Origin of the sequence: Agrobacterium sp. Azo12, assembly GCF_029193765.2 — a bacterium.
Lineage (GTDB): Bacteria > Pseudomonadota > Alphaproteobacteria > Rhizobiales > Rhizobiaceae > Agrobacterium.
The window spans coordinates 459746-516951 of record NZ_JARFYO020000002.1; the positions used below are offsets into that span (position 1 = coordinate 459746).

General features: G+C 55.6%; 55 protein-coding genes and 1 pseudogene (2 of these 56 running past the window's edge). 29 read left to right on the forward strand and 27 right to left on the reverse strand.

Annotated elements, in window-relative coordinates:
* Both PYL13_RS18630 and PYL13_RS18635 read left to right on the forward strand, forming a co-directional pair.
* Window positions 1–5, forward strand: partial view of a cytochrome c biogenesis protein DipZ gene (locus tag PYL13_RS18630; RefSeq protein WP_275643193.1) — the final stretch only. 1771 nt of this gene lie to the left of the window's left edge; the window shows 5 of its 1776 coding nt (coding positions 1772–1776); its start codon lies off the left edge, out of view; the stop codon is at window positions 3–5.
* Between the two features lie 41 nt (window positions 6–46).
* On the forward strand, window positions 47–802 hold the full coding sequence (locus PYL13_RS18635; RefSeq protein ID WP_275643194.1) for an alpha/beta hydrolase: 756 nt from the start codon (window positions 47–49) through the stop codon (window positions 800–802).
* Window positions 803–876: 74 nt separating this feature from the next.
* Here PYL13_RS18635 and PYL13_RS18640 read toward each other — a convergent pair whose 3' ends face one another.
* Window positions 877–1626 (reverse strand): SDR family oxidoreductase, encoded by a 750-nt coding sequence (locus PYL13_RS18640; RefSeq protein ID WP_275643195.1) that lies wholly within the window; start codon window positions 1624–1626, stop codon window positions 877–879.
* A 101-nt stretch (window positions 1627–1727) separates the two neighbouring features.
* Here PYL13_RS18640 and PYL13_RS18645 point away from each other — a divergent pair, with 101 nt between their 5' ends.
* The gene (locus tag PYL13_RS18645) at window positions 1728–2087 is read left to right on the forward strand and encodes a winged helix-turn-helix transcriptional regulator (protein WP_250984552.1); all 360 of its coding nucleotides are present in this window, start codon (window positions 1728–1730) and stop codon (window positions 2085–2087) included.
* A 5-nt stretch (window positions 2088–2092) separates the two neighbouring features.
* Here PYL13_RS18645 and PYL13_RS18650 read toward each other — a convergent pair whose 3' ends face one another.
* A complete protein-coding gene (locus PYL13_RS18650; RefSeq protein WP_275643196.1) occupies window positions 2093–3013 on the reverse strand; it encodes a LysR family transcriptional regulator in 921 nt (306 codons plus the stop codon).
* Between the two features lie 86 nt (window positions 3014–3099).
* Here PYL13_RS18650 and PYL13_RS18655 point away from each other — a divergent pair, with 86 nt between their 5' ends.
* The 7 genes from PYL13_RS18655 to PYL13_RS18685 all read left to right on the forward strand — a co-directional run bounded on the left by PYL13_RS18655 (window position 3100) and on the right by PYL13_RS18685 (window position 10130).
* Window positions 3100–3810: an SDR family oxidoreductase gene (locus tag PYL13_RS18655; RefSeq protein ID WP_275643197.1), complete on the forward strand. Its 711-nt coding sequence runs from the start codon at window positions 3100–3102 to the stop codon at window positions 3808–3810.
* Between the two features lie 210 nt (window positions 3811–4020).
* Window positions 4021–4956, forward strand: coding sequence for an ABC transporter substrate-binding protein (locus PYL13_RS18660; protein ID WP_275643198.1), 936 nt, complete (start codon window positions 4021–4023; stop codon window positions 4954–4956).
* Complete coding sequence (locus PYL13_RS18665) at window positions 4946–5998, forward strand: FecCD family ABC transporter permease (protein ID WP_275643199.1); 1053 nt, start codon at window positions 4946–4948, stop codon at window positions 5996–5998. Before PYL13_RS18660 ends, PYL13_RS18665 begins: the two co-directional genes overlap by 11 nt.
* The gene (locus PYL13_RS18670; RefSeq protein WP_275643200.1) at window positions 5995–7011 is read left to right on the forward strand and encodes a FecCD family ABC transporter permease; all 1017 of its coding nucleotides are present in this window, start codon (window positions 5995–5997) and stop codon (window positions 7009–7011) included. Before PYL13_RS18665 ends, PYL13_RS18670 begins: the two co-directional genes overlap by 4 nt.
* Complete coding sequence (locus tag PYL13_RS18675) at window positions 7004–7804, forward strand: ABC transporter ATP-binding protein (protein WP_275643201.1); 801 nt, start codon at window positions 7004–7006, stop codon at window positions 7802–7804. Before PYL13_RS18670 ends, PYL13_RS18675 begins: the two co-directional genes overlap by 8 nt.
* A gap of 37 nt (window positions 7805–7841) precedes the next feature.
* The gene (locus PYL13_RS18680; RefSeq protein WP_275643202.1) at window positions 7842–8732 is read left to right on the forward strand and encodes a MurR/RpiR family transcriptional regulator; all 891 of its coding nucleotides are present in this window, start codon (window positions 7842–7844) and stop codon (window positions 8730–8732) included.
* Between the two features lie 297 nt (window positions 8733–9029).
* Window positions 9030–10130 (forward strand): ROK family transcriptional regulator, encoded by a 1101-nt coding sequence (locus PYL13_RS18685; RefSeq protein ID WP_405049455.1) that lies wholly within the window; start codon window positions 9030–9032, stop codon window positions 10128–10130.
* 93 nt (window positions 10131–10223) lie between these two features.
* Here the strand turns inward: PYL13_RS18685 and PYL13_RS18690 are convergent, their stop codons facing one another.
* The 5 genes from PYL13_RS18690 to PYL13_RS18710 form a co-directional block, all read right to left on the reverse strand.
* Window positions 10224–12362: a beta-galactosidase gene (locus PYL13_RS18690; RefSeq protein ID WP_275643203.1), complete on the reverse strand. Its 2139-nt coding sequence runs from the start codon at window positions 12360–12362 to the stop codon at window positions 10224–10226.
* A 22-nt stretch (window positions 12363–12384) separates the two neighbouring features.
* The gene (locus tag PYL13_RS18695; RefSeq protein ID WP_275643346.1) at window positions 12385–13524 is read right to left on the reverse strand and encodes an ABC transporter ATP-binding protein; all 1140 of its coding nucleotides are present in this window, start codon (window positions 13522–13524) and stop codon (window positions 12385–12387) included.
* A 59-nt stretch (window positions 13525–13583) separates the two neighbouring features.
* A complete protein-coding gene (locus PYL13_RS18700; protein WP_259148820.1) occupies window positions 13584–14435 on the reverse strand; it encodes a carbohydrate ABC transporter permease in 852 nt (283 codons plus the stop codon).
* A gap of 4 nt (window positions 14436–14439) precedes the next feature.
* Window positions 14440–15321 carry a carbohydrate ABC transporter permease gene (locus tag PYL13_RS18705; protein ID WP_192489695.1) on the reverse strand — a complete coding sequence of 294 codons (882 nt, stop codon included), beginning with the start codon at window positions 15319–15321 and terminating at the stop codon, window positions 14440–14442.
* Window positions 15322–15386: 65 nt separating this feature from the next.
* Window positions 15387–16640 carry an ABC transporter substrate-binding protein gene (locus PYL13_RS18710; protein WP_250984541.1) on the reverse strand — a complete coding sequence of 418 codons (1254 nt, stop codon included), beginning with the start codon at window positions 16638–16640 and terminating at the stop codon, window positions 15387–15389.
* A 431-nt stretch (window positions 16641–17071) separates the two neighbouring features.
* Here PYL13_RS18710 and PYL13_RS18715 point away from each other — a divergent pair, with 431 nt between their 5' ends.
* Window positions 17072–17740 carry a TetR/AcrR family transcriptional regulator gene (locus PYL13_RS18715; protein ID WP_275643204.1) on the forward strand — a complete coding sequence of 223 codons (669 nt, stop codon included), beginning with the start codon at window positions 17072–17074 and terminating at the stop codon, window positions 17738–17740.
* 54 nt (window positions 17741–17794) lie between these two features.
* Here PYL13_RS18715 and PYL13_RS18720 read toward each other — a convergent pair whose 3' ends face one another.
* Window positions 17795–20224, reverse strand: coding sequence for a glucose/quinate/shikimate family membrane-bound PQQ-dependent dehydrogenase (locus PYL13_RS18720; protein WP_275643205.1), 2430 nt, complete (start codon window positions 20222–20224; stop codon window positions 17795–17797).
* Window positions 20225–21009: 785 nt separating this feature from the next.
* Between PYL13_RS18720 and gdhA the strand changes: the two genes are divergently transcribed.
* Window positions 21010–22365 (forward strand): NADP-specific glutamate dehydrogenase, encoded by a 1356-nt coding sequence (gdhA, locus tag PYL13_RS18725; protein WP_250984538.1) that lies wholly within the window; start codon window positions 21010–21012, stop codon window positions 22363–22365.
* A gap of 80 nt (window positions 22366–22445) precedes the next feature.
* Here gdhA and PYL13_RS18730 read toward each other — a convergent pair whose 3' ends face one another.
* Window positions 22446–23243, reverse strand: coding sequence for a helix-turn-helix transcriptional regulator (locus PYL13_RS18730; protein ID WP_259148816.1), 798 nt, complete (start codon window positions 23241–23243; stop codon window positions 22446–22448).
* Window positions 23244–23339: 96 nt separating this feature from the next.
* Here PYL13_RS18730 and PYL13_RS18735 point away from each other — a divergent pair, with 96 nt between their 5' ends.
* The 13 genes from PYL13_RS18735 (at window position 23340) to PYL13_RS18795 (ending at window position 38373) form a co-directional block, all read left to right on the forward strand.
* A complete protein-coding gene (locus tag PYL13_RS18735) occupies window positions 23340–24836 on the forward strand; it encodes an MFS transporter (RefSeq protein ID WP_275643206.1) in 1497 nt (498 codons plus the stop codon).
* Window positions 24837–25223: 387 nt separating this feature from the next.
* Window positions 25224–25958 carry a helix-turn-helix domain-containing protein gene (locus tag PYL13_RS18740; protein ID WP_192489700.1) on the forward strand — a complete coding sequence of 245 codons (735 nt, stop codon included), beginning with the start codon at window positions 25224–25226 and terminating at the stop codon, window positions 25956–25958.
* A complete protein-coding gene (locus tag PYL13_RS18745; RefSeq protein WP_250984535.1) occupies window positions 25955–27541 on the forward strand; it encodes an ABC transporter substrate-binding protein in 1587 nt (528 codons plus the stop codon). Before PYL13_RS18740 ends, PYL13_RS18745 begins: the two co-directional genes overlap by 4 nt.
* A 60-nt stretch (window positions 27542–27601) precedes the next feature.
* The gene (locus PYL13_RS18750; protein WP_275643207.1) at window positions 27602–28627 is read left to right on the forward strand and encodes an ABC transporter permease; all 1026 of its coding nucleotides are present in this window, start codon (window positions 27602–27604) and stop codon (window positions 28625–28627) included.
* Window positions 28624–29457: an ABC transporter permease gene (locus tag PYL13_RS18755; protein ID WP_275643208.1), complete on the forward strand. Its 834-nt coding sequence runs from the start codon at window positions 28624–28626 to the stop codon at window positions 29455–29457. The genes PYL13_RS18750 and PYL13_RS18755 overlap by 4 nt, the downstream gene beginning before the upstream one ends.
* On the forward strand, window positions 29454–30344 hold the full coding sequence (locus PYL13_RS18760; protein WP_275643209.1) for an ABC transporter ATP-binding protein: 891 nt from the start codon (window positions 29454–29456) through the stop codon (window positions 30342–30344). Before PYL13_RS18755 ends, PYL13_RS18760 begins: the two co-directional genes overlap by 4 nt.
* Entirely contained in the window at window positions 30341–31153 is an 813-nt protein-coding gene (locus PYL13_RS18765; RefSeq protein WP_250984531.1) for an ABC transporter ATP-binding protein, read from the forward strand. The genes PYL13_RS18760 and PYL13_RS18765 overlap by 4 nt, the downstream gene beginning before the upstream one ends.
* Window positions 31146–31643 (forward strand): GAF domain-containing protein, encoded by a 498-nt coding sequence (locus PYL13_RS18770; RefSeq protein WP_259148811.1) that lies wholly within the window; start codon window positions 31146–31148, stop codon window positions 31641–31643. Before PYL13_RS18765 ends, PYL13_RS18770 begins: the two co-directional genes overlap by 8 nt.
* Window position 31644: 1 nt before the next feature.
* Window positions 31645–33720: a hydantoinase/oxoprolinase family protein gene (locus PYL13_RS18775; RefSeq protein ID WP_275643210.1), complete on the forward strand. Its 2076-nt coding sequence runs from the start codon at window positions 31645–31647 to the stop codon at window positions 33718–33720.
* An 11-nt stretch (window positions 33721–33731) separates the two neighbouring features.
* Complete coding sequence (locus PYL13_RS18780; protein ID WP_250984528.1) at window positions 33732–35396, forward strand: hydantoinase B/oxoprolinase family protein; 1665 nt, start codon at window positions 33732–33734, stop codon at window positions 35394–35396.
* A 9-nt stretch (window positions 35397–35405) separates the two neighbouring features.
* Entirely contained in the window at window positions 35406–36218 is an 813-nt protein-coding gene (locus tag PYL13_RS18785) for an aspartate/glutamate racemase family protein (RefSeq protein ID WP_250984527.1), read from the forward strand.
* Window positions 36219–36231: 13 nt separating this feature from the next.
* On the forward strand, window positions 36232–37335 hold the full coding sequence (locus tag PYL13_RS18790; protein WP_275643211.1) for a M24 family metallopeptidase: 1104 nt from the start codon (window positions 36232–36234) through the stop codon (window positions 37333–37335).
* 33 nt (window positions 37336–37368) lie between these two features.
* Entirely contained in the window at window positions 37369–38373 is a 1005-nt protein-coding gene (locus tag PYL13_RS18795; protein ID WP_275643212.1) for a zinc-binding dehydrogenase, read from the forward strand.
* 6 nt (window positions 38374–38379) lie between these two features.
* Here PYL13_RS18795 and PYL13_RS18800 read toward each other — a convergent pair whose 3' ends face one another.
* Together PYL13_RS18800 and dnaE2 are read right to left on the reverse strand one after the other, a co-directional pair.
* The gene (locus PYL13_RS18800) at window positions 38380–39360 is read right to left on the reverse strand and encodes a 3'-5' exonuclease (protein WP_250984524.1); all 981 of its coding nucleotides are present in this window, start codon (window positions 39358–39360) and stop codon (window positions 38380–38382) included.
* A 192-nt stretch (window positions 39361–39552) separates the two neighbouring features.
* A pseudogene (dnaE2, locus tag PYL13_RS18805) lies at window positions 39553–39939 on the reverse strand (error-prone DNA polymerase); the annotation flags it as partial.
* Between the two features lie 57 nt (window positions 39940–39996).
* Here dnaE2 and PYL13_RS18810 point away from each other — a divergent pair.
* Window positions 39997–40365: a hypothetical protein gene (locus tag PYL13_RS18810; RefSeq protein ID WP_275643353.1), complete on the forward strand. Its 369-nt coding sequence runs from the start codon at window positions 39997–39999 to the stop codon at window positions 40363–40365.
* Between the two features lie 143 nt (window positions 40366–40508).
* Here PYL13_RS18810 and PYL13_RS18815 read toward each other — a convergent pair whose 3' ends face one another.
* The 9 genes from PYL13_RS18815 to PYL13_RS18855 form a co-directional block, all read right to left on the reverse strand.
* Complete coding sequence (locus PYL13_RS18815; RefSeq protein WP_275643213.1) at window positions 40509–41540, reverse strand: L-idonate 5-dehydrogenase; 1032 nt, start codon at window positions 41538–41540, stop codon at window positions 40509–40511.
* Window positions 41541–41548: 8 nt separating this feature from the next.
* Window positions 41549–42496, reverse strand: a complete 948-nt coding sequence (locus PYL13_RS18820) for a 2-hydroxyacid dehydrogenase (protein WP_275643214.1) — start codon at window positions 42494–42496, stop codon at window positions 41549–41551.
* Window positions 42497–42635: 139 nt separating this feature from the next.
* Window positions 42636–43406 carry an SDR family oxidoreductase gene (locus tag PYL13_RS18825; protein WP_250984522.1) on the reverse strand — a complete coding sequence of 257 codons (771 nt, stop codon included), beginning with the start codon at window positions 43404–43406 and terminating at the stop codon, window positions 42636–42638.
* Window positions 43407–43545: 139 nt separating this feature from the next.
* Window positions 43546–44220 (reverse strand): 4-carboxy-4-hydroxy-2-oxoadipate aldolase/oxaloacetate decarboxylase, encoded by a 675-nt coding sequence (locus PYL13_RS18830; protein WP_259148797.1) that lies wholly within the window; start codon window positions 44218–44220, stop codon window positions 43546–43548.
* Window positions 44221–44323: 103 nt separating this feature from the next.
* A complete protein-coding gene (locus tag PYL13_RS18835; RefSeq protein ID WP_275643216.1) occupies window positions 44324–45160 on the reverse strand; it encodes an ABC transporter substrate-binding protein in 837 nt (278 codons plus the stop codon).
* Window positions 45161–45191: 31 nt separating this feature from the next.
* Window positions 45192–45953, reverse strand: coding sequence for an amino acid ABC transporter ATP-binding protein (locus PYL13_RS18840; protein WP_192489718.1), 762 nt, complete (start codon window positions 45951–45953; stop codon window positions 45192–45194).
* Complete coding sequence (locus PYL13_RS18845; protein ID WP_192489719.1) at window positions 45950–46708, reverse strand: amino acid ABC transporter permease; 759 nt, start codon at window positions 46706–46708, stop codon at window positions 45950–45952. Before PYL13_RS18845 ends, PYL13_RS18840 begins: the two co-directional genes overlap by 4 nt.
* Window positions 46705–47412: an amino acid ABC transporter permease gene (locus PYL13_RS18850; protein WP_250984519.1), complete on the reverse strand. Its 708-nt coding sequence runs from the start codon at window positions 47410–47412 to the stop codon at window positions 46705–46707. The genes PYL13_RS18845 and PYL13_RS18850 overlap by 4 nt, the downstream gene beginning before the upstream one ends.
* Window positions 47409–48188 (reverse strand): SDR family oxidoreductase, encoded by a 780-nt coding sequence (locus tag PYL13_RS18855; protein ID WP_275643217.1) that lies wholly within the window; start codon window positions 48186–48188, stop codon window positions 47409–47411. The genes PYL13_RS18850 and PYL13_RS18855 overlap by 4 nt, the downstream gene beginning before the upstream one ends.
* 230 nt (window positions 48189–48418) lie before the next feature.
* Between PYL13_RS18855 and nac the strand changes: the two genes are divergently transcribed.
* Window positions 48419–49324, forward strand: coding sequence for a nitrogen assimilation transcriptional regulator NAC (nac, locus tag PYL13_RS18860; protein ID WP_192489722.1), 906 nt, complete (start codon window positions 48419–48421; stop codon window positions 49322–49324).
* A gap of 46 nt (window positions 49325–49370) precedes the next feature.
* Here nac and PYL13_RS18865 read toward each other — a convergent pair whose 3' ends face one another.
* The 7 genes from PYL13_RS18865 to PYL13_RS18895 are packed head-to-tail and all read right to left on the reverse strand — an operon-like array spanning window position 49371 to window position 55362.
* Window positions 49371–50576, reverse strand: a complete 1206-nt coding sequence (locus tag PYL13_RS18865) for a pyridoxal phosphate-dependent aminotransferase (RefSeq protein WP_275643218.1) — start codon at window positions 50574–50576, stop codon at window positions 49371–49373.
* A 48-nt stretch (window positions 50577–50624) separates the two neighbouring features.
* Complete coding sequence (locus tag PYL13_RS18870) at window positions 50625–51392, reverse strand: 5-oxoprolinase subunit PxpA (protein ID WP_275643219.1); 768 nt, start codon at window positions 51390–51392, stop codon at window positions 50625–50627.
* Window positions 51393–51421: 29 nt separating this feature from the next.
* Complete coding sequence (locus tag PYL13_RS18875) at window positions 51422–52417, reverse strand: biotin-dependent carboxyltransferase family protein (RefSeq protein WP_275643220.1); 996 nt, start codon at window positions 52415–52417, stop codon at window positions 51422–51424.
* A complete protein-coding gene (gene pxpB / locus PYL13_RS18880; protein WP_275643221.1) occupies window positions 52414–53121 on the reverse strand; it encodes a 5-oxoprolinase subunit PxpB in 708 nt (235 codons plus the stop codon). The genes PYL13_RS18875 and pxpB overlap by 4 nt, the downstream gene beginning before the upstream one ends.
* Entirely contained in the window at window positions 53118–53546 is a 429-nt protein-coding gene (locus tag PYL13_RS18885) for an acetyl-CoA carboxylase (RefSeq protein ID WP_250984513.1), read from the reverse strand. The genes pxpB and PYL13_RS18885 overlap by 4 nt, the downstream gene beginning before the upstream one ends.
* A complete protein-coding gene (gene accC, locus PYL13_RS18890) occupies window positions 53543–54925 on the reverse strand; it encodes an acetyl-CoA carboxylase biotin carboxylase subunit (protein ID WP_275643222.1) in 1383 nt (460 codons plus the stop codon). The genes PYL13_RS18885 and accC overlap by 4 nt, the downstream gene beginning before the upstream one ends.
* A complete protein-coding gene (locus tag PYL13_RS18895; RefSeq protein WP_275643347.1) occupies window positions 54925–55362 on the reverse strand; it encodes an acetyl-CoA carboxylase biotin carboxyl carrier protein in 438 nt (145 codons plus the stop codon). The genes accC and PYL13_RS18895 overlap by 1 nt, the downstream gene beginning before the upstream one ends.
* Window positions 55363–55850: 488 nt before the next feature.
* Between PYL13_RS18895 and PYL13_RS18900 the strand changes: the two genes are divergently transcribed.
* Window positions 55851–56921: an HlyD family secretion protein gene (locus PYL13_RS18900; protein WP_275643223.1), complete on the forward strand. Its 1071-nt coding sequence runs from the start codon at window positions 55851–55853 to the stop codon at window positions 56919–56921.
* Window positions 56922–56931: 10 nt separating this feature from the next.
* Window positions 56932–57206, forward strand: the start of a protein-coding gene (gene rbbA, locus PYL13_RS18905) for a ribosome-associated ATPase/putative transporter RbbA (RefSeq protein ID WP_275643224.1). 2536 nt of this gene lie beyond the right edge of the window; only the first 275 of its 2811 coding nucleotides appear in the window; its start codon is at window positions 56932–56934; its stop codon lies beyond the right edge, outside the window.

Consider the following 57206-nt stretch of genomic DNA (forward strand, 5'->3'; position numbering starts at 1 on the left):
GCTGATGCCTGCCCCTATCCCCATTTTCAAAAAAGGAAACCTCTCCATGCAGCGTTCTATTTCCACCATGGCAATAACCTTCGTCGCTAGCCTTGCCGCTTTTGCCGCCCATGCAGCCGACATTAAAAACATTGTTGTCGTTCATGGCGCCCTTGCCGATGGGTCTGGCTGGAAGACGGCAACTGAGATTCTCGAAAAGCGGGGTTTCAATGTCACGATTGTCCAACAACCAATCACCTCGCTGGCCGACGATATTGCCGCAACCAACCGGGTGCTCGACATGCAAGATGGTCCGACCCTGCTGGTCGGCCACAGCTATGGTGGCGTGGTTATTACCGAAGCAGGACATAACAACAAGGTCGCTGGCCTCGTTTACGTGGCGGCCTTTCAACCGGACAAGGGCGAAAGCTTGTTGTCGCTGGCAAGTTCCAAGCCGTCTTCGGGCATGAATATCCGCGAGACACCCGACGGTCAGTATCTCTATCTCGACCCGGCAGCTTTCGCGAAAGACTTTGCGGCGGACCTTCCTCAGGATGAAACGGCTTTTATGGCAAAGGCGCAGGTTTTTGCATCCAAACAATCCTTCTCTGCCAAGGTCGGTGACCCCGCCTGGAGGGCCAAGAACAGCTGGGCAATCGTCGCGACGCAGGATCGTTCAATCAATCCCGAGCTTGAGCGTGACATGGCCAAACGTGCAGGCAGTGCGATCACCGAAATAACAGCAAGCCATGCGGTCTTTGCCTCGCAACCGGACAAAGTCGCAGATGTGATTGAGGCTGCGGCACGACAGTCTTCAAAATAAAAGCCAGCGCTACTAAGCGTGTTGGTTCCCGATGTCAGCCGCCCACACGAAAGGGCGGCTGAATGGATTGCTCGCTAGAGACTTCCGACCCCGCCATCGACCAGCAGTTCCGTGCCGACAACGAAGGATGCTTCATCGGATGCAAGGAATACTGCGGCCTTGGCAAGTTCCAGTGGCGTGCCCAAACGACCGATTGGCACCAATTGCCGGATTTCACGGCGCAACGCCTCTTCCGCGTCACTTTCCAGACCAAGTTTACCGAGCGCAGGTGTTTCGGTTGGACCGGGGCTCAATCCATTGACCCGGATGCCTCTGTCTTTGAACTCGCCGGACAAAGTCCGCGCCAGTGACAGAAGGCCAGCCTTGCTGGCGGCGTAGGCACTGGACTGCGGCAAGCCGATATGAGCGGAAACCGAGCCGCAGAGAATGACCGAAGCCGGAGCCTTCAACAGCGGTAAAAGTGCCTGAACAAGGAAAAATGGCCCCTTCAAATTGGTCGCGAACAAGGCGTCATACGTTGCCTCGTCCCAGTCTTCCAGCGGATGGTGTGTTACATCGCCCGCATTGATGAACACCACATCGAGGGCTCGCCATGCCTCACCCAATTGCGCCGCCAGGTGACGTTGCGCCGCGATATCACCCGCCTCGTTGGATATGGCGATGACATCGCCACCCAATTGACGTTTTGCGTCCTCCAACCGTTCGACTGAGCGCCCGGTGATGGCAACCTTTGCCCCCTCCTTCAGGAATTGGCGCGCCGTTTCCAGCCCAATGCCGCTGGTCCCACCGGTTACCAGCGCGTGTTTGCCTGCAAGGCGTCCCATAACTATGTCTCCTTTTTTGATGCGAGACGATTGTCAGGTCTTTAGTATCTTTTGTATAGTAGGCACCAAATTGCTACTAAAGGAAAAAAATGAAAAAACGCATGGAGCAAATTGAACAAGGTGTACGGTGCCCAATGGTTGATTTCGTCAATCTCATCTCCGGCAAATGGGCAATCCCCGTGCTTTATCGCCTGATTGTTGAAAACCGGCCGGTGCGTTTTGGCACCCTGCAACGTGCAGCGACGCCCGTCACTCAGAAGGAACTGACCCGTCACCTCAGGCTTTTCGAAAAACAAGGCTTGGTGAAACGCACGGTCTATCCGGAAATGCCGCCAAGAGTGGAATATGAAATTACAGAACTTGGCCGCACACTGAAACCAACGCTGGATTCTCTGGCCGTCTGGATGACCACACACGGTCCATCGATCCGCACGACGATTAGCGAGGAAGTTGACGCTTAGCACTATCAACCCAGTGTGCCATCCTTCAAGAGAGGCCGTGTCACCGCCACGATGGCGTCAATGGCGACCCGCACGCGGGGCAACATAACAGGAGATGCAGGCCAGATTGCATGAATCGGCAGATGTCCGGCGATCCTATCGTCCATCAAGGAGACCAGCCGACCGCTGACCAACTCATCTCGTACAAGCCAGCGTGGCAAAAGGCCAAGCCCCTGCCCATCGCAGATCGCCGAATGTGTCAACAGACTCCCATCAAGCACAAGGCGCGCCTTGGGGTGCCAGTTCACCATTTCCCCGTCGAGACTGCGAAATTGCCACGGTGCGGGTTTGCCCTGACGCGGCGCTGCGATCACATCGTGATCGTCGAGATCCGCCACACTTTGTGGCACGGGCCGTGTCTCGAAATAGCTGGACGAACCGCATAGAGCGAGTTGCTGCAGCCCCAAAGATCGAGCGGTCAGGCCGCTGACATCGGGTATCTCGCCAATTCTGACAGCAAGATCCGTCGTGCCATCCAGGAGATTGCTTGGCTCCGTCGATGTTGAAATACTGAAATCAAGGTTCGGCCATTCTCGGCAGAGTGCATAGAGCGCCGGTGCGATAATTTTTGCGCCGAAGAGCGGCGGCAGGCTGACTTGAAGGGTACCGGCCGGTTCATGCGCAAGGCCTGCGATGGCCACTTCAGCGCGCTCTATTTCGCTGCGTGCCCGTAAACATACGTCGCGATACACCAGCCCTTCCGCCGTCAGGTTGAGGACGCGCGTCGTACGCTGAAACAGCCGAATGCCCAGGCGGCTTTCCAACCTGCCGATGGCCTTTGCCACCGCTGACGCCGAGAGCCTTAAACGAAGCGAGGTCGCAACGAAGCTGCCCGCCTCGCAGACCGTGAGAAACACGCCAATATCGTCGCCAGATTGATGTCGCATGGCAGTCTATTAGCGAATTTTGGTCGGCAATCGAAGGAAAATTATGCGTTTCCAAGTCGTTTGTGAGATAGGATATGGTTGCGCTCATGAGCACACATCGAACCTACACCATCATCGGGGGTACGTCCGGCATCGGACTGCCCCTCGCCCGCAAACTCATTGAACGTGGCGACCACGTCTTTCTCGGCGGACGGTCGCCAGAGCGGCTTGCCACGACACTTACAACATTGGGAGAGCGGGCTTCCGGTCGCACCGTGGAGATTACCGACAAGACGTCGCTCCGTGATTTTTTCGCAGAAGCGCCCATTCTTTCAGGCCTTTTTACACCGGCCGCGTCTTACCAGACCGGTTCCTTTACAGACGGTGACATCACCACCAGCGAAGACCTGTTCAAGGCAAAATTCTGGGGCCAGTACTGGGCTGTTCACGGTGCCCTTCCCCGTCTGGCACCAAATGCATCTGTTGTTCTCATGGCGGGTGCTGCCTCGGTCCGTCCGATTGGTGCACCGGCCTACGCCGCCTGCAATTCGGCGCTGGAAGGGCTGGCCCGCGGGCTTGCCATCGAACTCAATCCGATCAGGGTAAATTGCCTTTCCCCTGGCACCACCGATAGCGACCTTTGGCGAAACCGACCGCAGGAAACACGTGAGCCAGCCTATGAATACTGGAGCAAACTTTGCCTCGTTCAACGCCCGGCAACGGTCGACGAACAGGCGCATGCAGCCCTGTTTCTGCTCGACAACACCAACATGACTGGCAGCACTTTGTTCAGTGACGGTGGGTATTCGTTACGCTAGTCGACTGTATCAGTGTGCCATAGTCCGTGCAGATCAGGCGTCGTATGGACTATGGCCACGGCGCCTCCCTCGGTAGATTACGCCGATCTAAAACATGACCAATTGAAGAAAGTATATTGAAATAAAAACTACAAATGTGTAGTCAGGCCAACGTGACGCCGCCGTGGCATCGCCTTGGAGACATCGCGGCCCCGCCGCCGAGAGAGACACATGACCCTGACTCGCCTCTTTTCCAACCATACTTTGCGCGCACTCTGCGCAACATTTGCAGCAACATTGTTTGCGTTCACGACGACACCGGTCCAGGCGCAGGGGACGCGCACCATCACCCACGAACTGGGTGCAACCGAGATCGCCGGCACCCCTGCTCGCATCGTCGTGCTGGAATTTTCCTTTGTGCAGGCATTGGATTCGCTTGGAGTGACGCCTGTTGGCATTACCGATGACAATCAGCCGGATCGCATCGAGCAGAACCTCGGTAAAAAGATTGAATACAGCTCCGTCGGCACTCGCCTGGAACCAAACCTCGAACTGATCAGCGCACTGCAGCCGGACCTCATCATTGCCGATGAACGCCGCCATGGCGCAATCTACGAACAGTTGAGTGCCATCGCGCCAACCATCGTTCTCAACAGCTGGGATGGCAGTTACAAGGACATCAAGGATGCCGTCATAACGATCGCGGATGCTATCGGTGACAAGGCCAAGGGTGAAAAGGTCGTTGCCAACCATGAGGCAAAGATGGCCGCCATCGCCGCAAAAATCCCGGCCGGCAATGATCGCAAATTCATGCTTGCCGTTGCCACAGCCGACAATTGGTCTTTGCACACGTCCGATTCCTTCAGTGGCTCGATCTTTGCAGCCATCGGCGTTGAAGCTGCCATTAAGGCCGACAAACCGGTTGAAAGTGGCGTTGGTCTGGAACGTCTCGTTGCCGTCAATCCCGATGTTCTGCTTGTTGCCACCGATCCAGGCGGCACCATTTTCGACCGCGTGCAGGACAATTCCGCTTGGAAAGCCATTGCCGCCGCAAAGAACAATCTAGTCTTTGAAGTGAACCGTAATCAATACGCCCGTTTCCGCGATCTTCGCACCGCGGAACTGATTGCCAATGACGTATTGAACAAGGTTTTCAATGTCCAATAAGGCCGAGAGGGCCACGGGGCCTTCTGCCCATGAAAACACCAAGATCGGGTGGAGCGGAGCTTTTCGCCGCCATCCGGTCTGGCTGTTTGGTATTCTGCTGGTATTGCTGTCAATTGTGGCTATCGGCAATCTTATGGTGGGAGCCGCTGGCCTCACCATCCAGCAATCGCTTGCCGCCCTGTTCCAGCCTGATAGTTCGGTGGAAACTGCGCTGATCTGGGATGTTCGCCTGCCGCGCGTGTTGCTTGCCATACTGGTCGGCGCCAATCTGGCTGTCGCCGGTGTATTGATCCAGGCACTGACCAGAAACCCGCTCGCCTCACCTCAGACATTCGGCATCAATGGTGGCGCAGCATTAGCGATTGTCGTTTGCGTCATTGCACTCCCCGGACTTTCCGGCGGAACAACGGTGCTACCGGCGTTTGCTGGCGCAGCGGCCATCGGCTTCATCATGTGGGTGCTATCGCTTTCCAACGCCATCACGCCGCTGAAACTGGCGCTCGCAGGCGTGGCTCTGCAACTGGTGCTCGCCGCTCTTGTGCAGGCAGTGCTTATTGCCAACAATGCATCCACAGACATTGTCTACTGGCTGGCGGGTTCTGTCACCTCTGCCCAGTGGCCAAAGGTTCTGATCATTCTGCCATTCACAGTCATCGGTATCATCATCACCATTGCAGGCGGCCATCATTTCGGTCTGCTGGCGCTGGATGCAAGCACCGGCCAATCGCTTGGCCAGAATGCCCGGCGAACTGGTGGCCTTGCGTCAATATTGATCGTTGTCCTCGCCGGTTCATCTGTCGCTGTTGCCGGTCCAATCGGCTTTGTCGGACTGATGGTGCCGCACATCGTCAGAAGCCTTATCGGTGAAGACTTGCGCACCGCACTGAGCCTCAGCACCGTCGCAGGTCCACTGCTTCTTGTCGGCGCCGATCTTGGTGGCAAACTCGCGACTTACCCGGCCGAACTGCCGGTTGGCATCGTCACTGCCATTCTTGGCGCACCAGCCTTTTTGCTTATCACGTGGAGAAACCGCAATCGATGAACGCAGCGCTGGTTGATCCATCAACATCTCACCCCTTGCGCACCACGCTGGTATGCGTTGGCCTTGCGGTATTGCTCGTTCTGCTTGCCTTGGTCAGTATGGCACTTGGCGCTGTCCCGCTTTCTCTCAACCGAGTGCTGGCGGGTCTTTTCGGCGGACCAGATGCCTTCATCATCGGCCAATATCGGCTGCCCCGCGTCATCGTCGCCATTCTCTCCGGTGCTGCACTCGCTTTGGGAGGTCTTTTCTTACAGGTGGCTTTGCGAAACCCGATCGCCTCGCCCGATGTAGTCGGCATCACCAAGGGTGCGGGTCTCGGCGCCATGCTGGCACTGATTTTTGCACCACCAGCCTGGATCATCTGGAGCGTGCCGGTTGGTGTTATCATCGGCGCTGGTGCCGTTGCGGCCCTGCTGCTGGCGATCGGTCGCGGCCTTGGCGGTGGCGTCACCACTCTGGCGCTCGTCGGCGTTTCGCTTGGCGCACTGGCACAAGCCATGATGCAGTTTTTCATGGTGCGTTATCCACGTGGTATCGACCAGAGCATGGTCTGGCTGGCAGGCAGCGTCTACGGCAGCACAATTTCCGACGTTCTGTCGCTGTCAGTCTGGCTTCTCGCCTGCCTGCCCGCAGTTATTCTGCTCGCCATGGTTCTCGACATTTCTGCCTTCGGTGACGATACGCTGAAAAGCCTTGGCATCTCACCCAATCTGTTACGCGCCAGCCTTGTCTTGACCGCAGTGGTCCTGACGGCAGGCGCCGTCGCAAGCGTCGGCAGCATCGGCTTTTTGGGTTTGCTGGCGCCCCATATCGCTCGCCTTATGGTGGGACCACATGCCCGCCATCTCGTTCCAGCCACCGCACTGGCCGGGGCACTGGCACTTCTGCTGGCGGATCTGATCGGACGGCTGGTGGCACTGCCAAATGAAATTCCGGCCGGCATTGTCGCTTCGGTGATCGGTGGACCCTATCTCTTCTTCCTCTTGCTTTGGGAGGCTCGCCGTCGTGGCTGATATCCAACAGGACCGTTTACAAGCTGCAACCTTGAGCGTCGGTTATGGCAATAACCCCGTTCTCAATGAGGTGTCGCTGGCAATCCCGGACGGAAAGATTACGGCGCTGATTGGTGCCAACGGCTCGGGTAAATCCACATTGCTGCGTACCTTGGCACAGGTCCTAAACCCTTTCGGCGGAACGGTCCTGCTGGATGGCAAGGACATTACTCAAAACCCACGCAAGGCTGTCGCCCGCATCATGGCGCTATTGCCACAAAATCCTGTGGCACCGGATGGTCTGACGGTTCGCCAGCTGTGCCGCTTCGGTCGTTATCCGCACAAGCCGTTACTGGCGCGCTCCAGCGACCATGATGAAGCGGTGGTCGATACCGCTCTTGCCGCCGCAGGCCTGGCCAATCTCGCAAACCAACCGCTGCACCGTCTGTCGGGCGGTCAACGCCAGCGCGCCTGGATCGCCATGGCACTTGCGCAGGAAACACCCATTCTGCTGCTCGATGAACCAACAACTTATCTCGACATCGCGCACCAGATGGAAGTCCTGCAACTGCTGCGTCAACTCAATAAGCAGCAAGGGCGCACCGTTGTCATGGTGGTGCATGACCTCAATCATGCCGCCCAGTTTGCCCATCACATTATTGCGGTTGCCGACGGCGGCATTCATGCTGCCGGTAATCCGCAGGAACTGCTGACCGCAGAGCTGATAAAAAGCGTGTTTGGCGTGGCGGCCATGGTCATCCCTCACCCGAGTGATGGCACACCACTTTGCCTGCCACTCGCCGCAGTGTCCTGACAATGACGGCATTCCCATACTGTGTTAGGCAAACCCAATGACCGACCCCTCGCACACAGATTCGGGCGTTGCCCAAGCCTCGGCACTTCTGCGCCGCCATTACGATGCCAATGCGCACACGCTGACACGGACCGAGCGTCGCGTCGCCGATTATCTGCTGACGCTGGCGCCAGCCGATCTGGCATTTCGCAGCGCAGGTGAGATTGCGGTCGCGAGCGACACCAGCGATGCTACCGTCATTCGCACGGCCCGCCGTCTGGGCTTTTCCGGTCTGCCGGAACTGAAACGCCTGATCAATCGGCCTATCGCCACCCACACATCGCCCAGCACACGCCTTGGCCACAAGATCAAATCCGTGGCGCCGGACGCATTAGCGGCCCGCGATGCCATCTTCGCAGCCGCACACGAAATACTGGAAGCAACCCGCGAAGCGCTTGATCCCGGCGCTATCGAGCAGGCGGTGACACTGTTTGAAAATGCCGGAACCGTCTGGTGTCTCGGCATTGGCGTGGCGGAACAACCAGCACGCCATCTGGCCACCGGTCTGTTGCGCGCTGGCCTTGTCACGCAGACCGTTGCAAGTAGCGGCTTTGATCTTGCCAACAGCATGATTGGCCTTCGCAAGGGCGATACACTGGTGATTTTTCATGCCGCGACCCGCCGTAAGGATATCGCCGCGCTGATAGAGCACGCTGGCAAGATTGGCGTTTCAACCGTTCTGGTGTCCGGCACTCAGCTCAATGAATTGTTCCGCGATCAGGTAACAGTTGCCCTGCATTCCATGGCTGTGGCGTCGAAATTGGCCAGTTGGCTGATTGGTGCAACCGTTATCGGTGATCTCCTCACTTTCCGGTTCTCCGCAAGGAATACGGCGCGCGCCACCGCAACGCATGACAATCTCAACCAATTACGTGCAAAATTCGAATAAAGCTGTTTTTCTACAATGCTTGGCTGGGCCTCCGGCCCCAAGACCTGCGCCACTTTACACGCATCCAGATCTCACCATCGTCACAACACCACACCAATGTACGGTTGAGAAAATTATGTTTTTTCAGCGTGATCTGTCCGGTTATGGTATTTATTTGACCGATTGCAGAATCAACTCCGTAAATTATTTGCTGCCCGGCAGCAGTGACCTTGGAATATCATGCTCAAGATTGATCAGCGAACCTCGCGCGCGATGAACCGGCGCCTTGTCCTAAATTTGCTGCGCCGGGAAGGTCCATTGAGCAGGGCCGAAATCGCTGATGTGACGGGACTTAGCCGGGCCACGGTCACCTTCGTTGTTGGCGATCTCGTCAAGGAAAACTACCTCATCGAGCAGGAAACGACACGTGGTGCCAGCGGTCGACGCCCGACACCAGTGGCCATCAATTATGATGGTCATGCGGCTATCGGCATCAAGATGAACATCGACAGGATTGAGTGCATCCTGACGAACCTCTCGACAACACCAATCCTGTCTCACGCGATTGACTATTCCAACACCCGTCCTGAGACAATTGTCGAGGCATCCCATCAGGCAATCAAACACCTGATTGCCAATGCGCCCAAAGGGATCGGCCCAGTAACAGGCATTGGTTTTTCAATGCCCGGCATCATCGACAATCGCAACGGAATTTGTCTGAAAAGCCATCGTTTTGGCTGGAACAATGTACACTTCGCCGAGCAGCTATTTGCAAAATCACGCATCCCCGTGTGGATGGAAGATGACACGATTGCCTTTGCGCTGGCTCACCACCTTTTCGGGCTCGGCCGCAACGTCGGCACATTTATCGCACTCGCCATTGGTGCCGGTATTGGCTCCGCGACCGTGGCAGATGGTGTGGTTCTTCGAGGTGCGCATGGCCACGCCGGCAAACTGGGGCACGTTAAACAACATCTGGAAGGACCGCTTTGCGAATGCGGTCAACGAGGCTGTCTGCAGGCATCCTATTCCGAACCCGCCATTGTTGCCCGGTGGCGCAAAACCAAGGGCTTGCCTGCCGCCAAGGACCGCTTTGACATGCTGGAAGCTGCTAAAGAGGGTGATGCCGAAACACGTGCAATTCTGAGGGATGCAGGCGAGCAGATCGGCATCCAGCTTGCAGCCCAGATCAATACGATTGACCCGGAAATCGTTATCGCAGGTGGCGAGGCAACCGCATTCGGGGCCTTCCTGCTCGACCCGATGACGGAAACGCTGGGAAAATACTGTTTTATGCAGGCGCCACCCATACTAGCGGATGAGCGCGACAATTTCTGGAGTCCGGGTGCTGCAGCGCTCGCGACCCAACGACTGTTCGACTTCGAAGTCGATGTGGCCGCAGACGAAACAGCAGTCTGACCAGCCCGCTACGCAGATACAAAAACGTGCGGGGCACCTAGTTCCCCGCACGTCTTGATAGCTCAAGCATCACTCTCCTGGGAGGGTGGAGACTTAGCTGAGCTCAATCACCAGGCAGCCGTAGCCAGCCAGTTCAGTTGCGCCTGACACGGCTGAATCCGTCAACAGATCCTGACCAGCAGGCAGTGCCTTGAAAGAGCGGCTTTCGCTTGTCGTGTTGATGACGAAAAGCAGGCGACGATCTTCTGCCGTGCGGAGCGATACTTCGACGCCGGATGGCAAATCTTCAACCAGAGGCTCGGCACCCGACTGTGCAATGACAGTCGATACCAGAAGCTCAACCACCTCAGGTGTGAGATAGGTTGCGAGATAGATCGCACGTCCCTGCCCGACGTTGCGCTCGGTCAGCATCGGTTTTCCAGCCAGGCTGCGATCGGACCAGGACCCCAGGACCTTCACATCGTCAGCGATTTCGATGGTCTCGTAGAGATGTTCGGCCGTCGCCTCTCGGTTGCCAATCTGCATCTTGTAGGACCGTTCCGACGACGAAGACGGCAGAACCTGCGGCGGCACATACATGCCGGCATCAGGCGCATTGCGCTGGAAAAGACCTTGCCCGCCAGCCGCCACAACACGGCCGAACTCTTCAACCCTCACTCCGGTCAATTCGCAAAGCTGTGCGCCCGGTGCCTGCTCACGAATAATGTGGTTGTTGCGATCCCGGGTGCCGGTCATCGCACCAACAATCACCGTACCGCCCGCCTCAACAAAGGAACGCAGTTTTGGTGTCCAGGCATTATCCCACATGACCCAATGCGGAATGTAGTAGACCTTCAGGCGAGACAGGTCGTCTTCCGGATGGACGAAGCCGGTCGCATAACCGTTCTGATAGGCGAAGCGATGCAGATGAACTGCATCTTCCACCGGCGACGGCAGGCCGATCGGATAAGTCTTGTGGGCTTCCTGGTTGTCGAAGTCCGCGCCGGCAATGCCGATATCGATCTGAACACTGGTGCCCAGCAACTTGCTCTTGATCTTGTTGATGTCCGACGCGAAATGACGTGCCTCTTCATAACGGCGACGTGGCACGTCATCGTGGTCGAGAATACCCATCCAGTAGATTTCCGCACCAAAATGCGCCGGGCGCCAGCGGAAGAACATCAGACCATCTGCACCCCGCGCCACGGATGACAGTGCCATGCGGCGCATTTCGCCGGGCTCTGGTGTCATCGTCGTGAAGGCAGGCTGGCTGCCAAGACCGGATGCCTGCTCCGGCACGATGAAGTTGCCGGAATAGCTGCGGCACAAATCCATCTGCAGGGCTTGCGTTGCGGCATGGCCGCCCGTCCGGCGGAACTCGTCATAGAGCATCGGATAGATATCGAAACCGATGAAGTCGAGGTCTTGACCAAACTGACCACGGAAATCGATGTCGGTGAGATTGCCGAGATTGTGGAAGATGAACCAGTCGGAATTGGTTTCACGCAGGATCTTGACCTGATCATGCTGGAAGGTTGCGGTCGCTACAGCCAGGAAGCGGTGATAGTCCTGGACGTGGCCGGGGCTCAAATAGGATGGTGCCATCGGCATTGGCAACACGACCTGATCGAAATTGTCATAGGCAGTGGCCCAGAAATGGCCGCCCCAGGCGAAGTTCAAATCATCGATTGTCTGATATTTGTGACGTAGAAAGTTACGGAACGCGAGTGCGGCAGAATCCGAGAACGATTCCGACACCGTGGTGTTCAGCTCATTGTCTGTCTGCCAGCCGATAACATAGGGATTGTCCTTATAGTGTTCGGCCATTGCCTTGGTAATGCGGCGGCTGTGGTGACGCAGCACAGGGCTGGTCGTGTCGCAATGCTGGCGTGAGCCGTGGCTTGCCCGACGGCCGTTGCGGTCAACACGCAGCACTTCAGGATAGTTATGTGTCAACCAACGCGGTGGTGTCGCCGTTGGTGTGCAGAGAACGGTGTTGATGCCAGCCTTGCCAAGCACCTCAATCGCCCGGTCGAACAGGTCAAAGTCGAACTTGCCTTCAAAGGGTTCCCAGATGTGCCAGGCAAATTCGCCCATACGCACCGTGTTGAAGCCGAGTTCCTTCATCCGCTCGGCATCACGCTGCCAGTAGCTTTCATTGACATGCTCAGGATAATGCGGCACGCCAAGCAAAAAATCGTCAAGGTTAAGCGTGCGCCAAGCCGAAAGCGGCGCTGGATTGGACCGTTTCATATCTTCAAAACTCCAAATTAAATTAAGTGCGGGTGGCGGCTTTCGCAGGAGTGATCGTTTTGCCGTCAGGCCCGAAGAGGTAAGCGTCCGAGAGGTCGAAGCTAACCTTCACCGACTGACCGTTGGAAAAGGCAACGACATCACCCAATTGAACAGTAATGTTCTGGGTGCCGGTGTCGGAGCCGGTGGTGACCACAGGACCGCCGTCAACGTGAAGGATTGTCTCGCGGCCAAGATGTTCGATCAGGCGGATTTTCGCCTCGAAACTGGCGTCACCGGTCTGCTCTCCGGTTTTCAACCGTTCCGGACGCACGCCAACCTTGACCTTGTCGCCGACAGAAAGTTTCACGTCGGCGATATCGGCAAATTGCAATTCCGGTAGTCCCTCGACAGTGACGCTGACGCGGTTGCCCGAAACGGTCACGACACGACCTTCAAAGAAATTCATGCGCGGCGCACCGAGGAAGCCGGCGACAAAATGGTTGATCGGGTTGGCATAGAGCTCAAGCGGCGAACCAACCTGTTCGATTGCCCCCTTATTCAGCACCACGATCCGACTGGCCATCGTCATCGCCTCGACCTGATCGTGGGTGACGTAAATCATCGTTGAGCCAAGCTCGGCATGCAGCGTCGACAGTTCCACGCGCATCTGCGTGCGCAGTGCCGCATCCAGATTGGACAGCGGTTCGTCAAACAGGAAGACTTCCGGAGAACGCGTAATAGCCCGTCCGATCGCTACGCGCTGGCGCTGGCCGCCGGACAGCTGCTTTGGCCGCTTATCGAGCTGTTCGGTAATACGCAGGATTTCGGCAGCACGCTTTACGGCGGCATCAATCTCGGCCTTTGGCCGTTTTGCCATCTTCAGGCCGAACCCCATGTTTTCGCCAACCGTCATGTGCGGATAAAGCGCGTAAGACTGAAACACCATGGCTATGCCACGATCGCCCGGCTCTTCCTTAGTCACATCACGACCATTGATCGTCAGCGTGCCAGAGGTCACGGTTTCAAGACCGGCAATGGTCTTGAGCAGCGTGGACTTACCGCAGCCGGATGGACCGACCATCACGATAAACTCGCCCTTCTCAATCGTAAGGTTGATGTCCTTCAGCGCGTGGAAACCACTATAGTGCTTTTCGACATTGGTAAGTTCGACGCTTTTCATGCCGATCTTGTCCTTATTGTTCGTCTGGTTGGTGGGCGTCGGGTTCTGGGCGGCAACAGTCATCCTTTGACCGCTCCCATGGTGAGGCCCGAAATGAAGTGCTTCTGCATCAGGAAGAACATGATGACCGGCGGGATCGCGACGAAGATCGTGGCGGCCGAAACAATGTTCCAGGCAGAAACCCATTCACCCTTGAGGTTGGAGAGACCGGCAGTAACCGGTTTGACGATATCACTCTGCGTCAGCACCAGCGCCCAGAAATAGTCATTCCAGATAAAGGTGAAGGCGAGAATGGCAAGTGCTGCGAGCGCAGGGCGGACAAGGGGCACGACAATGTGGATCAGTGTCTGCCAGGGTGACGCACCCTCGGCACGTGCCGCCTGGAACAGTTCGTCCGGTAAGGCGGCAATGAAGTTGCGCATGAACAGTGTGGCAAAGCCGGTCTGGAAGGCAACGTGGAACAGGATCAGCGCATAGAAGGTATCGTAGAGGCCGATCGAAACCATCAGGTCGCGGATCGGAATCATCATGATCTGCTGCGGCAGGAAATTACCGCCGACAAAGATCGCAAAGATCACCATCGAACCCCGAAAACGATAGCGCGACAGCACAAAACCGGTCAGCGTCGAGAACACCAGAACCATGATGACCGAGGGCACCGTAATGATCAGGCTGTTCATGAAATAACGGGTCATCTTGGTCTGTTCGAAGACCGCGACATAGTTCTCGACGAGATTGAACTTGCTGGGCCAGCCCCAGTAGTTTCCGGCCATTACGTCATCAAACGACCGGAAGGACGTCATGATGACGGCAAACAATGGCAACAGCCACAGGACAAGCACCAGCGAAACGCCAGCCATATATCCAAAGCGGGCAAGTTTTTTGTTCTCGGGTATGGGACGAGGATACATCGGATCAGCTCCTCTTTTCGGATTTGATCAGCCCGCGCAGATACCAGGCAATGAATATGGACATGATGAGGAACAGGATGGTGGCAATCGCAGCCCCATAACCGAAACGGTACGAGAAGATCGACTGATCATACATCTGGTAGGCTAGCACCATGGAGGAACCGAACGGACCACCGGCGGTCATCACCGAGATCGCATCGAACGACCGCAGGGCACCGACAACGGTGATGGCAACGGCGATAAAGGCAACTTGGCTGAGCTGCGGCAGAACGATATGGCGCAGCATCTGCCAGCCTTTCGCGCCATCAACACGGCCAGCACCGATCAATTCCTCATCGAGATTGTTGAGACCGGCCAGAAACAGCACCATACAAAAGGCGATCTGTGGCCACAGGGCAGCGCCAACAACAGCGAAGGTCACAAGGTTTTCATCGGAAAGAAGCGCTGGCGCCTCCGCACCGAATGCGTGGTAGATGATGGCCAGCAGACCGAAGGTCGGATCGTAGAACCATCCGAAAATCACACCAACCGTGACGGTTGCCAGCACCAGCGGCATGAAGAACAGCGATTTGATAAATCGCATGCCAGCAATTTTCTGATTGACCAGAAGCGCGATCGCCAGACCGGCGGGTGGCGCCAGCAGGAACGTGATCAGCCAGATCGTGTTGTTCTTCAGCGATACATAGAACTGCGGATCGTCGAACAGTTCACGGTAGTTGCCAAGACCAACCCATGTCTTCGGGCCCATGCCGTCCCAGTCGTAAAACGAGATACGGAACGTCTCAAGCGACGAGGCAATGATGACAACGAGGAAGAGTATCAGGCCCGGCGCAAGCAACAGCGCGGGTGTCAGCCAGTTACGATGGCTGCGCCACCAAAGAGACATGGGCATATCCTATGGAAATGATCGGAGGTGGAACAAGCCCACCTCCTTTTGAAACGAAGCGGCGATCAGCCGTGGATGCGCTGGCGGGTACGCTCGATCTGCGTCAGGATTTGCTCGCGACGCTCAGGCTTTGCCATGAACTCCTGGAAGCCCTTGAGGCCGGCCTGCGCAAGATCAGGATCGCTGTCGCGGTCGTAATACTGCGAAGTGCCCTTGACGTTTTTCAGCTCAGCGACTGCCATTTTCAGGATCGGATCGTCACCGATCGTGCAGTCGCTGCGGGCAGGCACATTGCCTTCCGGCGCAAGGTAAGCACTCAGGTTTTCCGGCTTGTAGAAGTAAGCCAGGAATTCACGTGCCAGTTCCTTGTTCTTCGAACCCGACGGCATGTGGATCGAATCCACCGAGAAGTCCTCGAACTGGTCCATGCCCGGATTGATCGTCGGGAAAGGCGCAAAACGCACATGCTGCAGATCTTCGGCCGGGAACGCATATTTGATAAAGTTGCCGAGATCCATCATCGCGGACTTTTTCTGCACCAGGCTGGCCGCGGCAGGATCCCACTCGTAGGACGAACCGTTTGGCGTGAAGAAATCAGCCTTGATCAACGCTTCCCACTTGTCGAAAACATCCTTGAGCGATGCATCGGTGTATTTCACCTTGCCGTTCATCAGATCCATGTGATGCTCAAGACCATTGATACGCAGGTTCATGTGGTCGAACCACCCGCCGCAAGGCCACTGATCCTTGGTGCCCATGCTCATGGGAATGATGCCAGCCTTCTTGGACTGTTCAGCCAAGGTAAAGAAGTCATCGAATGTCTTTGGAACGGTCAGACCGTGCTGGTCAAACGTATCCTGGCGGTAGAACAGACCCCAGAGGATACCGCCGGTCGGCAAACCATATTGTTTGCCATCAACAGTAACGGAACCGAGCGTACCGCCCAGCACATCCGCATAATTTTCCTTGGCTACGAGATCGGAAACGTCCTCGAACAACCCCTTTTGCACAAAACCACGCATACGGCTGCCGGAGAACCAGAAGCAGATATCCGGCGGGCTTGCCACGAGATAGTTGCGGATCGCGGTCTTATGCGCCTCGTGATCCATGTTATTGACGGTGACATTTGCACCGACAGCCTTGCCAAATTCAGCTGCAATCGTTTCAAGCGCTTTGCGCTGACCGGCGTTGCCGCGGTTGGAAATGATCGTTAGCTGTTTTTCCTGCGCTATAGCAGGTGCTGACAGCGCGCTGGATGCCAAAACGGCACCTGTCAGCTGTACAAAACGGCGGCGGGTCGGCTTCAGAATCGTGGTCATGTTGTCCTCCTAAAACAAACGAGAGCTCCCGATCTCAGCGGTATCACTAGGCGAACACCTATCGCTCGTCAATGGTTAGTTTAATAAATTAATGATTGGAATTGCGGTTTTTCACATCAAAGTCAGCGGTCGGGACAAACCAAAATATAAAGCCCATCGGGATTGCTAACATTCACTGTTGCTCAGGGAATTGAAGGCTTTAGGACCATGCAATTCACAGCTGCACTCAACCACTAGACAGACACATCCGGCAGTCCTGAAAAGGACAGAACCAGGAAATGCCATATAGGATTTATCGGCGATACAGAGGATGCAGAGATGACCACAAGCAGCCCAGCCGCGATCAACTGGCCTTATTTCCACTCGCATTTTATACCAAATGGACCTACCAGCGGATGTTCCAGTTTAGATGCGAAGAAAGCTGACCTTAAATGCGAAGTCCAAAGCGCGAGACGCGAAAGAATGATCCCGACAAAACCAAGGAAGACATTCTGGCAGCGGCCACTGAGGAATTTGCCGCTCTGGGACTGGCGGGCGGGCGGGTTGATGCGATAGCCGAACGCACCAAGACATCCAAGCGGATGATCTACTATTACTTCGGCGGCAAGACCGGCCTTTATCTTGCGGTCCTTGAGAAGGCTTACATTCAGGCCCGGACATTTGAGAGAGAATTGAACCTTGAGGCACTCTCTCCTGTTGAAGCCCTGAAAAAATTGATTGAACACACATTCGACCACGATGAAGCAAACCCCGATTTTGTGCGTCTGGTAATGAATGAAAATATCCACCAGGCCATGCATTTGAAGCAATCGAAGGCGATCGGGGATGCGGGCCCGCCCGTGCTTAAAACATTGGAAGATATCATCACCCGTGGGCGCAAAACTGGTGTGTTTCGCCGTGATATCGAACCGCTTGATCTGCACATGTTGATCAGTTCGCAGTGTTTTTTCCGCGTTACCAACAAACATACATTCGGAACACTCTTCCAGTGCGACCTCTCCGTACCCGATATCTACCAGCGGCACAGACAGATGGTGGTCGATTCCGTATTGGCCTATGTCACCACGGACTGTTCCGGCAGCCAGTGGGCTGCTCCATAAAAATGCCCGGCGCATGGCCGGGCATTTCTTTTTCCAGCAAATGTACCTGACGGCTTAGTTTGGCAGCGCGTAGGCGATCACATAGTCGCCGCGATCAGGCGACTGACGTGCACCACCGGCCGAGATGACGATGTACTGCTTGCCAGTCTTCGGCGACTTGTAGGTCATCGGCGTACCCTGGCTTCCAACCGGCATACGGGCCTTCCAGATTTCCTTGCCTGTCGCACTGTCAAATGCGCGCAGATAGTAGTCCTGGGTGGCGGCAAAGAATACCAGACCGCCCTGCGTGGCCAGCGAGCCACCAATCGTCGGCATACCGATCGGGATTGGAAGACCCATCTTGATACCCATAGGGCCGGTATCTTCAACCGTACCGAGCGGCACCTGCCACTTGATCTTCTGACTGTCCATGTCGATGGCAGTCAGCGAACCATAGGGAGGGGCCTGGCACGGAATACCGAGCGCCGACAGGAAACGGTTCTTGTCGACCGCGTAAGGTGTACCGCGCATCGGCACGAGGCCCATGACGGTATTGGTCGCTTCCGAACCGCTGTTGACGGCAGTGCTTGGTGCGGCTTCCTTCATCTGAATCCACAGACCAAGGCGCATGTCGTTGACAAATATGGTGTTTGTCGTCGGATCGGTGGAGAAACCGCCCCAATTCATGCCACCAAGCGAGCCTGGGAAATTCAGCGCCAGATCTGTTCCCGGAACGGTGTAGACGCCATCATAACGCATGCCCTTGAAGGCAATGCGGCACAACAGCTGGTCAAATGGCGTCGCACCCCACATGTCGCTTTCCGTCAACGTCTGCGCACCGATCTGCGGCATGCCAACCGATAGTTTTTGTGTCGGAGCATAAGGTTCGTTCGGGATTTTACCTGGTTTGACCGGCACGTCGGCGACTTCCGTCAGAGGTTGACCGTTCGCACGATCGAGCACCCAGATCTGGCCAGCCTTGGTCCCGAAGGTCAGGGCCGGAACAGTCGATCCATCAGCCTTCTTGAAGTCGAAGAATGACGGCTGCATTGGCACGTCAAAGTCCCAGAGATCGTTATGAACGGTCTGATAGACCCACTTCTCGCGACCTGTGGTGGCGTCCAGCGCCAGCATCGACGCACCGTATTTGTGGTCAAGGTCCGTACGCGTCGCACCGTAGAGGTCAACTGATGGGCTACCAACCGGCAAAAATACAGTGTTCGATGCTGCATCATAGGACATTGCGGCCCAAACATTCGGTGTCGAACGTGTATAGGTCTGACCTTCTGGAGGTAGCTTGGTGATTTCAGGATTGCCCGGGTCAAATGCCCAACGCAATTCGCCAGTGATCACATCGAAACCGCGCATGACGCCGCCCGGCATATCGACCTGAACGTTGTCGGCAATACGACCGCCGACAACAACAGTGGTACCAGCAAGCGTCGGCGCTGATGTCAGCACATATTGCGGATCAGGGGCATCGCCCATACCAATCTTCAGATCGACGCGGCCGTTGGTGCCAAAATCAGGGCAAAATGCGCCGGTGTCGGCATCAATTGCAAAAAGCTCGGCATTGATGGAGTTCATCAGCAGGCGGCGCTGGCAAAGAGCACCTTCCGGAACTGTGGCTGCTGTGACCGGCGTCGAGCCATCAACGGTTGGCTGCTCAAGCGGACGGGTCGCATCGAAATAGGCAAGACCACGGCAGCGCATCCACACGGACGACTTGGCATTGATCTCGTTTTTCCAGATTTCCTTGCCCGTGTCCGCATCGATAGCGATGACGTTGTTATGCGGTGTGCACAAGAAGACGCGGTCACCAACCTGCAACGGTGTCAACTGGTCTTCCGCACCACCGCCACCGGGGCTGATGGGCGTATCACCGGTCTGGTAGGTCCAGGCAACGGTCAAATCCTTGACGTTATCGCGAGTAATCTGGTCAAGCGCTGCAAAGCGCGAGCCACCGGTCGTGTTGCCGTAGGCCTCCCAGTTCTTCTGCTCCTTGGCCGGATCAACTGGCGTCAAAGGCGCAACGGTACCGTTAAATGCAACGGTCGGATGCGGCACGAACATGCCAGCAAATCCGGCTCCTGAGACAACCGCCAGAAGCGCCGCGATGGCAAAAGACGGCAGATAGGCCGGTGTCTTTCCGGAAGCCTTGCGCAACAACGGCACGCTGAGCACGACCACGGTCGCACCAACGCCAAAGGCCAGCAAACGCGAGATCAGCGGCCAGAATTCAAGGCCGACATCCAGCAACGCCCAGACAACCGTAGCCGCTGTAACCAGGCAGAAAAGAAGTGCGCCAGCGGGCTTGCGCATCATGACGAGCAAACCGGCAACGACGATGGCAATGCCGGAAATCAGAAAGTACCAGCTACCGCCCAGCGACACCAGCTTGCCGCCAGCAGCGGCAAAGAACAGACCGGCGAGAATGAGAACGGCGCCAAGCACGAATAGCCATAACCTGGCTATCGGGGACAGGATGCCTTTAGAGGCTTTCATTTATCTCTAGCTCCAATTGTGGATTCGACAGAGTCGACAGTCAAAGCCCACAGCGACGGAAGCAGAAGCGGAGATCACATTCAATTACGGTCACCACACTGCTTTCGAACGGGCGCCGACATCTTGGCCGGTCCAGATGAGCAGCAATTCAGGGAGCGCCCTCTGCAAGGACTTTCTTATATTACTACCATGCCCTCCCACGCACGACAGCGAAGGGAATTTCTTCCCGAGACTGCGGTATAGTGCCGCTGGCATCTGTTTTGCAACCACATACGTACTTGTTCGTACATTTTTACATCAACAATTACTGAAAGACCTTTTGAGCGGATGCCGCCAGAATATTTGCATCGTGAGATTAATAGGAGCACCGGTAAGGCTACCGGCTGGACGCAAGCCCTTTAGCTACAACCCGCTGATTGCGGACAAGGCATAACTCAAATCTAACGCGAGTACCGAAATGAGGACTTCCGTCCTTGTAAGGCGCAAAAATTAAATCGATAAGCCTATCAATTGATCATTTGCCGCTTTTGGACTCAGACTCATTTTGGCGCCACCCCTCCATTTTGCCCACAGCAGCGGCAATTTGCCTGTATTCAGTTCAAAACACCGTCAGATGCACAACGTCGTGCATCTGAGCCGATATGCACTAACTCCCGCCGCTAGCCACCAGGCACGGATGACGGGCGATGCATCCGGCACCTTGCGAGAGCACTGTCCCAAGGGGTCTGCCGATTGAAAACCGGCGGCCCTCATGCCTTCTTATTGATGATGAAAGGAGTGTCGCCATGGCGACCGTCGACGAGAAACTTGAACCCATTCTAGCCCAGGTCCTGCAGCGCAATCCTGCGGAGCCGGAGTTCCATCAGGCCACCCGCGAAGTACTGGAAAGCCTCGGCCTCGTCGTCTCCAAACATCCCGGTTACCTCGCCGATGCCCTGATCGAGCGCATCTGCGAACCGGAACGTCAGATCATTTTCCGCGTGCCATGGGTTGATGACAAGGGTCAGGTACAGATCAACCGTGGCTTCCGCGTGCAGTTTAATTCGGCACTTGGTCCTTATAAGGGCGGCCTCCGTTTCCACCCTTCCGTCAATCTCGGCATCATCAAGTTCCTTGGCTTCGAACAGATCTTCAAGAACGCCTTGACCGGCTTGCCGATTGGCGGCGGCAAAGGCGGTTCGGACTTTGATCCAAAGGGTCGTTCCGAAGGCGAAATCATGCGCTTTTGCCAATCCTTCATGACCGAACTTTATCGTCATCTCGGCGAACACACCGATGTGCCTGCTGGCGATATTGGTGTCAGCGGCCGCGAAATTGGCTGGATGTTTGGCCAATACAAGCGCCTGACCAACCGCTTTGAGGCAGGCGTCTTCACCGGCAAGGGCCTGAGCTATGGTGGCTCACTGGTGCGCAAGGAAGCGACCGGCTACGGCGCCGTCTATTTCACACGCGCTATGCTCGAAAGAAAAGGCACCGACTTCGAAGGCAAGAAGGTTACCGTTTCCGGTTCAGGCAATGTGGCGATTTATGCCATGGAGCAGGCTATCAGCTATGGTGCAACCGTCGTCGCTTGCTCTGACAGCAGCGGCTACATCATTGACGAAGAAGGCATCGATCTTGACCTCGTCAAGGAGATCAAGGAAGTACGCCGTGAACGCATGTCTGAATATGCCCGCGTCAAGTCCAAGGGCGTCCATTTCATTGCATCCGGTAGCGGCTCGATCTGGGACGTGCCTTGTGACGTTGCGCTACCTTGCGCCACGCAAAACGAATTATCCGGTCGCGATGCAAAGACCCTGATTGCCAACGGTGTGATTGCCGTCGCGGAAGGCGCCAACATGCCGTCGACGCCGGATGCAGTTCGCGCGTTTCAGGAGGCAGGCATTCTTTTCGGACCGGGCAAAGCGGCTAATGCTGGCGGCGTTGCCACCTCGGCACTGGAAATGCAGCAGAACGCCAGCCGTGACAGCTGGAGCTTCGAGACTGCCCGCGAGCGTCTTGGCCAAATCATGCAGGGCATTCATGACCGCTGTGCAGAAACAGCTGAAGAATATGGCGCGAAAGACAATTACGTGCTTGGCGCCAACATCGCCGGCTTTATTCGCGTGGCAGAAGCCATGCGGGCGCACGGCGTGATCTAAAGTGTAGATTTAGCCTATTGAACGGCTCCGGCGTTTTTGGCCGGGGCTGTTTTTTCCGGCACCTGAAAGCGGACCGTGGTTCAGAAAGACGCTGGCGCAGTCAACGCATACACAATGAGCCGCAGATGCTGCCCACCATCGACTAGCAGCGACGTATATTCAAAGTTCAGTAATGTCCCATCGACCGCAAGCGTGCGAACACCCGTACAGGGGGCAAGCACGTCCTGTTGACGCCACATGGCCTTAAACTCTGGCGATACATGTTCCAACTCATCGATCAGGTGACGCATGCCGACCTCGTCACGCGAGCCTGCATAATCACGGCGGAAGCTTTCCAGAACCGCAGGGGCGTCCTTTTCCCATTGCGCAAACGTGTTCCGTAAAACCGGATCGGTGAACAGCATCCAGAGAAGGTTGCGTCGCGTCGGTTCATGTCTGCCGAAGCCAAAAAGATGATCGGCAGGGCCATTATACGTCAATACGTCCCATCGTAGATTGATGATGTAGGCGGCGTGAGGTGCAAGATCTGAAACCAGCCTCGCAGCCAATGGTGGCACCGAACAAAAGGTAATGCCTGGCTCCGCTGGTGGACGCGCATGCGCCAGCAGAAACAAATGCCGGCGCTCCGTGGCATCGAGTTTGAGTACTCGCGCAAGATTATCCAGAAAGTCAGAAGAGACGCCAATCTCTCTCCCCTGCTCCAACCATGTATACCAAGTAAGACCGACGCCAGCGAGTGCGGCAACTTCCTCGCGCCGCAAACCCGGCGTGCGCCGACGTTTTGCTCTCGGCAATCCGACATCTCCAGGCGCCAGCCGCTCACGGCGCGCGCGCAGAAATTCGGCAAGATCGGGCCTGGTTCTGTCGAGAATTCTCATGATCAACCTATTGCTGGCTGTAATAGTATAATAAGTTAAATTGTAACAGCTTCACATTCGAGCCACATCTACCGCGTCACAACAAAGGGACGCAAGATGAGCACTGAAATCTGCACGAGCGAAACAAGGACAAGACACGTTTCGCACCAACCGGAAACCGGAAGAAATCCCACAGCGCCTCTGCCTTGGCTCGGGCTTTTTGTGTTGCTTCTCGCAGGGTTTGTAACGATCTTTGACCTATTCGTCGTGAATGTCGCAATTCCGTCTATGCAGTCCAGCTTGGGTGCAAGCCTGTCAGAACTTGGCTACATCATTGCAGGTTACGAGTTGGCATTTGGTGTATTGCTCATCACCGGCGGCCGGCTTGGTGATCTCTACGGTCGGCGTCGGTTATTCATCACTGGAATGGCTGGATTTACAACCGCATCACTGCTTTGCGGGATCGCGCCAGGCGTGGAAATACTGATTGCCGCGCGTGTATTCCAGGGGTTGGCAGCAGCACTATTATTCCCGCAAGTTTACGCATCGATCCGTATCAACTTCCCAGGAGATGCTGGACGCAAAGCCTTTGGCCTGCTTGGGATGACGCTTGGCCTAGCAGCAATTGCCGGGCAGATCCTTGGCGGCTTGCTGGTGGAAGCCAACGTCTTCGATCTCGGCTGGCGAACAATCTTTCTGATCAACGTGCCTGTTGGGATATTTGCCATATTCGCTGCTCTTCACATCCCGGAGACCTGTTCACAACAGCGTCCGGAAATGGACTGGCCGGGCGTGGCCTTGGTGAGCCTCGGTCTGACAGCACTGCTGATACCGGTCCTTGAAATGCCCACACATGGCTGGCAAATCTGGAGTAGTGTCTCGCTGCTTTGCGCAATCACCCTGCTTTTGGTGTTCTATCACTATGAGGAAAAACGAAGACTGTCGGGACACGCCCCCTTGGTGGACATGACACTCATGCGCCAAGCACGCTTTGCAAAAGGCGGCGTGCTTGTTTTGTTGATCTACTCCACGTCCTCGTCATTCTTTTTATGTTTTGCCTTGCTTGCTCAAACCGGTTTCGGCCTCAACCCGCTTGAGGCTGGCAGCATTTTTGTGCCTTGTTCAATTGCCTTCGTCGTCATGTCGATCATCGCACCACGCCTGTTCGCACGGTTCGGCGCGCTGTCAATTGCAGTCGGCGCCTTGGTTTACACCCTGTCATTTGCCGCAATGATCATGCAGGTGTGGGTGGCGGGGGCAGGATTGGTCATCGCACATCTTATTCCCGTCCTAATCCTTATCGGAGGGACTCAGGCAATGATCATGACGCCACTGCTTAACCTCGTGCTTGGTTTTGTGAGTGAACGACAGGCTGGCATGGCCTCGGGCATGATTTCAACGCTTCAGCAGGCAGGAGCAGCACTCGGCGTTGCAGTCACCGGCATTCTTTTTGGCTCGGTGCTTTCGAGCGGCGTGGCTCCAAGTGAACAGCAAGGCTTATACGCCACTGCCTTCGTTTGGGGTATGAGCTGCAATCTCGTTGCCGCGAGCCTTGCTGCTGTATTGCTCTTCACCCTGAGAAAAACCAAACCGCCACTGCCATCACATATCTAAACGCCGACGCGGCATCACTCAGACAACACATCATAAGTTGTACTCCATTGAGAGAGCGACCTTTGGGAAATCGAGATTTGAACAGTTCACCCGCAGCACGTGATGCCGATAGACTGACAACCATAAACATTCAGAGCATTCTGCCTGGTAGATGCACATCATAAAAGCCAAGCAAATCAGATGCTTTAGATATGAATAGGTGGACTAAAAATACTGTACCCACATCCACCGGTTTGTTTCATAGCGTCGGGATCATCTGAGGCAGTGGCTTTTCATTACTCGATAAATCAATTTTAGATTGAAATTTTAGCATGACTAAAAAATGCTTGACAAAAACCCACTCCAATCCTTTGATTGTAGTAATACTAAAAAAGAGTGGAACTAAAAATGAATCCTGTAAGCGGCCCTGCGCATAGCGCAGCCGACATTCAGCCTTTGGGAGAACGGTTGCGCCTTTGCCGTAAGGAGCAAGGCCTGACCCTGCAGGAAGTTGCTGATAAGGCAGGATTCTCGGTCGGTTTCATTTCCCAGATCGAACGCGGAATTACAGTTCCCTCCCTCACCTCACTGGTCGCTGTATGTCGCGTGCTGAAAGTCGACGCAGGTTCATTTTTCAACTCGCAGAAACCCAGCTCCTCGGTTACCCGGCGGGAAAGCCGTGAGGCCTACGGCCTTGGGGGCGAAGCTGGTCGTGCCGTCACCTATGAGCGCCTGTCGGCAGCCTTCCCCGGCAATGTTTTGCGCAGCACCCTCATTCACGAGCCGCCGGGATATCGAAGCGAGCCGATGTCGCATGAGGGGGAAGAGATATTCTTCGTGCTGGAAGGTGCCCTCACCATCGAGATTGATGGCGAGCGCATGATTTTGGAAGCAGGCGATTCCGCCCACTTTCCGTCGACACGGGTCCACGCCACCTGGAACCACACCACGGGAACAACGACGGTTTTCCACACCTGCACCATGGATGTTTTCGGTGACGACCATACCAACACCAACGGCGACAGCCTTGTTGTGACGCGCGCGGCCAGCCGACGCAGCGCGCCCAAGCAGCCGGTCATTGGCTCCAAGACGCCTCCCATGAAGTCCAAAAAGCCCATAACAAAAAAAGGGAACAGGAAATGAAAAACAGTTTCAAGTTATTATCAGCAGCATTGATTGCTACCGCATCGCTCTACGGATACGCACAGGCAGAGACCGTTCTAAGGCTGGATGAATCGCCCGTGGGTGAGCTGGATCCGGCCAAGGCGTCCGATTATGCCGACTCCATCCTGATGTTCAATGTTTATGATGCGCTGGTCATCCCCAAACAGGGACAACCTGGATACGATCCCTACCTCGCGACCGGCTGGGAAATTGACGGAACGGCATATACGTTCAAACTGCGCGACGACATCAAATTCCAGAGCGGCTATCCGTTGACGGCAGACGATGTCGTGTTCTCGCTAGAGCGCATGAAGGCACTGGGTGCTGGCCTTTCCTACCTGTTCACCAAGGTTGAAAAGGTTGAGGCGATTGACGCAACCACTGTGAAATTTACGCTCGCCGAACAGGACGCCCCCTTCATTTCGGCACTGACCCGCCTGCCAATCGTCGACAAGAAACTTGTTCTCGAAAATCTGGGTGACGGCGAAGGCGACATGAAGGACTGGGGACAGGCTTACCTCTCCGGTCATGCAGCAGGCAGCGGCGCTTACAAAGTCGTTTCACACAATCCGCAGGAAGAAACCGTGATGGCTAAAAATGCCGGTTATTTCCTTGGCGTGCCGCCCAAAGCCCCAGACACGGTACGTCTGCGCTACGGTCTGGAGGCGGCAACCGTCAGAACCCTGATTTCGCAGGGCCAGCATGAAATTTCCTCGCAGTGGTTGCCACCGGAAGTCCTGAAATCTCTAGCGGCCAGCGGCGCTCAACTGCTAACCGAGCGCGGTACATCCGGCTTCTACGTCAAGATGAACACCACCAAGGCCCCATTCGACGACGTGGAATGCCGCCTCGCGGTATCCTACGCCTTTGATTACAACGCCGCCGTCAAAATCGTGGCCGTCAATGACACGATCTCGCAGGGCAGTGCTGCCACCGGTCCTATTCCGGTCGGCATGATGGGTGCCTTGCCTGCAGACCAGACACTGGCGCAGGATCTGGACAAGGCCAAAGAACATCTGGCCAAGTGCAAATACAAGCCAGAAGACATCAAGATGGATATCTCCTGGATTGGTGAGGTGCCGTTGGAAGAGCGTTTTGCATTGCTGATGCAGGCCAACTTCAGCCAACTGGGCATCAAGGCAAACGTCAAAAAAATGCCATGGGCGCTGTTTTCCGAACAGGTGACGAAAGCAGAAAACACACCTGAAATCAGCCAGGTCTTCGTCAACACAATGACCGGAGACCCTGATACGCTGCTTTACAGCATGTATCACTCAACCGCTGCCGGCACATGGATGTCGCCAGAACATCTGAAGGACCCGGAGGTTGACGCATTGCTCGACAAGGGCCGTGAAACAACCGACGAAGCAGAACGTGCGAAGATTTATCAGGAGCTTGGTCTCAAGCTGAAATCCATCGCCCCGTCCATTTATGGTCAGGATCAGATTTCGGTTTTTGCTGCCTCGCCCAAGGTGTCAGTTCCAGCGCTCACCGATCCTGCCAAGGCGTTTCCTCTTGCAGCGTTTGGCTTCACATTCCGTCTGATGGAAATGAACGAGTAAAGATGATGTGCCGGGCGGTCCCCCGTCCGGCACTCCTTTAACTTTCTGAAAGAAAAACAGATGTTTCCTGTCCTGCATCTTCTCGCGAAGAAGCTGGGTACGTCGCTTATCGTCCTTTTTGGCGTGTCCCTGCTGATCTTTGCCATAGCCCGGATCATTCCCGGCGACCCGGCGCGCATTGCGCTCGGCCCTAATGCCACGGCTGAAGCCGTTGAGGCTCTGAGAGTAAGGCTGCATCTCGATGCACCCTTCATCGAGCAATATGGCTATTTCATCGGTAATCTTCTGCGCGGTGATCTCGGCATTTCACTTTATACCAACCGTCCGGTAACAGCCGACATCGCACAATTCCTGCCGGCCACGCTCGAACTTGTCATCGTGTCAGGTATCATGATGGTGCTGTTCGGTGTGCCGCTTGGTGTTTTGTCCGCTCGGTTTCGTGGCACCGTCGTGGATCACGTAATCCGCCTGATAACGCTGCTCGGCGTGTCTGCTCCCGGCTTCGTTTGGGCGGTTATCCTGATGCTCGTCTTTGCCTATTACCTGCCTATTTTCCCGATTGCAGGACGGATTGCAGACAGTTTCACCATTGCACCTGTGACCGGCTTCTTGTTGGTCGACACGTTGCTGGCAGGTCGCCCGGACGCCTTTGTTGACGCCCTTTCGCACCTCATTCTTCCAGCCTTCGCGCTTGCCCTTTCCGGCATCGGACAGGCCGCCCGTCTGGTCCGTTCCAACATGGTGGAAACCTACGATAAGCCCTATATCGAAATGGCGCAGGCCTATGGTTTTCCGGAAAAGCGGATTTCACGCAAATATGCCTTCCGGCCATCGATGATCCCGTCTTTGACGATCATCGGTCTCGATTTTGCGGCCATGCTCGGCAATGCGTTCCTCATCGAAGCTGTTTACGCCTGGCCCGGCCTGTCACGTTACGGCGTCGCAGTGGTTTTGCGAAAGGACCTCAACGCCATTATCGGCACGGTTCTGATCATTTCCGCCATGTTCCTCATCGTCAATCTCGTCGTTGACTTGCTGGTCTCCGTCATCAATCCGAAAATTCGCCTTGCAAGGGGGAAAGCATGAGCAAAACCCTCTTTGTACTTGTGCGCAATCCGCTTTCCCTGATCGGTCTGATGCTTGTGGCTTTGGTGGTATTCTCGGCGGGTTTTGCCGACTTCATCGTGCCCTTCCCCGAACATCAGGGTGCTGTCGTCGATTTCCTGAACTTCAACAAGGCACCTGAATGGCCCTACATATTCGGCACTGATCTTGTCGGCCGTGATCTCTTTACCCGCATCATCTATGCGTACCGGGTATCGCTGATCCTCGGCATCGTGGTGCTGGCGATTGCAGTTCCGGTCGGCGTCGCCATCGGTCTTGCCGCCGGTTACCTCGGCGGCTGGACGGAATATGTGCTGATGCGCATCACCGACGTGTTCCTGTCTATCCCACCACTGGTTCTTGCCATGTCGATGATGGGCCTCCTGGAACCGACACTGACAAACGGCATGATCGCGGTCACTGCCATGTGGTGGCCTTGGTACACACGCCTTGTCTACAACCTTGCCCGATCCGAAAAAGAAGAAGGTTATGTGCTTGCCGCCGAAGTGATCGGCGCCTCGCGTCTGCACATCATGTTCCGGGAAATCCTACCGAACTGCGTACCCTCGATCCTCACCAAGATGACGTTGGATTTCGGCTTTGTTATTCTCATCGCCTCCTCACTCTCCTTCTTGGGGCTTGGCGTACAGCCGCCAACACCGGATCTGGGCTCGATGGTTGCCGAAGGTGCAAAATATCTGCCTGATAGTTGGTGGCTGACCGTATTCCCGGGCCTTGCCATTCTGATTGCGGTGTTCGGTTTCAACCTGATTGGCGATGCGCTGCGCGAAATTCTGGGAGTGGATCAATGAAAACCCCAACCCTGAAAATCGAAAACCTCAAGCTTGGTTTCAAGAGCTTTTCCGGTACCAACGCGGTGTTGCACGGCATATCGCTGCACATCGCCAAGGGCGAAAAGGTGGCGCTGGTCGGTGAATCCGGCTCCGGAAAATCCGTAACTGCCCGCATCGTACTTGGACTTCTGCAGGAGCAGAAAAATGCCAAGATCACCGGCGGACTGGAGTTTGAAGGTCGCAACCTCAACGCCATGACTGCACGCCAGCGCAAGGCGTTGCGCGGCACGGATATGTCGATGATCTTTCAAGATCCGTCCTCGTCGCTAAACCCGGTCTACACCATCGAGGTGCAGTTTCACGAGGTTCTCAAACGCGCGCGGCCTGATATCAAACGTGCCGAGGCCCGTGCACTTGCGCTTCAGGCACTGGCAGATGTGGCCATCAACGAACCTGAACGGGTTCTGGATTCCTACGCCTTTCAGCTGTCCGGTGGCATGAACCAGCGTGTGATGATTGCCATGGCGCTTGCCAACAATCCTGCCCTGCTTCTGGCTGACGAGCCGGGAACAGCACTTGATGTGACCGTACAGGCCCAGACGCTGAAACTGATGGGAGAACTGGTGGAAAAACACCATACGTCGGTCTTGTTCATTTCCCACAATCTTGGTGTTGTGCGGGAATTTGCAGACCGGGTTTACGTCATCTACAAGGGTAACATCGTCGAGCAGGGCAAGACCGAAACCCTGTTTGATAATCCGCGCCATCCTTACACGCGCGCTCTCCTGTCTGCCGTTCCACGCATCACCGGCGGCGGTATTCCCGACATCGATGACGATCCCGCGCATTTCAGTGCGCCGCTCATCGCGCATGAAGGCTTTAGCGAGAAGGAGCTTCTGGCATGAGCGCGCTTCTATCCGTTCGCAACATCTCCAAAACCTTCAATGTCGCCGGCCGAGACGTCACGGCGCTGGAAAATATTTCCTTCGACGTCAATGCCGGAGAATGCCTGGCTGTGGTTGGTGAATCCGGCTCCGGCAAGAGCACGATCGCCAACATCATTTTAGGCATTTATGCGGCCACGTCAGGTGATGTTGCCTTCAAAGGCGAGATGCTTCCGGCAAAACGGACGCAGACACATCGGCAGAACATTCAGCTTGTGCAGCAAAATCCCCTCTCATCGCTCAATCCACGCCGCAGCATTGGCGCCTCGTTGCGACTGGCTCTCGACGTTCACAATATCGGCGACAAGTCCGGACGGGACAAACGCACCGGTGAACTGCTGGAAGAAGTCGGATTGCCGGAAGATTTCCGCAAACGGTCTCCATCGGCCCTGTCCGGTGGCCAGCGCCAACGTGTCGCCATTGCGCGTGCGCTGGCCTGCCAGTCGGAACTGGTCGTTCTGGATGAACCGACATCCGCACTCGACGTGCTTGTACAGGCACGCGTGCTGAAACTCTTGAAAGAGCTGAAGGACAAGCGTGGCTTGACCTACCTCTTCATTACCCACGATCTGTCCGTGGTGCGCAATATTGCAGACCGTGTCGCCGTTTTTGAAAAAGGCCGCATCGTCGAAATCGGCAGCACGGACGCCATCTTCACCAATCCCCAACATGCCTACACACGCCGGCTTATCGGCGCAGTTCCGGTCGTCAGCCGCGATGAAGCGGCCCTGCGCGATCGCCTAATGGAGCAGGAAAATGCAAATGACTGACTATAGCGATTTCAATGCCGCACTCGCTGAAGCTGGCGATCAGCCACACAAGGCCATGGTAGCGCTGGAAGCTCTGACAAAAAAGCTTGTCGGCGCAAAGCTCTTCACCATCATGACCGCAGACACTGTGGGTAAAAACTCCGAGCGCGTTTATTCCGGCCTGCCAGATGTCTATCCCGTTTCAGGTACGAAACCTTACAATGAAACCCGCTGGTCCGAAATTACCCTCAAGCAAAAGCAGACCTTTGTCGCCAACACGATCGAAGACATTGCCACTGTTTTCGATGACCACGAGATCATCAAATCGCTGGGCTTGGGAAGCGTCATCAACGTGCCGATCATCGTCGACGGCAATGTTATCGGCACGCTCAACTGCCTGCATGAAACCGGTTTTTACACGCCAGAACGCGTAGCTGCAGCCGAAGCGCTGAAATTGCCGGGCACCATTTGCATGCTTCTTCACACCCAGAATAAGGCTGGAGCACACTGATATGAGCGGAAAAACCATTCGCGTCGCAACCGATGTCGGTGGCACGTTCACCGATCTCGTTTGCTTCGAAACGGACCACGCAACCGGTGAAGCAACCATCACCACCGCAAAGTCGGACACCACGCCTCCCAACTTTGAACAGGGTGTTCTCAATGTTCTGGACAAGGGCGGCATTGATCCTGCCAGCGTGGATTTCTTTGCCCACGGCACCACCGTTGTCATCAATGCGCTGACTGAGCGCAAGGGCGTCAAAGTTGGCCTGATCACCACAGAAGGTTTCCGTGACACGCTGGAAATTGCCCGCGGCAACCGCCCGGACTTTTTCAACCTGCATTATGAAAAGCCCGACGTTTTTGTGCCGCGTTATCTGCGTCGTGAACTGCCGGGACGTTTTACCTACAAAGGCGAGGAAGTAACGCCGCTTGATCTCTCTACACTGCCGGAGATTTTGAAGATTTTCCGGGATGATGGCGTTGAAGCCATCGCCGTCTGCTTCCTGCATTCCTATGCCAACCCATCGCATGAACAGGCTGTTATTGCCGAGATCGCAAAGCTGTGGCCAGAAGTGGCGGTCGTCTCCTCACACCAGATCACCCGTGAATGGCGCGAATATGAGCGCAGCAATACCACTGTTATGTCGGCCTATGTGCAGCCAGCCGCCGAACGTTATCTCAAACGGTTGAACGATGGCCTGAAAACCAAGGGTTTTGATGGCAACCTGTTTATCATGCAGTCCAACTGCGGCGTAGATTCGCTGGATTCGGTTTCGAAAATCCCGATCACCATGGTTGAATCGGGCCCTGCCTCCGGTTTCTGGGGTGCCGCAGAACTGGGCAAGCTAATTGGTGAACCAAATGTGCTGGCACTTGATATCGGTGGCACGACGGCAAAATGCTCGCTGATCGAAGGCGGTCAGGTCCGCATCATGACCGATTACTGGATCGAGCGCGACCGCACCTCCGCCGGATATCCAATCATGGTACCGGTCGTCGACCTCGTGGAAATCGGCAACGGTGGCGGCTCGATTTCCTGGGTAGATGATTTCGGCAAGCTGCATGTCGGTCCGAAATCGGCAGGCGCGATGCCTGGACCTGCGGCCTATGGCCGTGGCGGCACGGAAGCGACAACAACGGATGCCAATCTTTGGCTGGGACGTATCAACCGTGATTATTTCTGCGGCGGTTCGGTCGAGGCCGACATGGCCGCGACTGAAAAGGCGCTGAATGCCGTTGGCGGCAAGCTTGGCGTATCTTCCGACGAGGTAGCACGTGGCATTATCCGTATTGCCAACAACAACATGGTCAACGCGCTGAAGCTGGTGTCGCTGAACCGTGGCTTCGACCCGCGTGACTTCACCCTGGTGGCGTTTGGCGGCGGCGGTGCCATGCATGCCGTGGCACTGGGCATGGAACTGGGCGTCAAAAAGGTTGTGATTCCGGCAGGTGCATCGGTTTTCTCTGCATGGGGCATGATGATGTCCGATCTGCGCCGCGATTATTTCGTGACCAAGCTGGCCGACCTGAAAGATGGTGCCGCGGCAATGATCGAAAACCTGTTGAGCGAAAGCGAAACGCTGGCCAAGGAGCAGTTTGCCGCCGAAGGCATCGACGCCCCCAAGGTCAAATTCCTGCGCTATGGCAAGTTCCGCTACCAGAACCAGGAACATACGACGGAAGTTCTGATCGATGGAGGCACGATCACGCAGGCACGCTTGCAGGAAATCGAGACCGACTTCCACGAAACCTATGAGCGCGAATACACCTATCGTCTCAAGGCGCCGGTGGAACTGGTCGGCATTCACCTCGTGGCCTTTGCCGAGGTTGGCAAACTGAAGATGCAGGAAAAACCGCTTGGCAACAGCGACGCATCGCCAGCTACCAAAAGCACCCGCAAGGTCGATTACGCTCTGGAAGGTGTTCACGACGCTACGATCTACGACGGCACAAAATTGCAGCCCGGCATGCAGGTGAAAGGCCCGGCCGTGATTGAAGATCCTGGCACCACCATCGTCATCCATCCCGACAATCGCGTCGAGGTCGATGGTTTCGGCAACATTCACATCCATCTTGGCGCCTGAAGGAGCTGGACATGGCAGAACAAATCCACGACCCCATCACGCTTGAAATCATTCAGAACTCATTGCAGGCCACGGCTGACGAAATGTTTGCCGCCATGCGCAAAACGGCGATGAGTTCCATCATCTACGAAGTTTTGGACATGGGCACGGGCATTACCGATGCCAAGGGCCATCTGGCTTCTTCCGGAGCAGGTATTCCGGGCTTCATCGGTGTTCTCGACAAGTCGGTAAAATTCGTTGTTCAGAAGTTCTCCGAGCCCGGCGATATTGAACCCGGTGACGTTTTCATCACCAACGACCCCTATTACGGCGGCGTGACCCACCTCAACGACCTGATCGTTGTCATGCCGGTGTTCTCCGAAGGGCGGATCATTGCCTGGACAGCGAACATTGCCCACAATTCCGACATTGGCGGCATGGCGCCGGGATCCTTGTCGTCGGAGGCAACGGAAATTTTCCAGGAAGGTTTGCGCCTGCCTGCCATCAAGATGATTTCCCGTGGCCAGCCCATCCGTCCGGTTTTCGAGATCATCACCACCAACTCCCGCATGCCGGACTTTCTGGAAGGCGATCTCTGGGCGGCAATCGCCTCGGTTCGCATCGGCGCCAAACGGCTTGAAGAACTGGCGGTCAAATACGGCGTTTCGACCTTTGAAGCGGCTATGGTGCAGTTCATGAATTTCGGGGAACAGGTATCGCGTGCCGAACTGGCCAAATTGCCGCACGGCACCTACTCACTTTCGGAAGAGCAGGATGACGGACGTTTCTTCAATGTTTCCATCACCGTCTCGGCCGATGAATTCATTGTAGATTTGCGCGATAATCCGGATCAGGACAATGGCCCGTTCAACGCCGGACGCGATGACACGCTGGTCAGCATGCAGGTCATTTTCAAGGCGCTGACCGACCCTGCCTCACCGGCCAATGAAGGCTCCTTCCGTCCGCTGAAGGTGCTGACGAAAGAAGGCACCGTATTCCATGCCAAGGAACCGGCCGCCGTTGGCTTCTATTACGAAGTCGGCATTCGCGTTTACGATCTGGTCTGGCGCTGCCTTGCTCCACATATGCCGGGCAAGCTGCCATCCGGTCACTTCTCATCCATCGCCGGAACCTTCATCGGCGGTATTCACCCGGATACCGGCCGGCAATACACCATCATTGAACCTCAGATTGGTGGCTGGGGTGCCAGCGAAGGCCGCGATGGTAACAGCGCCATCTTCTCAGGCGTGCATGGAGAGACCTATAATTGCCCGGCGGAAATCTCCGAAGCCCGCAATGGACTGATCATCGACCGCATGGAGTTGAACACCGAACCGGGCGGCGAAGGCAAATGGTCAGGCGGCCACGGCATTCGCATCGATTACCGCATTCGACGCGATAACTCCTTTCTCACACTCGGTTATACCCGCTCACGGATCATGCCGTGGTCGCTGGATGGCGGCAATGAAGGAACGGCAAACTATGCCCTCGTCATGCGCAAGGATGGAGCACAGGAACGCCACGCCTATGCATCCGGCATCCGTGTCGACAAGGATGACGTGATCCGCATCATTACGGGTACCGGCGGCGGCTTGGGCAACCCGAAAGAGCGTGATCCGGCACTGGTCGCGCAAGATATTCGCAATGGCTTCATTACGCCTGAACGTGCTGCCGATGTTCATGGTTACAAGGTCTGAGATCGCGCCATGACCAACAAACCTCTCAAGATCATGTACCTCAATCCGGTTGCCGCAAATCCTGAGGTCGATGCCATCTTTGCGGAGATGGCACGTGACCATAAACTGCCGGGCACTGAGGTGCATGTAACCGCCTTGCCGAAAGACCAGTACGGTTTTTCGCATATCGAGTTTCGGGCCTACGAGGCACTGGTCACCAGAGGCATCATGCGGGCGGTCAGAGCCGCCGCGCAGGAAGGTTTTGACGCGCTTGCCATCGGTTGTTTTTACGACACGGCCCTGCATGACGCCCGCGAAATTTCGGGTGACATGATCATCACAGCACCATGTGTTGCTTCCTGCGAGATCGCTGCCAGCCTCGTCAATCGCTTCGGAATTATTGTTGGCCGCCGCAAATGGGTAAACCAGATGCACGCCAATGTCGTGGAATACGGCCATGGCAAACGCCTTGCCGGATTTTACGAGGTCGGGCTTGGTGTCGATGATTTCCAGAAAGACCATGACGAGACGGCACGCCGACTGAAACAGGCGGGTCGCAAGGCCGTTGAAGAAGGTTATGCAGAGGCACTCATCCTTGGCTGCACCATGGAAATCGGTTTCTACAAGGAGCTTGAAAAGGAGCTCGGTGTACCGGTAATCGATCCGTCGATTGCAGCGTTGAAACGGGCAGAATATGCCGCCCTTCTCAAACAGCAATGCGGTTGGGGACCGGGGCGCAAATGGTCCTGCGAACCACCATCAGAAACGGAAATGGCAAAATTTGATGCCTTTGGCGGTGACGAACCCGTCTTTGGCAGCCGCATCATTATTGCGGCAAACTAGGAGGACACACATAATGGGCAACCAGACACAAAACCGGCTTTCCGCCTTGCGCGCACAAATGAAGGCAACGGGTACGGGACTGCTGGCCGTTGGCCCCGGTTCACATATGGAATGGGTGCTGGGCTTTCACCCAATGCAAGATGAGCGGCCTTGCCTGCTGCTGGTTTCGCCAACCAAGGAAGCATTTTTGATGCCGGCCCTCAATGCGGACGGCACTCGCGAGCATACCGACATATCTTTCTTCAATTGGAGTGACGACCAGGGACCGGAAAAGGCGCTGAAGGAAGCGCTTGAAGCCATCGGCGCCACTGCGCCTGGTGTGGTCGCCTTGGATGAAACCATGCGCGCCGATTTTGCTCTTTTGCTGCTGCATGCCTTGCCGGACAACACGAAAAGCGAGTTCACACCGGCGACCCTCGGCGGGTTGCGCATGCGTAAGGATGCCAGCGAATATGAAAAGCTGAAAATGAATGCCGGCATCGCAGACCGCGCCATGCAAAAGGCCTTTGCCACGCTGCGTTCAGGCCTCAGCGAAAACGAAGTTGCCGCAGAAATCCGTGCACATTTTTCCTCGGAAGGTGCTGATCCAAAATTCTGGATTGTCGGCGCTGGCGGCAATGGTGCATTTCCACATCACCATACCGGTGATCGGATCATCCAGAAAGGCGACGCCGTGGTTATCGACATTGGTGGTCGCAAGGATGGTTTCCCAAGCGATATTACCCGCATGGCGGTGGTTGGTGAGGCGCCGGAAGGCTATGCCGAAGTTCATGCCATTGTCGAAAAGGCAGTTCAGGCTGCTCTCAAAACCGCCCGCCCCGGCGTGAAGGCAAAAGACGTTGATGCTGCCGCACGTTCGGTCATCACCGAAGCCGGATACGGCCCTTATTTCGTGCACCGGACCGGTCACGGCATGGGCATTGACGGCCATGAGCAACCCTATATCACTGCCACCTCGGAAACGGTGCTCGAAGAAGGCATGGTTTTTTCCATCGAACCCGGCATCTACCTGCCCGGCCGTTTCGGTATTCGTCTGGAAGACATCGTCATCCTGCGCGCCGATGGCCCGGAGATTTTCTCCTCGCTGCCACGTGATCTGCACACAACGAAGGCATGATCCCGACATCGTTTTGCAGGAAGGACAAAAGCCATGGCACGTGCCTGGGTCATCAACAGCTATTCCGGTTATCAGGGGCTTTCACTCGTGAATGTCCCCGTCGAACAGCCGGGACCTGGTGAGGTCAGGCTAAGGGTCGAGGCTTTTGCCCTGAACTGGGGCGACATGGATCTGATGTTGGACAATTACTCCTTCAGCTTCCATGACTTTCCCGCCAGGATCGGCATGGAAGCTGCGGGCATTGTGGAAGCCGTTGGAGAGGGTGTTGAAGGGATCGCAATCGGCGAGCGTTACTGCACATTACCCTATTTCTATTACCAGCGTGGCGCCAGCACCGAGACATTGATCATTGACGCCAGGTACGTAACGCCGGCGCCGGAAGGGCTCTCCGCTGTCGAAAGCGCTTCCATCTGGATGCAATATATGACGGCCTATTTTCCGCTGGCCGAAATCTCAAAGGTCGGAGCTGGCAATCACGTGCTGGCGACGGCAGCAACCAGTACGGCCGGAACTGCCTCGTTGGAAATTGGACGCATTCTGGGTGCGACGATGGTCGGCACGACCCGCTTTGCGGCCAATCGCGACTACCTGCAGATGAAGGGTGCTGACCATATTGTTGTTACCGATGGCACAGGCGCATCCGTTGCTGAACAACTCTTGGAAATGACCGGTGGCAAGGGCATCGATGCCGCATTCGATCCGGTGGGCGAAACCATGATTGCGCAATATAGTCCGGCATTGGCCCGAGACGCGCGGATCTATTTTTACGGCACGCTCGACACTAAGCCGCCTGTCTTACCAATGAAGGACATGTTCCAGAAAAACGCGACCTTTCAGCCTTATTCACTGTTCAACTACGTTGAAAATCCTGACATGTGCGCGCGCGGCAAGGCTATTGTCTATCAGCATCTGAAAGACGGGCGCATCAAACCTTCCATTGACCGGGTCTACCCGATGGAAGAGTACATAAAAGCCTGGGATTATCTGCGCAAACCGCGCACCAGCCACGGCAAGGTGGTTATCAAGACAGGTCTTTGACCTGTCTCAGCCTGCCCGGAAACGATCAAAAGCGGTCAGACGCCGAATGGGAGGATCGGCCTCCCAGCGATAAATCTCGTTCCGCAGGAAATGCATCTCGTCGTCGAATTTCTCTTCCGGCAATTCCACCCACCAGGATTTCGGGCGACCGTCAGAGCCATCCGACCACCGGTAACCGCGTGCCTTGAGATGGTCCTTCATGTCGAAGGGCGAGTTTTCGGCATAGATACGAACACGCGACAACTGGCTGGCGGCATGAAGTTCCGAAAATGGTGTGCTCGCGGCGGGTGCGCGCTGCAGGGCAAGCACTTCAAGCAGGGCAAAACAGTCATCGACGGCACGGTGCCCATCGTGGAAGTAACCCGACTGTCCAATCAGATAGCCCAGTTTGCTGCCTTCGAAACCCCGGGCCGACCAGTCGACTTCAGCAACCGAACAGCCCCAGGCCTTATGAACAAAAACCGGTGAAAAGGCTTCACAGAACGGCCGATCAAAACCGGCATTATGCGCGATAATCAGATCAGCCGGTTCAATCAGAGAATTCATACGATCCCGGTCAATCACCTGGCCGGCAACCATATCGTCGGTGATCCTTGTCAGCCGTGTAATCTCTGGCGGTATCGAAACGCTCGGCTGTTGAAGACCGCCATAAATATCCGTGACATCGCCGATCTGGCCGTCATCGTTAAAGGTGAAAGCCACCAGCCCGATCTCGATAATCTCATCGGAACGGTAATTCAGACCGGTTGTCTCGGTATCGAGAACAATGCCACGACGCGGGAATTCCGGGCGCGGATGTTTAACGATCGGCGGCGCCTGAAGCTTGCGCAAAATGCGATAATCACCGGTGGATTCGAGATGTCGGGCCATGGCCTCGCTATCGACTGGAACCTCTTCCTGGCGTCCCCGCGCACGCGCCGGGGACCTGGCAATGCTCACGCTTGCAGTTTTGCCGGACGATGCAAAGAAGTCGAGTTGTGAAGTCATGCTGTTCCAATCCGTATACGGCAACCTTGGGGCTAACAGAGTCGCCATTGCAGGGCAAGCAACGCCAGGTTCTATCGGAAGTCGCGCGTCTTGACCCGGATTTCACCCCGATGGCTGTGAGGCGTAAGGATGGTGCCCGATTTTGGCCGGCCTCTTGGATCCGGCAGCGGCATGCCATTATGGAACTCATCCAACAACCTGAACCACCTCCCCCTCCCGCTGAATATAACCTTTGATGCCCATCATGCTAGCACCGAGGACGATACTGCACTGTTTCTCATACACTTTGGACCATACGACCACATTGGCGACACCCATTTCATCTTCTATAGTGATGAACATCACACCCTTGGCCGATCCAGGCCGCTGGTGCACCAAATATGATCCCGGCAACCTCGACCCAACGTTTGTAAGGAGACGCCACCGCATCTGCGCAGGGTCAGCCCGACATGACTGTAGTCTTCAACAACCTCACCGCCCGCCGATATTGATCTCAAAGCGACAGTCGGCTCATTCTGATCCACCACGGAAACCGCTTCCAGTCTTGTGGCAGCCAAAAAGTGGCAGCGGCTCATCGCGGTGCAGGCCACGCCTATAGTTCCAGACGAAGGGCCGCAAGCGGCAGACGACAATGCGATGGCAGGCTTCAACCTGATGACACAACAAGGGTTGTTCTGGTTGTGGAGCGCGCAAAAGCATGCGCCGCCCGTCTTGTATCAGCAATGTCCGCACGCGCCTCTAGGCCGGCAGTTGCGAACCGCTGGACCATCGACGTCAGCAGGAGAAAACCCGCAACGCCCAAAAAGCAAGTCGCTCGAGCGCCTCACCATCTCCCCGACTGTCCGTATCCGCAACGACCAGCTCCGGCACAAGTGCCTGCGCTTTGGCCAGAGCCATGCCGACGGAAAGGCCAAGCCTTCAGGCATTGGCGTCGAGAGCCGCGACAGAACGACGTCGGCCGTCACGGTCAGCAAGCCACCAGCGGTTTATCGATTGGCGGCGTAGCGGTGCACGAAAGCCGTCTCAGACGGTCTGTTGGCCAACGGGGCGGGTACAACGACACAACCATGACCATAGCAGACATGGGCAAGCTCTTGTGGCGCAAGGTCATGCCATCTGCCTGACCTTGGTTTTTTTCGCATGGCGGATCAAAATGCCAATTGCACTTTCATTGACTTTGTTCTGTCTGCGGCTGTTTCGAATGCGGTGACGGCTTCGTTGAGCGGGAAAGTTCCGGTCAGAAGTGGTTTGAGATCAACACGACCCTTGTTGATGAAGTCGACCGCAAGCCCGAACTCCTCATGGAACCGGAACGTGCCCTTCATTTCGATTTCCTTGGCAACCACCATGTTTTGCGGAATGGAGACATCACCACCCAGCCCAAGCTGTACAACTGTTGAACGTGGACGAAGAACCTCAAGACCCGAGCGCACCGCACTCTGATTACCCGACGCTTCGAACTGAACGTCAAAGTATCCCTTGTTGGCGGAATAGGCAGAGAGTTGATCGGCATTGTCGGCAACATTGATGACCCGGTCAGCACCAATATCCAGTGCCCTCTTCAGTACCGCATCCATTACGTCGGTCGCCACAATCTCACGCGCCCCATGTGCCCGTGCTGCAATGATGGCCAGCGCTCCAATGGGTCCACAGCCGGTTACCAGCACACGCTTGTCAGTTAGAGCTCCAGCCCTCGCCACGGCATGCAGTGTGACGGCAAAGGGTTCAGCCATCGCCGCTTCATGGATCGATACACCCTCTTCTACCCTGTGGCACTGCCAGGCCTGCGCCACCAGTCTCTGGCGAAACGCGCCCTGGATATGTGGCATCGGCATGGCGCTGCCATAAAACCGCATGTTGAGGCAGTGGTTCTGCTGCCCCTTCAGGCAATATTCGCAGTCATTGCAAGGACGGCTTGGCGAGACCGCAACACGATCACCCACGGAAAGCCCCGAGACACCCTCACCCAGCGCCTTGATCGTACCGGCCACCTCATGGCCGAGGATCATCGGTTCGCGGATGCGCACGGTGCCAAAACCACCGTGATTATAGTAATGCAGGTCAGAGCCGCAAATACCGCCCGCTTCAATGGCAACCTCTACCTGGCCTGGACCAACAGGTTCGACGTCTCTCTCCTCGATACGCAGATCCTTTGCGGCATGGATAACGACAGCTTTCATGGTTTCTCTCACACAACAGGCGTTAACAGGGCAGACCCGGCAAAATGCGCCGCGAGATTATCCCGCACCAGTTTGCCCATGGCCTTGCGGGTCTCAATGGTTCCAGACGCATGGTGCGGCTGAACCAGCACATTGTCGAGTTGCAGAAAACGTGGATTCAGCTTTGGCTCACCCTCAAACACATCAAGCGCTGCCGAACCAAGCGTCCTGTTCTCCAGTGCTTCCAGCAGTGCCTCCTCATCGATGTTCGAGGCCCGTGAGATGTTGATCAGCATGCCCTCAGGTCCAAGTGCGGCAATCACATCCTTTGAGACAATATGGCGGGTGACAGCAGAAGCAGCCAGTGTGACGAACAGGAAGTCGGCATGCCGGGCCAGTTCCACCGGATCGGCAATATAAGTTAAACCTTCCGCATAGGATTTTGCCTCGACATCGCTATAGGCGATGTCCATATCAAAGCCACGCAGGCGCTTTGCGACTTCAAAGCCGATACGGCCAAGGCCCAGCACACCGGCCTTGCGGCCCCAGACGCGGCGCTTCAGCGGATAAAGACCTTTTTCCGCCCAGCTTCCGTCCTTGACCCAGGTCTCTGCGCCAATGATGCCACGTGACTGCACCAGCATCATTGCCACACCAAGGTCGGCCACATCATTGGTCAGCACATCAGGTGTGTTGGTAACGCGAATGCCGCGAGCCCGGCAGGCTGCCAGATCAACCGCATCAAAACCGACACCGTAGACGCAGATCACTTCGAGCTTCGGCAGCTTGCCGATCAGTTCGGCAGAGGCACCCAGTTCACCACGGGTGGCAATCGCACGGATCTTGTCGCCATGCTGGTTCAGGAATGCATCGCGGTCGGCGGCTTCAAACAGCTTGTGCACCGTATAATGTGCATCCAACTCCACCTGATCCCATTCCGGGTATGGACCCGTCATCAGAATGTCCGGTTTGCTCATGGTTTCCTCCAAAAGATAAACACCGCTCACGCGGTTATGGTCAGTGGGCATGATCAGTAGTCATGGCCGATGGGCACGCATCCGCCATCACCGCCATCATGGGATGTCAAAAAGGCTCTTTGGCTCACGGAGCCAAAACTCAAAGGCTGGTGGTAATCCCGCCATCGACATAAAGCGTATGGCCATTCACAAACGACGATGCCTTGCCCGACAGGAACACAGCCGCGCCCACCAGCTCATCGACATTGCCCCAGCGGCCAGCCGGTGTGCGCTTCTCAAGCCAGGACGAGAACTCCTCACTATCGACCAGTGCCTGATTGAGCGGTGTCTTGAAGTATCCAGGAGCAATCGCATTGATCTGCAGGCCATATTTGGCCCAATCGGTGCACATGCCGCGTGTCAGGTTCTTCACAGCACCCTTGGTGGCCGTGTAGGGCGCAATTCCCGGACGGGCCAGTTCACTCTGCACCGAGGCGATATTGATGATCTTGCCACGACCACGGCCGATCATGTGACGCGCCACCGCCTGACCAACATAAAACACGCTGGAGATATTGGTCTTCAGCAACTGTTCCCACCGGTCAGCTGGAAAATCCTCCAGCGGTGAGCGGAACTGCATGCCGGCATTGTTGATCAGGATATCGATCGGTCCGATATCCCGCTCGATCGCCTCGACACCACGGTTGACCGCGTCAGCATCCGTCACGTCGAAATCTGCCGTATCGACAGCAACGCCCGTTTCAGCCTTCAGCGCTGCCGCCGCTTCGCCAAGCCGCACCTTGTCACGGCCATTCAGCACAACAGATGCACCATGCTCGATAAGACCCTGCGCCAAAGCAAGTCCAATCCCCTGCGACGAACCCGTCACCAAGACACGCAAACCGGACAAATCAAATAGTCGAGACGTCATCAGACCTTGTTCCTTAAAAGGAGGTGTCATTTCATTCAAGGGACGAACGGTATCGGACACCCGGCACACCGTTCCTCTTTTCTCATGGGATCACCGGCGATGGCGCGAAACAGCAGATCTGCCTCGCAACACCACATGATCAGATATCGACAACCAGACCCTTGGCCTTCAACACGGCCTCGAGATTGCTGACTTCGACAACCGATTTGCCCTGCTTGTAGGCTTCAATGTAACCAGCTTCGGCATCTTCGCGGATTTGCGACAGACGCGCCGATTCCTGGGCGTCTTCACGGCGCACGACAACCAGACCATCGGCATCACCAACGATAATATCGCCGGGATTGATGATTTCGCCGCCAACGATGATGCTGTCATTCACCGCGGCAATCGTTTCTTTCACAGTGCCCTTGATGCAGACGCTGAGAGAGAAAACCGGGAAACCGAGGTCTCTCAGTTGCAATGTGTCGCGCACACCGGTGTCAGTGACCAGACCGCCGATACCCTTTGCCAGGCAGGCATTGGCCAGCACGTCACCGAAAGAACCGGCTTCTTCATATTCACCAGCCGAAACAACAATGATGTCGCCGGGCTTGGCATAGTTGATGGCCAGCTGCAGCATGATGTTGTCGCGCGGGGCGCATTTCACCGTGAAGGCGGGGCCGCACAGCTTCATCTTGTAGTCGACAGGCTTCAAACGGGAGGAAAGTGCACCTTTACGACCCTGTGCCTCATGGATGGTTGCAGGCGAGAACTTCGAAAGCGCTTCGATGTCTTCTTTGCTTGGCCGTTCTGCGATATCTTTAATGTGGATCATAAAAACCTCCCACGGTAAGGCATGCGGCGGGAACGTCCCGCCGCTCGCATTGATGTTGATGTGTGTGTTTCAATGGATGCTGAGGGGCCTTAGCCCGGCAGGATCAAGGAATCGGGTCGAACTTCAGTTCGGAAAGTGGAACCACCTTGTCGGTACGGGTCATCTTGTATTCGGTATTCGGGCCAAGCCACTTGTCCCAAATCTTGTTGATCTCGCCGTCTGCATCGAGCTTCTTCAGCACTTCGTTGATCTTGGCGGTCAGAGCCGGATTGTCCTTGGCCATGCCAATACCGATCCGTTGATAGAGCATTGGCTCCTCAATCATGCGCATTGGCTTGCCCTTGGTCTTGGATTCGTTGACAAACTTCGTCGTTGTCATGGTGTTGGCAACCATGCCACGGGCTTTACCCTGCTGAACGGCGAGATAGGCAGACGCAGTGTCCTGGAAGGTCAAAGGATCGGACTTGTTGAGCTTGATCGACATTTCAGAGGTCGAGCCCTTGGTGGAGGCAACGCGCTGACCTTCATAGTCGGCCTTCTTCTGACCGGCATCATCAACCGGCACGATCAACATTTCCTTGGCAAGGTAATAGGGATCGCTGAACTGGATCTGCTCTGCGCGGCTCTGTGTATAGGCAAGGTTGGCAACCGTGATATCAACGCGGCCGAGCTTGACCTCTGGTACGCGGGCTTCAACCGACACAGGCTTGACCTCAGCCTTTACGCCGAGTTCCTTGGCAATGGCATTGCAAAGATCAACGTCGAAACCAGCCATTTCGCGGGTCTTTGGATCGGGAGCAGCAAAAGGAACAACGTCTGCGAAGGTCGCGCAACGCAAAACCTTGTTGGACATGATCGTATCCAGCTGATCCGCAGCGGCAGGCGTCGCAAGGGCTGTACCAGCGAGAATGGCGGTGAGTGTAAGGCATTTCCAGTTCATTGCAGTTCTCCTCTTATGATTTTGCTTGGTATCAGTGACGCAGATCGGACAGGAACCGCTGCGCGCGCGGATGGCGTGGTGTGGTGAAAAACTCTTCAGGCGTTGCCTTTTCGATAATTTCACCGGCATCGATGAACCAGATGCGGTCGGCAACTTCGCGGGCGAAGCCCATTTCATGCGTGACACACATCATGGTCATGCCTTCTGCGGCCAATCCCTTCATCACGGCCAGCACTTCGCCAACCATTTCAGGATCGAGCGCGCTTGTCGGCTCATCGAACAGCATGACCGGAGGCTCCATCGCCAAAGCGCGGGCAATCGCCACACGCTGCTGTTGACCGCCGGACAATTGAGCCGGGTAAGCGCCAGCCTTGTCGGCCAGACCAACTCGATCCAGAAGTTTCAATGCCTTGTCGCGGGCTACATCAGGTGCAACACCTTTGACGCGGATGGGCGAGATCGTCACATTTTCCAGCACCGACAGATGCGGAAACAAATTGAAGCTCTGGAACACGAAACCAACCCGGCTACGCAGCAGGTTGAGTTCCTTCGTTTTTGTCGCCGCATGAATGTCCTGGCCATCCAGCGTGATCGAACCGCTGTTGATTTCCTCAAGACGATTAACGGTGCGGATCAGCGTCGACTTTCCGGAACCCGAAGGACCACAGATGACCACCACTTCGCCACGCGCCACCTCAGCGTCAACATTTTTCAGAACCTGATAGTCGCCATAGCTTTTGCAGACATTCGAGATACGGATCGTCTGCTCTTTCGATGATGATGTCGTGGTCATGGCTGCTCCGTTATGATTTTGGCCTGCGCCAGCGTTTCCGGTTGCGGGCGGGCAACCACACCCGCGCGGCGCTTGGCAATACGGCGCTCAACAGCATTGGCGAGATAGGTCAGGCTCCAGCAAATGGCGTAATAAACGATTGCCAGAATGAGGAAGACCTGGAAGGGCTGCGTCAGAAGCTGGTTGTTAACCTGACTTGCCGCGAAGGTAAGGTCCGGCACGTTAATGACATAACCAAGCGTCGTATCCTTGATCGTCGCAACGAAAGTCGAGATCATGCTCGGGATCATGTTATAGAGCGCCTGCGGCAGGATGATAAAACGCATGGCGCTGAGATAGCTGTGCCCCAGCGCTCTTGCTGCATCCATCTGCCCTGCCCCTAGGGCAACAATACCAGCCCGGACAACCTCGCTAAGGAATGCGCCCTGATAGACAACGAGCGTCACCAGCATAATGGCGAAGCTTGGTACATCAGCGCCCGTCCACAACGGGATGAGGAAGTAGGTCCACAGGATCAGCATCAGCAACGGTACGCCGCGTGTGACATAAACAAGCGCTGTGATCGGCCACCGGACCATGCGCCATTTGGACAGGCGTGCCATGGCCATGAGAATGCTGACCGGGAACGCAAAGGCAATAGCGAGCGCTGACAGAATAAGCGTGTTGGCAAGGCCACCAAGCGGGCCATTCGGGTACTGACCGATCAACAAAAGCAGCCAGTAGTCTTGGATGATGGTGATCATATCTCCGATCATGTCCGTGCCCTCCATACAGGATCCAGACGCATCGACAGATAAGCTCCGGCAGCCATGATCAACAGCGAGAAGAAGAGATAAAGAACAGTCCCAACCAGATAGATTTCAAAGGTCTGGAAGCTGAGATTTTCAATTTCCTTGACCGCATGGGTCAATTCGGACGCACCGATAACCAGAGCAAGACTGCTGTTCTTGAACAGGGAAACGCTGTGGTTGATGAGCGGCGGCAATGCATTACGCACACCTTGCGGCATGATGATGAAGCGCATGGCCGACAGATAACCGTGCCCCAGTGCTTTTGCCGCCTCCATCTGCCCAGGACTGACCGAGCGCAAACCTGACCGCAAATCCTCACTGAAATAAGCGGCCTGACAAAGTCCAAGCCCTACCACGGCAAACACTGCTTCGGCGTTATGATCCGTCAGCCAGTTTGTCAGTCCCGACGGCAGCAAAGTGAAGATACCGAAGTACCACAACATCAACTGTACCAGTGTCGGCACATTACGATGGTAGGAAACATACGCCGCAACAAGACGATCACCGAATTTGAACGGCGAAAAGCGGATGCACAACAGCACCAGCGCCAATGACATGGCCAGCGACCACGAGCCAAGGAAGATAGCAAATGTGATCTTGATGCCGTGGAGCAGCATCCCGATGTACTCCTGATTGCTCAGGACGGACATCAGATCAAAGCCGCTCACGGCTTTGGCTCCTTGGTGACATCAGACTGCGCGGCAGTTTGTGGCTTGGCAGTTTGAAGACCGCCCATCACCTGCAAGGTCGGAGTAATTTCCATGTGACCAATATTGACAGCAACCGGTGCTGCGATAGCAAAAGCTATCGCATCGGCGATGTCTTCGGCCTTTGGCAATTCAAAACCGTCGATAAAACGTTCACGCACGCTCGGGTCATTGCCGTGCACGTGATTGAAGATATCCGTCGCAACCCGGCCCGGGCAGATTTCCGTCACACGAACCCGCTTGCCAAATGCATCCAGCCGCAATTGGTTCGACAGCATGGCAACACCAGCCTTGACTGCGTGGTAAGTGGAGTTTCCTCCAAAGTTGTAATTGCCGGCAATCGACGAAATGTTGATGACGTGACCGCGGTCGCGCTCCACCATGCCCGGAACGATCAGACGGCAGATATGCAGAACCGCACGCAGGTTCACATCGACAAGAAGATCAATGTCGTCGGCATCAGCCTGCAGAAATTTTTTCGGCCTGTCGACACCGGCATTATTAACCAGAATATCGAACTGAACCTTCTCAGACAGAGTGGCAAGCGCTGCTCGATCGGTAACATCTATAGCATGCGCTATGCAGCCGGTACGATTTGCAAGTTCATTCAACGCATCCGCACTGCGGGCAACAGCATGAACTTCAATATTTTCGCGACGGAGCCGCTCTACAACTGCTGCGCCGATACCGGATGAAGCGCCGGTGACCAAAGCGGTCTTGTAATCGGAGAATGGCATTCTGATCCCCTTTATTTGTTGTCATGAACATTAGCTAAGCTTTGGGCTCTTGCCTAAGACCGATTACTTTTGGAGTAATAAGGAACTTTTATGGAGGGCAGAAAACGGCTTTTCCGTACGGGATTGGCGAAAATCCACGACAGCGAATAACGAAATTCATACAAAGGCCTGCATTGCAAAACCTGCCCCAGCCTGTAATCTGCGCGCCACTCAAAACCATTTGAAAAAACATGGATATAAGACGTTTAAAATCGTTCATCGTCATTGTTGATAGCGGCAGCATCACGCGTGCGGCAGATATTCTGCATCTCGCACAGCCGGCCCTCAGCCAGCAGCTCGCAGCGCTTGAAGAACATTTTGGCCAGAAGTTGCTCATCCGTAGCCAGCAGGGTGTGACGATGACCGATGCCGGCCACGCTGTTTACCGTCACGCGCAGATCATTCTGCGCCAGATGGAACAGGCACAGGTGGATGCATCAGCAGCTGGAAACTCGATTGCCGGACGGGTTTCCGTCGGTCTCGTACCCTTCAGCAGTGCAGCAACATTGTCGGTCGATCTCTTGGCCGAAACACGTAAACGTCATCCAGGCATTCTCATTCACCTGACCGAAAGCGTCGGACAGACGTATAGCCAGATGATCATGAACGGCCGCCTTGAGCTGGCCCTGATTCATGGCGTCGGCCCGATCAAGGGCGTGCGTTTCGAACCACTGCTGAGTGAAGAGTTTTATCTGGTGGCGCACCGGGATTTTGCCATCGAGGCGGACTCAAAACCGGTGCCGATTGCCGCGCTGGACGGTATGCCGATGCTAATGCCGCCTGCGTACAATTTTGTACGCCGTGCTGTCGACACGGCCTTTACCCGAAGCCGCATCAACCTCAAGGTTGTCGCAGAGGTAGAGATTGTCAGAACTCTCGCACGTGCCGTTGCCAATGGCCTTGGCGCAACCATCATGCCGAAAGCGATCGCCGACCGTATCGTCTCAGAAACAAGCGAACCGCTGATCTGTCGTATCTTGTCTCCTCGTATCGAGGAAACCCTGTCCTTATGCACATCCGACCAGAACTCTTTGTCGGAACCGGCATTTGCCGTGAAGGACATTCTGGTCGAGCTGACCGAAAAGTTGAAACTGTAAGGAAGTTACCTGCCGGCGCGACATTCAGGCCGGCAGATCAAATCTATCAGCGCATATCCTTGCAATACTGCGCGATACGGGCGCAACCTTCGTTCAACATTTCGACGCTAGTGGCATAGGAAATGCGGAAATACGGGCTCATGCCATAGGCCGCGCCCTGAACGGTGGCAACGTGGTGTTCTTCCACCAGCCCCATGACAAAATCGACGTCACCTTCAATCTTGCGGCCACCCTTGGTGGTCTTGCCGATCAGCCCGGACATGTTCGGGTACAGGTAAAATGCACCTTCCGGCTTGTGGCAACGCAGACCCTCAATTTCCGCCAGCTTACTCAGCACAAGATCGCGACGCTCGCGATAGATTGCAGCGCGCTCTTTCAACAGATCCTGCGGTCCATCCAATGCTGCAATAGCTGCGGCCTGCGTAACCGTGGCGATACCGCCGCTATTTTGGCCGTTCACGTTGCTGATCGCCGCAATCAGTTGCTTTGAACCGCTGGCGCAATAACCAAGACGCCAGCCGGTCATCGCATAAGCTTTGGAAACGCCATTCATCGTCAGAACACGGTCATAGAGACGTGGTTCGACATCAGCAATCGTGCCGAATTCAAACCCATCATAAACGAGATGTTCGTAAATATCGTCGGTCAAGATCCAGACATCCGGATGACGCAACATCACCTCTGCAATTGCGGCCATTTCCGACCGTGAGCAGGCAGCGCCGGTTGGGTTGTTCGGGAAGTTCAACAGCAGCCATTTGGTACGCGGCGTGATTGCCGCTTCAAGATCTTCTGCACGCAGCTTGAAGCCGGTCTCTTCAACACAGGGAACAGGAACCGGCACGCCGCCGGCAAACTTGACGATGTCGGCATAGCTCACCCATGACGGCGTTGGAATAACCACCTCATCACCCGGATTACAGGTCGCAAGCATGGCATTAAAAATAACCTGCTTGCCGCCGCCGGACACGATGATCTGGCTTGCATCATAGGTGAGGTTGTTGTCGCGCTTGAACTTTCTGGCGATAGCAGCCTTCAGCCCCGGTGTGCCATCCATAGGCGGATATTTTGTCTGGCCCCCAAGAGCAGCCTCATGGGCGGCCTCAATGGCATGGGCAGGTGTCGGAAAATCCGGTTCCCCAGACGACAGGCTGACAACCTTGATACCTTGCGCAGCCAGTTCTCTGGCACGCTGTGTCATGGCAGCAGAAGCGGATATGGAGACGTTTTTCAATCTGTCAGCGGTAGAAGGCATCGGAATGATCTTTCTGTGAGATGAAGGAGAAGGCCGATGAGCGGCCTGTTAAGACGCAAGTTCTGCGGCTGGCGCGAGGGTCGCACCTGAAGCAATGATTTCGCTGCGCACGATACCGGCCAATTCCAGCGAACCCGGCGTATCGCTATGCACAAGAATGGACCGAGCCGGCATGGCAAGAATGGTGCCATCGATAGCCTCAACTGACCCATCGGTCAGAAAACGGCGAACACGGGCACGCACGGATGGTTCATCTTTGACCAACGCACCTGGAAGACCACGGGCAACAAGGTTACCCTTAGCGTCATAGGCGCGGTCGGCCAGGAATAGGGCAAGGGTTTTCAAACCGGCACGCTTGGCGGCTTTTTCGATTTCACTTTGCGGGGTTACAAAGACCACCAGCTTGGGATCAACAGCAGAAATGGCGTTCATCATCATGTCGGCAAGCACCGGATCACGATTGACCATGTTGCCCATCGCCGCATGAAAACTGCAATGACCAACCTCAACGCCTTCGCTTTTGGCGATCGCGATCAGTGCACCCAGTTGGTAAAGCATCTGCTGGCGCAATTCATCGGGCTGAAACGGCAGTTCGCGCCGCCCAAAACCTGTCCGATCAGGCAAACCCGGATGCGCACCAATGCCAACGCCATTCTGCTTGGCCAAACGCACCATGCGCGCCATTGTATCGGGATCACCGCCGTGAAAACCGCAGGCAATGTTGGCGGACGACACCAGCTTCATCATGGCGTCATCGTCACACAAGCGGTAGGGGCCGAAACCTTCACCCATGTCGGAATTGAGATCGATTTTCATCAGTTCCTCCCTCTTGATCCGGTTGCTGCTCAGGCCATCGCCTTCAAAGCGCGCTTGACCATGTCTGCAGTCCGTTTGATGTCCTCTAGATAGGTTTTTACCGCTTGCTCAACCTGGCGTGCCTCTTCGTGGCTGGTCCGGACGAACCTGATCTTTCCGCCGGGATTTGCCTGTCCAAGCCGCCACAGATCAGCCTCGATCACACCGGCTATCTTCGGATAACCACCAGCGGTATTGGCATCGCTCATCTGAATAATCGGCTCCCCACCGGGCGGAACCTGTACTACGCCTGGAACCACACCGTGCGAGCGCATTTCTCTGGTCTCGGTCGGTTTGATTGGCTCGCCGGACAGCCTGTAACCTGTGCGGTCACTGCGCGACGAGATACGCCAGACCTGCCCCCAGAAGGCTTCACCATCATCGGCAAACAAATGATGTTCGCCAGCCGGAATAGCGCGAACCTGCAACACGCCGTCAACGATGACAGGAAAGACATTGGCCAAAGCTTGTGATGGCTCCACCACCGCCAAGCCACTTGCAGGCAATGGCAAAATATTCTCCTGCCTGCCAGTTTCTAGATGATCACCCTTGGCAAGCGGTCTTCCGTCATTGCCGCCGAAATTGCCGCGCAGTGCCGTGCTGCGTGATCCCATCAGCACTGGAACATCCAATCCGCCGGCAACAGCAACATAAGCGCGGGCGCGTTTAACCGGTTGTCGCAATTCCAGCACATCACCGTCCTTGGCCAGATGAGCGCACCATGGCAACACGTCTTTGCCATTCAGCAGCACCAAGCCACCTGTACCGGTTACCGCAAAAACCATCGGCGTAGAAACACGCAATTTGAACGGAAAGGTCTGCACTTCAATGACCGCTGCATCCGGCTCATTCCCAACAAGAATATTGCCGATTTTTACAGCAAGCGGATCCATGGCGCCGCCAGCCGTGACACCAATATTGCGAAAGCCCGGACGTCCGAGATCCTGAACGGTGTTGAAAGGGCCGGTTTCGAGGATTTCGATCATAGCTCTACCCTCGCTGGCACAAAACGGACAGTGTCGCCAGGCGCCAGAAGCGCCGGTGTCGCTAACGTTGGATCGAACATTTTCAAATCCGCGTAGCCGATTGAGTTCCAGCCATTGGGACCGGTCAGCATGGCAACACCGGTCTGCATGCCACCAATTGTCACGCAACCCTTTTCCATCTTGATGGACGGCACCGTTTTGCGCGGCATGTAAATACGGCCATCAAGCCCGTGCAGGTACCCAAAGCCGGGCGCGCTACCGAGCGCAAAAACCCTGTATGTCGCTTCATGATGAATGCGTACAACCTCACGGTCACTTAAGCCGGAAAAGTCGCATAATGCGGCAAGATCCGTTGCGTATTCACCGCCGTAGTGAACCGGTATCTCAATCGTTTTTCCCGAGAGATCGATACTTGCGGCATTATCCCATGCGTCCAGCAGACGGCCGACGACAGCATCGGGGTCTGCAGGCGTTTCCTTGAAAATGGTAAGCAGGTTGGTCATGCCGGGAATGACTTCCGCAACATCAGCCCATGCACTTACAGTTTGCGAAAGCGCCCAGATAAAGCGCTGTGCCGGTAAATCGAATTCACCCGGCGCTTCAAGCAGAAAGGAGCGTGAGCCGATGAAGGAAATATTTGCCCGACCTTTAACGACAGGCTGAATTTCATGGTGCGACGCAAGGATACTTGATCTGGCAATCATGATTGAGGCCCGAGTTCGAACAAAACATCACCGAAGCCAACCAGAGCATCCTGCTCGGCGAGCTGACGGGTTAACAAGCCAGTGCGACCGGCAAGGACGGGCACGAGAATTTGGCCGATACGAATAAATCCAATCACATCGGACGCAACAACCGAGCGGGGGAATTGACCCGCCCCAGAGGCAAGAGACGGATGTGACACATGGAAATGCCCGGCAATCGGTGCCTTCACCGTCGTGCTGGATGTCGCATTCGTCGGTTTCAAAGCCACGGCAGACGGAGACGTTCTCACGGTCTCTGGCACGGAAATAACCAGCCGCAACTGCGCATTTGGCGTGGAGATTTCCAAGCCTTCGACACCGGCAGCCGACAACATCTCCGTCAGAGCTTCAAGAGAGGCGGGATCGGTGAAATCGAGCCTGCTCATGCCGCTCTCCATGCTTTCAGCCACTTTTCTAGATAATGAATGTCCGTTTCGCCTTGGGCAAAAGCCGCGTCTTCAAACAGGGCACGCAGCAAAGGCAGGTTGGTGGAAATGCCTTCAACGCGTGTCCCGGCAAGCGCGGTTCGCATCTTGGTGATGGCCTCAGCCCGCGTCGGCGCATGCACGATCAACTTGGCAATCAGGGAGTCGTAATAGGGCGACACCCGGTAACCGGGATAGATATGGGTATCGAGCCGGACTCCTTCGTCTTGCGGCCAGGCAATGTCTGTGACGGCCCCTGCCGATGGCAGGAATGTATCGGGATCTTCGGCGTTGATCCGGCACTCGAAAGAGTGTCCATCACAGACAACATCATCCTGCTGAAGAACGAGTCGTACACCTTGCGCCGCCTTGATCTGGGCCTGCACGATGTCGATACCACTGGTCATTTCAGTAACGGGATGCTCGACCTGCAAACGGGTATTCATTTCGATGAAGTAGAATTTTCCATCTTCATACAGAAATTCAAACGTGCCAACGCCGCGATAACCAATCTGCTGGCAGGCTTCCACGCACGCCAAACCAACAGGCTCAATGATATCGGCTGCAATACCCGGGGCCGGGGCTTCTTCGACCACTTTTTGATGGCGCCGTTGCATTGAACAATCGCGATGCCCAAGCCAAACCGCATTTCCATGGGTGTCGCAAAGCACCTGTATCTCAATATGACGGGGATGCTGGAGAAACTTCTCCATGTAGAGCGCAGGGTTGCCGAAGGCCTGTCTGGCCTCTTCACGCGTCAGGGTCATTGCTTCGATCAGCGCAGATGGTTCCTGAACCACCCGCATGCCACGCCCACCGCCGCCGCCTGCGGCCTTAATGATGACAGGATAACCAATGTCACGGGCAATCTGCTCAACCGTGGCATGGTCATCTGGAAGCGCCGTATCCGGCCCTGGCACACATGGCACACCCGCGGCAATCATCGCCTTCTTAGCGGTAATCTTGTCACCCATGGTGGCAATGGACCGTGCATCTGGACCGATAAAGGTCAGTCCGGCATCCTCTACGGCTGCCGAAAATGACGTGTTCTCGGACAGAAAACCGTAACCGGGATGAATGGCACCTGCACCGGTTAACCGGGCGGCCAGAAGAATGGCATCCTGATTGAGATAGCTTCTGCGCGCATTGGCGGGACCAATACAGACAAAATGATCTGCCGTTTCGCCATAGGAGGCTTGCCTGTCAGCCTCAGAGCAAATCGAAACTGTCTTCAGGCCAAGCTCGCGGCAGGCGCGCTGTATGCGCACAGCAATCTCACCACGATTGGCAATCAGCACCGTATCAAAGAGTGGATCAGCGCTGGCGAAATTCTCTGCCATCACGCAATCTCCGCCAGCAAATTGTTGGTTTCGACCTCTCCGCCATCAACATCCGTAACGAAGGTGATACGGCCAGCACAGGGCGCGGCGATCTTATTGAATACTTTCATGGCCTCGATAATAAAAAGTGTCTGCCCCTCTTCCACCACATCGCCAATATTGACGAATGGCGGCTGGCCCGGTGCAGATGCACGGTGCAAAACACCGAAGATCGGTGCACGGACGGATGTGCCAGAACTGTTGTTGTGAGAGGGTGCCGTTTGCGTATCCTGCAGAGTAGCGTGAACGCCGTCAGTCGGTGTCGTGACCGTTGCAGCAGAGATTTCGTGGCCAGTTCGGAAAATTCGAACGGTGACGTCCTTTTCCGTTACCTTCAGTTCGGTAACGTTGGTTCGCCCGACAAAATCAATCAGCGCTTTTATCTTCGGCAGGTCCATGAGCACACTCGGCATTGTTCGAAGCCGCACTACGATCCCGCAAAGGCCGGACCATCGTCGACTGAACCAGACCTAGCACGATAGGTTGTTTGATGGGGTCAGAAGAACTTTTGATATAGCCCGGTTTGCTCCAGATTTCCCCAAACACCTTCACACCGAAAACCCGCATCAACGGCGCATAAACCTTGAATTTTTTAAAGAGATTTTCAGATCAACCTGATTGACCAGTTGCGTATCTTCAAATGCCGGCAAAGCCACACACCACCGACATGTCCAAACACCGCCATGTCGATACCACGAAGTTAAGCGGTCAATGCCTTTTGACTTTTTGCAATTTTCGAAAATGCGCCAAAGGCTTGGCCCTTTTTGAGATGTGAAAATTTATATTGCGTGGCGGCACCAAGCCGTTTGACATGGCTCTCAAGAGGGTGTTCATTTCCTCAACCCCTAATGCATAGTCACGAAAACCATAAATCGGATTAAGTGTAATGTTCAAAGCTGCAAGAGGTTGGGTTTGGGGCGTCATCGCCGTTATTGCCATCGGCGTGGGATATTACGCTTGGACCGTTCTGCGGGGTGATAATTTGCCCGCAGGTTTTGTCTCCAGCAATGGTCGTATAGAGGCCGTGGAGATTGACATCTCCACCAAAACAGCTGGCAGGCTCAAGGAGTTGATGGTTCGCGAAGGTGAATTCGTCAAGGCTGGCCAGCCACTTGCACAAATGGACACCGCCCAGCTGGCAGCCAGCAAACGACAGGCCGAAGCACAGCGGCGCCGCGCGGAGATATCGGTCGATACGGCCCATAGCCTCGTTGCCCAGCGTGAGGCAGAACGAAAATCTGCACTAGCCGTCATCGAACAGCGCAAAGCCCAGCTCGATTCCGCGGTGAAAACCAATGCGCGCTCGCGGCAACTGTTGACCAACAATACCGTGTCACAGCAGGTCGTCGATGACAGCGAAGCAGCCGAGCAGGCTGCAAGGGCAACACTTGCTGCGGCAGAAGCGTCGCTTGCGGCCTCTGATGCCGCCATCAATGCTGCTAAGGCGCAAGTGGTGGATGCCGAAGCAGCTGTTGATGCGGCAAGGGCACAAATTGACAGTATCGAAACCGACATTGCCGACAGCACTTTGACGGCACCCCGCGACGGGCGAATTCAATACCGCATCGCCCAGCCCGGCGAGGTTCTGTCTGCCGGTGGCCGTGTCTTGAACCTCGTGGATCTTGGCGACGTCTACATGACCTTTTTCCTGCCAACGGCAGAAGCTGGCCGGACCTCAATTGGTTCAGACGTTCGTCTTGTGCTGGACGCGGCTCCCCAGTTGACCATCCCTGCCCAGGTGTCCTTCGTTGCCGATGTGGCGCAGTTTACGCCCAAAACGGTTGAGACTGAAGAAGAACGTCAGAAACTGACGTTCCGGGTTCGCGCCCAAATACCGCAGGAATTGCTGCAAAAATACATCCAGTACGTCAAAACCGGCTTACCGGGCATGGCGTATGTCCGGCTGGATGCGCAAGCAACATGGCCGCAAAATCTCGAACAGAACCTTGTAAAATAACGGCGCCGCGATGAACGAGGCTGACACAAACAACAGCACTGCCTCGAGTTCCGCCAAAAGCGGTCAGAACGCTGTGGTACGGCTCCAAAACGTCACTCTCACCTACAAAAAAACGATTGCCCTGAGCGAGGTATCGCTGGATATCCCGTCAGGCTGCATGGTGGGACTGATCGGCCCTGACGGCGTTGGAAAATCCAGCCTTCTGTCACTCGTTTCCGGCGCACGGGCTGTTCAGAAGGGCAAGGTCGAAGTTCTCGATGGCGACATTGCCGATGCGAAACATCG

What these genes read in the sequence shown, in the direction of transcription:
- PYL13_RS18790 (WP_275643211.1), top strand. Translation starts at nt 36,232, where the DNA reads ATGGGCAACCAGACACAAAACCGGCTTTCCGCCTTGCGCGCACAAATG.
- PYL13_RS18670 (WP_275643200.1), top strand. Translation starts at nt 5,995, where the DNA reads ATGAACGCAGCGCTGGTTGATCCATCAACATCTCACCCCTTGCGCACC.
- PYL13_RS18815 (WP_275643213.1), bottom strand. Translation starts at nt 41,540, where the DNA reads ATGAAAGCTGTCGTTATCCATGCCGCAAAGGATCTGCGTATCGAGGAG.
- PYL13_RS18640 (WP_275643195.1), bottom strand. Translation starts at nt 1,626, where the DNA reads ATGGGACGCCTTGCAGGCAAACACGCGCTGGTAACCGGTGGGACCAGC.
- PYL13_RS18715 (WP_275643204.1), top strand. Translation starts at nt 17,072, where the DNA reads ATGCGAAGTCCAAAGCGCGAGACGCGAAAGAATGATCCCGACAAAACC.
- PYL13_RS18655 (WP_275643197.1), top strand. Translation starts at nt 3,100, where the DNA reads ATGAGCACACATCGAACCTACACCATCATCGGGGGTACGTCCGGCATC.
- PYL13_RS18770 (WP_259148811.1), top strand. Translation starts at nt 31,146, where the DNA reads ATGACTGACTATAGCGATTTCAATGCCGCACTCGCTGAAGCTGGCGAT.
- PYL13_RS18765 (WP_250984531.1), top strand. Translation starts at nt 30,341, where the DNA reads ATGAGCGCGCTTCTATCCGTTCGCAACATCTCCAAAACCTTCAATGTC.
- PYL13_RS18755 (WP_275643208.1), top strand. Translation starts at nt 28,624, where the DNA reads ATGAGCAAAACCCTCTTTGTACTTGTGCGCAATCCGCTTTCCCTGATC.
- PYL13_RS18660 (WP_275643198.1), top strand. Translation starts at nt 4,021, where the DNA reads ATGACCCTGACTCGCCTCTTTTCCAACCATACTTTGCGCGCACTCTGC.
- PYL13_RS18830 (WP_259148797.1), bottom strand. Translation starts at nt 44,220, where the DNA reads ATGATCCACATTAAAGATATCGCAGAACGGCCAAGCAAAGAAGACATC.
- PYL13_RS18650 (WP_275643196.1), bottom strand. Translation starts at nt 3,013, where the DNA reads ATGCGACATCAATCTGGCGACGATATTGGCGTGTTTCTCACGGTCTGC.
- PYL13_RS18835 (WP_275643216.1), bottom strand. Translation starts at nt 45,160, where the DNA reads ATGAACTGGAAATGCCTTACACTCACCGCCATTCTCGCTGGTACAGCC.
- PYL13_RS18665 (WP_275643199.1), top strand. Translation starts at nt 4,946, where the DNA reads ATGTCCAATAAGGCCGAGAGGGCCACGGGGCCTTCTGCCCATGAAAAC.
- PYL13_RS18645 (WP_250984552.1), top strand. Translation starts at nt 1,728, where the DNA reads ATGGAGCAAATTGAACAAGGTGTACGGTGCCCAATGGTTGATTTCGTC.
- PYL13_RS18745 (WP_250984535.1), top strand. Translation starts at nt 25,955, where the DNA reads ATGAAAAACAGTTTCAAGTTATTATCAGCAGCATTGATTGCTACCGCA.
- gdhA (WP_250984538.1), top strand. Translation starts at nt 21,010, where the DNA reads ATGGCGACCGTCGACGAGAAACTTGAACCCATTCTAGCCCAGGTCCTG.
- PYL13_RS18760 (WP_275643209.1), top strand. Translation starts at nt 29,454, where the DNA reads ATGAAAACCCCAACCCTGAAAATCGAAAACCTCAAGCTTGGTTTCAAG.
- PYL13_RS18800 (WP_250984524.1), bottom strand. Translation starts at nt 39,360, where the DNA reads ATGACTTCACAACTCGACTTCTTTGCATCGTCCGGCAAAACTGCAAGC.
- PYL13_RS18635 (WP_275643194.1), top strand. Translation starts at nt 47, where the DNA reads ATGCAGCGTTCTATTTCCACCATGGCAATAACCTTCGTCGCTAGCCTT.
- PYL13_RS18895 (WP_275643347.1), bottom strand. Translation starts at nt 55,362, where the DNA reads ATGGACCTGCCGAAGATAAAAGCGCTGATTGATTTTGTCGGGCGAACC.
- PYL13_RS18690 (WP_275643203.1), bottom strand. Translation starts at nt 12,362, where the DNA reads ATGAAACGGTCCAATCCAGCGCCGCTTTCGGCTTGGCGCACGCTTAAC.
- PYL13_RS18900 (WP_275643223.1), top strand. Translation starts at nt 55,851, where the DNA reads ATGTTCAAAGCTGCAAGAGGTTGGGTTTGGGGCGTCATCGCCGTTATT.
- PYL13_RS18740 (WP_192489700.1), top strand. Translation starts at nt 25,224, where the DNA reads ATGAATCCTGTAAGCGGCCCTGCGCATAGCGCAGCCGACATTCAGCCT.
- PYL13_RS18840 (WP_192489718.1), bottom strand. Translation starts at nt 45,953, where the DNA reads ATGACCACGACATCATCATCGAAAGAGCAGACGATCCGTATCTCGAAT.
- PYL13_RS18735 (WP_275643206.1), top strand. Translation starts at nt 23,340, where the DNA reads ATGAGCACTGAAATCTGCACGAGCGAAACAAGGACAAGACACGTTTCG.
- PYL13_RS18825 (WP_250984522.1), bottom strand. Translation starts at nt 43,406, where the DNA reads ATGACGTCTCGACTATTTGATTTGTCCGGTTTGCGTGTCTTGGTGACG.
- PYL13_RS18865 (WP_275643218.1), bottom strand. Translation starts at nt 50,576, where the DNA reads ATGCCTTCTACCGCTGACAGATTGAAAAACGTCTCCATATCCGCTTCT.
- PYL13_RS18845 (WP_192489719.1), bottom strand. Translation starts at nt 46,708, where the DNA reads ATGATCGGAGATATGATCACCATCATCCAAGACTACTGGCTGCTTTTG.
- PYL13_RS18775 (WP_275643210.1), top strand. Translation starts at nt 31,645, where the DNA reads ATGAGCGGAAAAACCATTCGCGTCGCAACCGATGTCGGTGGCACGTTC.
- PYL13_RS18810 (WP_275643353.1), top strand. Translation starts at nt 39,997, where the DNA reads ATGGCAGGCTTCAACCTGATGACACAACAAGGGTTGTTCTGGTTGTGG.
- PYL13_RS18855 (WP_275643217.1), bottom strand. Translation starts at nt 48,188, where the DNA reads ATGCCATTCTCCGATTACAAGACCGCTTTGGTCACCGGCGCTTCATCC.
- PYL13_RS18705 (WP_192489695.1), bottom strand. Translation starts at nt 15,321, where the DNA reads ATGTCTCTTTGGTGGCGCAGCCATCGTAACTGGCTGACACCCGCGCTG.
- PYL13_RS18885 (WP_250984513.1), bottom strand. Translation starts at nt 53,546, where the DNA reads ATGAGCAGGCTCGATTTCACCGATCCCGCCTCTCTTGAAGCTCTGACG.
- pxpB (WP_275643221.1), bottom strand. Translation starts at nt 53,121, where the DNA reads ATGATTGCCAGATCAAGTATCCTTGCGTCGCACCATGAAATTCAGCCT.
- PYL13_RS18700 (WP_259148820.1), bottom strand. Translation starts at nt 14,435, where the DNA reads ATGTATCCTCGTCCCATACCCGAGAACAAAAAACTTGCCCGCTTTGGA.
- accC (WP_275643222.1), bottom strand. Translation starts at nt 54,925, where the DNA reads ATGGCAGAGAATTTCGCCAGCGCTGATCCACTCTTTGATACGGTGCTG.
- PYL13_RS18780 (WP_250984528.1), top strand. Translation starts at nt 33,732, where the DNA reads ATGGCAGAACAAATCCACGACCCCATCACGCTTGAAATCATTCAGAAC.
- PYL13_RS18710 (WP_250984541.1), bottom strand. Translation starts at nt 16,640, where the DNA reads ATGACCACGATTCTGAAGCCGACCCGCCGCCGTTTTGTACAGCTGACA.
- PYL13_RS18870 (WP_275643219.1), bottom strand. Translation starts at nt 51,392, where the DNA reads ATGAAAATCGATCTCAATTCCGACATGGGTGAAGGTTTCGGCCCCTAC.
- PYL13_RS18820 (WP_275643214.1), bottom strand. Translation starts at nt 42,496, where the DNA reads ATGAGCAAACCGGACATTCTGATGACGGGTCCATACCCGGAATGGGAT.
- PYL13_RS18785 (WP_250984527.1), top strand. Translation starts at nt 35,406, where the DNA reads ATGACCAACAAACCTCTCAAGATCATGTACCTCAATCCGGTTGCCGCA.
- PYL13_RS18720 (WP_275643205.1), bottom strand. Translation starts at nt 20,224, where the DNA reads ATGAAAGCCTCTAAAGGCATCCTGTCCCCGATAGCCAGGTTATGGCTA.
- PYL13_RS18695 (WP_275643346.1), bottom strand. Translation starts at nt 13,524, where the DNA reads ATGAAAAGCGTCGAACTTACCAATGTCGAAAAGCACTATAGTGGTTTC.
- PYL13_RS18730 (WP_259148816.1), bottom strand. Translation starts at nt 23,243, where the DNA reads ATGAGAATTCTCGACAGAACCAGGCCCGATCTTGCCGAATTTCTGCGC.
- nac (WP_192489722.1), top strand. Translation starts at nt 48,419, where the DNA reads ATGGATATAAGACGTTTAAAATCGTTCATCGTCATTGTTGATAGCGGC.
- PYL13_RS18680 (WP_275643202.1), top strand. Translation starts at nt 7,842, where the DNA reads ATGACCGACCCCTCGCACACAGATTCGGGCGTTGCCCAAGCCTCGGCA.
- PYL13_RS18875 (WP_275643220.1), bottom strand. Translation starts at nt 52,417, where the DNA reads ATGATCGAAATCCTCGAAACCGGCCCTTTCAACACCGTTCAGGATCTC.
- PYL13_RS18795 (WP_275643212.1), top strand. Translation starts at nt 37,369, where the DNA reads ATGGCACGTGCCTGGGTCATCAACAGCTATTCCGGTTATCAGGGGCTT.
- PYL13_RS18750 (WP_275643207.1), top strand. Translation starts at nt 27,602, where the DNA reads ATGTTTCCTGTCCTGCATCTTCTCGCGAAGAAGCTGGGTACGTCGCTT.